The organism is Lactobacillus sp. A27 (assembly GCF_016742815.1).
In the GTDB taxonomy this organism is placed as follows: Bacteria; Bacillota; Bacilli; order Lactobacillales; family Lactobacillaceae; genus Lactobacillus; species Lactobacillus gallinarum.
The window spans coordinates 1-45,397 of sequence record NZ_JAEHNT010000052.1 but is presented as its reverse complement, the minus strand read 5'-3'; the positions used below and the strand labels follow the sequence as shown (position 1 = coordinate 45,397).

The window sequence follows — 45,397 nt, the reverse complement described above, 5'->3', positions numbered from 1 at the left end:
TAGAAAAAGAACGATGATTTTCGCGAAGAATTTCATCGTTCTTTTTTCATGGCCTAGGATTTAGTTTTTTCCCAGACACTTTTATCTTCGTAACAACTTTTCAGCAAAATATAATTCGTAAATAATCCCGGCTACTGCAAAACAAGATGCAAAAAAGCCTTCGGTCAACACATTGATTATCGGATCAGTATTCGGATCGAATAACCAATCATTGTTGTTAAACAACATGTGGTGAAAAATTACAAAAAAACTATCAAAATTGGTTACTGCAAAAGGAAATACTACGATTGGCAATAACAATAAAATAAGTGCTGCAGATTTATCCAAGCTAAGCAGCGCTTTTTTTCTACGCTTTTTAAAAACAAAATACAGCATTAAACAAACAATAAATACGAGTACAGCAAAAACGAATAATTGCTTACATTCCGCAAAATGTTCTGCTGCATTAGCGGATGTGGGAAAATTATCCATTTTAAGCCGCTTTTTAAAGGGCCAGATCAAATAAATCATCAACTGGTTATAATTATGCATTACTTGAAATAAAGACATGTGAACAGTCTCATATGTCTTTTGTACCAGCATAAAAATAAACAAAAGCGGCCAGCTAGCGACAATAGCTCCCACTACACTACTCGAAATGGCAAACAAAAAATGATATATCAGTCCAAAAAAATTATCTTTTGTAATCATAGTTCGAATTCGTCTAAGTTATCAACCACATACGTTGGTTGGCGTTTGCCAACAATATCTTCTTTTTGAGTTACACCCGTCAAAGTTAATAATTGATCTACATCACTATTAAAACCTGCTTTGATATCAGTATCGTAGTTATCACCTACTAGTAAGGCATCATCTTTAGAATATCCTACTTTAGCTAAAGCCTTTTTTACGATGATAGATTCTGGTTTACCAATGTATAACGGATCTACCCCACTAGCCGCTGCAACAAAAACGCACTGAGATCCATTGCCTGGGATTAATTCATCCCCTGTAGGCAAATTCATATCAGCATTAGTACCAATAAAAGTAGCCCCGCGTCTAATTGCTCTTGAGGCTACACGAACTTTATGATAAGTCAAATCCTTGTCCATCCCGACAATAACGTAATCAGGATTTTCCTCATTAAGTTCAAATTCAGGATGCTGCAATAGCTCTCTCCATAAGCCGATTTCGCCAATGATGTATAAACCGATCTTTTTATTTGAATGATCTTTATTCTGACTCAAAATATAACTGGCTGTCGCCATACTTGGCGTATAAATATGATCAGTATCGGTTTCTACCCCGTGTCTCTTTAATTTATCGACCACCATTTGAGGTGTTCTAGTCGTATTATTGGTTAAAAATAAATAATCTTTTTTTTGCTCAATTAAACGATGAACAAATCTTACTCCTGATTCAACAGTATCCTTGCCACGATAAACTGTCCCATCTAAGTCAATTAAAAATACCCGGTAATCTTTCACTAGTTTTCCTTTCTTTTCTTAATAATAAAAGAATGATGACGTCCAAATTCTTTTTTGACTGCAATTGACTGCTTCTTTTTAAATTTGGTTTGATGAACTCGACGCTTCTTGAATGGATTATTTTCAGTTTTACGATATCCCTTGCCGTGACGTCGACGTGAGTGGAAGCGATCATTCTTACGATTACGTTCACGTTCATAATGCGGTTTGCGCGGTCTTTGATGTGAATAATGATGAGTAGGATTAGTTAATTCCAAAATAAAATACGGCCCACCCGGATTACAATATTCAGTTAAATAATCTACGATCGCCATCTCTTTTTTATCAATCGAAGTGCGAGCTTCATCTTTATAAAAGCCTTTTAAGCGCAGGTGGTCACTTGAAACATCCCCTACTAAATAATCATATTGATCCAAAAATGGATCATATTTTTTACGGAGCATTTCTAGATCGAGCGCATCCCGTTCATTAGTGACAATGGTATATAACTGATCATTAATTTTTATACTTTTACCATCCTGTACTACGTTAGCAAGCGGATGACGCAAAGGCTGCTCTTCTTCAAATTTATTTACTTTTTCCTCTGCGCTTTTTTCTGAATTAGTTTTATTTTTTTCTGTCATTTACTTCACTTCTCGATGATAGTGGGTATATTTTAGCTAAATAATTGCCAACAACTTCACGCAAAAATTGAGGGAATAGGAATTCATTTTCACCAACAATAGCTAAAGTCGGGAAGAATGGCACTAATACATAGTGATCAAGGCAAGCGATTTGATACTCTTCTTCTGGATCAATCTCATGACCATTGGCATAAACGATTCGCTTACGAGTATCTACTTTAATTCCCTTGTAATACATTTGCCCAAAGATCTTGCCTCTAAAGCTCATCCCTTGCAAATGAAAATGATCCAAATAATGGCGATTCTTTTCAATTTCCATTACTAAACGCCAAAGATCGCTGCCTTTTAAGGTAGAACGCACAACATGCATAGGATGTGGCAATGCCTTTTGCAAATCATACTGAGTTAAAACTCCACTCTTAAATGGGGTCAAAAATAATCCTGAACTCAAAATTGCTAAATCTGTCTTGGCAAAATCAGCAATCGCATCAAGCGAAACTTGAACTGCCGCAATTTTGTCATCATTAAATTTTTCAGGCAGCTTAGCTACTTTATGTTCAGACAAAAGTTTTTGACCTTTATCATAGTAGCCTTGAATAACTGCCTCATCTTCTGGCATTTCTGGCATTGAAGCTGTAGGAATCGTATCAGGTACGATTTTAGTTACATGGTGGTTTTCGAGTTCAACCTGAATATCGCCAACGTAATTACCCCATTTTCCAGTTTGAGTAATCCAAGTATGTTCAACTTTTTCACCATGAGCTAATAGATCATGACTGTGACCACCAACGATCAGATCGATTTGCGGATAATTCTTGGCAAGCCAGCGGTCCATCTTAAGTCCTACATGAGTAATCAGAATCAAAACATCATATTGATCCTTAATTTGAGCTAATTGTTGATCCATTGCATGACCTAGCATTTTGACATGCCAGTGATTAGGACCATAAGTCATGGGATATGCTGCAGTAAGGCCGATTAAAGCAATTCGCGTGTTTTTCTTGGTTTTAATAATTTTATGACCCACTGCCCATTTAGGCATGGATTCGTCTTCTTCACGCAAATTAGCCAAAATTACTGGGAAATCAGCATGATCAAACAATCTTTCTAACACCCAGTGCGGATTAGATATTCCTTCATTGTTGCCAATCGTGATCGCATCATAGTGAAAGCCATTCATTAATTTAATATTAGCTTGGCCTTCAGTTGCATCGGTTAAGGGATGCGAACGATCCATAAAGTCACCGGCATCAAAAGTATAAACTTCATCAACTGAAGTATCTGCCTGAGCCTTTTTTAAATAGCGCCCAATTTTAGGAAAGTGTTCAAAATGTGAGTGTAGATCATTAGTATGTAAAATTCGCAAAGTTTCCATTTTTGTACCACTTTCTATCCAATTCGATTGGCCTTCAATATCATGTGATAAGCATCCAAAATTTTGCCTTTAGGTTTATCCCATTCTACCCACTTAGGATTTTTCCAATCATCTTCATTAGTCAATGTCTGCAAATCATAAGTATCATTGATATATTTTTCATACTCAATTAATGCAGTAGTACGCGGAATATTCAACTGTAATATCCGTACTTTTTTAATTTCACCATGGTCCACCGCTAATTCAGCAATTCCATTTTGATCAATATTAGAAATTTCATAATAACGACTACCATCATTTCTGGTAATCTCTTCAATTAAATCCAATTGTTCCATCAATTTCACCCTTTTGGAATAACAGAATCATACTATAAATAGAAAAAAATGTGTAACCATGCTATTGTTAATATGCGATAGAGGTGTACACATATGAAATTTAAAAGCCAACTATTTTGGGCTCTTTTTTTTAGCTTAATCTTTTTAACAACAAGTGGTTTTACTGTTGTTGGTCACCGCGGCGATCCCATCAAGTATCCTGAAGAAACTATTCAGTCTGATGATTCTGCCTTCAATTCCGGTGCTGATTACGTCGAACTCGATCTCCAACTTTCCAAAGATGGAGTTTTAGTCATCTCTCATGATGACGACCTTGAGCGAGTCACTCATACACATGCAATTGTATCACAAAATAACTTTGAGACACTTAAACAGCTAAAGTATGATAATGGCGAACACGTAATGTCGCTTAATGAATTATTTGAGCATTATAAAAATAAACCTAGCGCCAAATTTGTTTTAGAAACCAAGATTGATCATAGTATCAACCCATCTTACGAATTAGAAGATAAAATTGCTGCAGTAGTTAAGAAGTATCATATGCAAAAACGTATCATGATTCATTCATTTTCTGCAGCAAGTCTGTTTCATTTTAGAAAAATAATGCCTGATGCTTATTTAATCTTCATTGTAGGTAGCTTAAAACGCATTAACTTCAGTATTTTACCTCAAGTAAATGCCGTAAACGCCGCTTCTGACATTGTTCAAGAGCATCCCTTCTTAATTCACTGGCTCCACAAATTGCATAAACAATTATTTGTCTGGGCAGAAATGGATGAATCACCTGCTCTTTGGCATTGGTTAATTAATCGTAATGTCGATGGAGTCGTTACCAACTTCCCCGCTACTGGGTTTAAATATAAATTAGCCAAAAGTGGTACTAAAAAATATGCTATCAATCGAACAGGAATCTATTTTGGTAAAACTAAGACCCCTACTATGATGAATCCCTATGTCCGAATTAAGGAAAAGAAATACGTTCGACCTAACCAAAAAGTTAATGTAACTTACGGCGTGCGAGTCGACAACAAATTATACTATCAGATAGCAGAAAAAACTTTTATTTCAGCGGAATTCGTCAACTTAGATTTACGCCGTAATGATATTGCACCTTATGAAAATAAAAAAATAATTGCTAAGCCTAACACTAAAGTAGCAATTTATAGTTATCCTGACAATCAAGCAAAAACAAAGAAATTCTTGCCTGCTAACACATTATTTAAAATTCAAAACTTTAATGGCGGTCCTAAGAACATGTGGCTTTACACCAAGAAAGGTTGGATTAAGGCTGATCAAATACTTTTCTACGGCTTTTTCAATAAAAAAGCTTTTCAGCAATATAACAACTTGCCACGAGTAAGCAAATACACGAACTTAGTTTTATTGACTTTCAATCCTAATAAATTAATCTTCACATCAACTTATTGGCAAAAGCGAAAACAAATTAATCAAATTATTCACTAAATTAAAAAAAAGCAGTTTTTATCAACTACTTCTTTTTTTGATACTTTTTATTGATTTAAAGTACTTTGTTTTTTAACTAATTCATATGGCAATTCAATATGAGTTTCGTCAACTTCTTCATTATTCATCAACTTAGTTAACATTCTCATAGCTACCGCACCCATATCATAAAGTGGCTGCTTGATTGTAGTCAAGGCTGGACGAACAACAGAAGCAAGTTGAGTTGCACTTGCAGTAACAATTTCCAAATCCTCTGGTATCTTCTTGCCTGCATCCATGGCTGAGTTCAAAATACCAACAGATGAAATATCACGGGTAACAATTACACCATCGATACCATCTTTAACGAGTTGTGGGTATAAATTGTAACCATCTGAATAATCCTTAACCCCGGTGTAAACATGTGGTTCACCCAGATTATTCTCTTTGATAAAGTCTTTGTATGCTGGAATTCTATTTTCACCATTTACCACTGCATCTTCATCACCAACCACGAGTGCCAAGTTCTTCTTGCCATCGTGCATTAATAAATTCAATGCTTCGGTATCAGCTTTCTTATAATCAATAGTTACGGATGCAAACTCATCGCGATTATCCTTAGTCCCAGCTAATACTACTGGAGTATTAGTTCTCTTAAATGCTTCTGCAGCTTCGTTTGGCAAACGGTTTGACATGTAGATCACGCCATCTACTTGCTTATTAAGCAAACTTTGAATTACTTGATCTTCCTTCATCAAACGATTTTCAATACTGGTAATGATAATGTTATACTTGTATAAAAGTGCAATATCATCAATACCCTTAGATAATTCTGCAAAATATAAATTAGTCAAATCTGGGACGATTAACCCTACTGTAGTGGTACGCTTAGATGCTAAACCTTGCGCTACAGCATTTGGTTGATAGTGTAATCTTTTAATTACTTCAAGAACACGATCACGTGTCTCTTTTCTCACATTATTATTGCCGTTAACAACACGAGAAACTGTCGCCATAGACACCTTAGCTTCTCGAGCAACATCATAAATTGTAACTTCTTGTTTATGCATTGCTTATTCTCAGTCCTTCCGAAAAATCCTTCACCTTAATTTATCATTATTTTGCTCTAAGTGCAAACGTTTACAGCTTTTCTTTCATTTTTTCATACAAAAACATGATATACTGACACTAAACTAACAAAAAAAGAGGCTATTTATGAACTTAGATAAATTACAACAATGGCTGCAAGATTCAAACAATGATATTGCATACATTTCTAACCCAATTACTATTTCTTATTTCACGGGATATTCTATGGATCCTCATGAACGTATCTTTGCTTTGCTCGTATTTAAAGATGCAGATCCTTTTATTTTCTGCCCTGCTTTAAATGTAGAAGAAGCAAAAGATTCTGAATGGAACGGTGATGTTTTTGGTTACCTTGATTCAGAAGATCCATGGGAAGTAATCGCCAACAACGTAAGAAAGAGAACTAAAGATACTCACACCTGGGCTATCGAAAAAGACGATCTTTCCGTTGCTCATTACCAATACCTGCGCGGCGAATTTCCAAATGCAAGTTTTACTAATGATGTTTCTTCATTCATTGAAAGACTTCGTCTTTACAAGACACCAGAAGAAATTAAAAAATTACAAGGCGCTGGTGCCGAAGCTGATTTTGCCTTTCAAATTGGTTTTGATGCAATCAGAACCGGTGTGACTGAAAGAAGTATCGCTGGTCAAATTGATTACCAATTAAAGATTCAAAAAGGCGTAATGCACGAAAGTTTTGAAACGATCGTCCAAGCTGGTAAGAACGCAGCTAACCCACACCTTGGTCCAACTATGAACACTGTTCAACCTAACGAATTAGTTTTATTCGACTTAGGTACTATGCATGATGGTTACGCATCTGACTCAAGTAGAACAGTCGCTTATGGTACGCCATCAGACAAGCAACGTGAAATTTACGAAGTTGACCGCGAAGCACAACAAGCCGCAATTGAAGCTGCTAAGCCTGGTATTACTGCTGAAGAACTTGATAGCGTTGCTCGTGATATCATTACTAAAGCCGGCTATGGCGAATACTTCATTCACCGTTTAGGCCACGGTATCGGTAAAAATGTCCACGAATATCCATCAATCGTTCAAGGCAATGATTTAGTTCTTGAAGAGGGGATGTGCTTCTCCATTGAACCAGGTATCTACATCCCTGGCTTTGCTGGAGTAAGAATTGAAGACTGTGGTGTCGTAACCAAGGATGGTTTTAAGACATTTACACATACCAATAAAGACTTGAAGATTATCCCTGTTAGAGATTAATCTAAAATTTAGACGCAAAAAAAGCTGACATGACGTCAGCTTTTTATTTTGCGATGAATAATTGATTATTCTTCTGAATTATCTGGAGTTGAGGCAGTATTGTCATTTTCAGCATTGTTCAAATCATCAACTGATTTTTCTGCGTTATCGCCATCAGCAACATCATTGTCCTTGTTTGAATCATCAATAACGATGTCATCGAAGTCCTTTAATTCTGAATCATCTTCAACGTTCTTTGGGAATGAAGCTAATTGATTCTTAACGATTTCAGTACCATTGTCGTACTTCTTCTTCAAATCCTGAAGTTTATCGTTGTCTTTAATCTTGTTCTTAACATCATCAACTTGTTCATCACTAACAAGTAATGAACCTGCAATAAAGCCTGCTGCACAACCAGCTACAGCACCTAATACGAAACTTGCAAATTTTTTCATAGTGAAATCCTCCTTTATTAATTTTCACCTCTACGGCGTCTGCGTCTTGCAAAAGCAGTAGCCGCAATTGAAGAAACAAGACCAGCGTGACTAAAATGATTGCTACTAAAGCGTTTAGCGATCTTCTTTGATGAATCATTCAATTCTGATACGCTCTCACCCAAATCAGCAGCAGCTTTTACTACTGGATCCAACGTCTTCATTTTACCATTAACATCGATCATTAGGTCGTTAGTTTGATCTAATAAATTATGAGTTTGATCCATCAGACCATCCATATCTTCAGAAAGCTTCTTCATTGATTCATTAGTTGTCTGAATAGTAGCACTTGTTTCTTTCAAAACTTTTGCTGTACGAATAAGCATAGGGATCGTAAATAATACTAAAATTAAGAATGCAATTGCGGCAATTAAACCTGCTAAAGCACCATAAGAAATTGTCATCTTCTAACTTCTACCTCCATATACCATCTAAAAAAAGTCTAGCATGAATATACTTTATTCTCAATTAATGTCTTGTTATTCTTTTATTATAACCTATTAAATTCAAGAAAGGATATTATAAAACTATTTATGAAAATACCCACATTACCTACTCATTTCAGTATGCATAAAATTCAGTTCAATTGGGACAAAATTGGGCAAAATTTTCTATCAATTATTTGGCAACTAGCCATTACTACCCTAATCTTTTACCTTTTATCCCACTTTGGTCACAAGATAATTAACAACTACTTGGCTAGACACAATACAATTAGAAATAAAAGGACTAAAACAATTACTGCTTTAATCAACAGTATCTTTCAATATACCTTGATATTCTTTTATCTTTTCGGTATTTTATCCATTATCGGCGTGCCAGTGGGAACTTTATTAGCCAGTGCCGGAATTTTCTCTCTTGCCTTAGGTATGGGGGCCCAAGGTTTTGTGAGTGATTTAGTTAACGGCTTCTTCATTTTAAGTGAAGACCAATTTGATGTCGGCGATACAGTTTCCATTAATGGTCAAGTCGGTACTGTAGATCAATTAGGTCTTAGAACCACTCGATTAAAAGCATCAGATGGTTCAATAATTTACATTCCTAACCGCAATATTACGATTGTACAAAATCTGGCCCATAATGCTATTGGACTAACTATTAATCTTGAATTAGATGCAGACAATGACTTTAGTCATATCACCAAAATTATTAAAGAGGTTAATAAATCAATTAAACCTGAAAAAGGCACCGTTTCTTCTGGCCCTTCAATTATTGGGGTTACTGGGCAAAATGGACGCACAGTTACCTATGGCGTTTATTTTAAGGTAAAACCTGAAAAGCAATCGATAGTTAAAAATTTATATTTAGGTAAATACATTCAAGCTTTGCAAAAAAATGATATTAAATTTGCAACAACTGCTAGTACAATCAAAACTAGCGCATAGAAAAAAGTGTTTAGAACGAAAAATTCTAAACACTTTTTTAATTGAATTGTTTTAGCCAATCAGGCAATTCTTGCAACAATTTTCTCACTGCATTACCACGATGAGAGATTTCATTTTTCTCATCTGTTGTCATTTGTGCAAAAGTCTTACCCTTTTCAGGAATAAAGAACAGTGGATCATAACCAAATCCATCTTCACCGCGTGGTGCAGCAAGGATCCGGCCTGAACAAGTACCTGAAACAACTAGATCTTTATCAAACTCACCTGGCATTGAAACAACGATCGTCGTCCAAAACTTGGCCGTTCTCTTTTCATCAGGTACACCGCCTAAATTAGCCAACAACTTGGCATTATTCTTGGCATCATTATGAGCTTCACCAGCATAACGAGCACTTCTTACGCCAGGTTCACCATTTAATGCATCAACCATTAAGCCTGAATCATCCGCAATTGTTGGTAATCCTGAAAATTCTGCTAACTCATGAGCTTTAATCTTGGCATTTGCTTCAAATGTTCTTCCACTTTCAATTGGATGAGGCGGATTATCTAAATCTGCATTAGTTTTAATTTCAACATCCACTCCAGCTCTTTTAAAAGCTTCCTTTAATTCCTTAGCTTTTCCTTGATTGCCAGTCGCAAATAAAATTTCCTTAGTCATTATAAATTCCTCGTATCTACTTGATGACTAGTCAAATCTGCTTGTCCTAAAAATCTTCTCCCCATTTCTGAGAATTTATCAGGATCTCCAGTGGTGTAGTATTCATGTTTTCCAGCTTGATCAGATGAACTAAATAAACCATCACGCCGCATAACATTAAAAGTATATTGTGCTACTTGATCAGCAGGATCTACGATTTGAATCTTATCACCTAATGCTTCCGCAAATTCATTTTGAATTAGTGGATAATGCGTACAGCCCAAAACAAAAGTATCAAAATCTTGACCTTTAAGTGGGGCAATACTGCGTTTTACCGCTGCTAAGTTTGTATCATAATCCTTTTGACTTTCAATGAGTGGAGCAAGCTCTGGCGCTGCAACTTCCATCACCTTGATATCAGGATCTCTGAATTTAATTTCTTTTTGATATGCATGTGAGTTAATCGTTACCGGAGTTGCTACTACTGCGACTTTTTTATTTTTAGTCGTTCTAGCCGCAGCTAAACTACCTGATTGAATAACCCCGATAACTTGTTGTTCAACTTCATTTTGCAAAGTTGGCATTGCTACTGCAGTAGCTGTGTTGCAGGCAAAGATAATCAACTTTACTTTCTTTTGCAATAAAAACTTCACACTTCGGCGTGTAAGTTCAATAATTCGTTCACGACTTTTATCACCATAAGGCATATTGGCACTATCACCAATAAAAACAGTAGATTCGTGAGGCAACTTTTCAATTACTTTTTTAACAACTGTAAAGCCGCCAACACCCGAGTCTAACAATCCAATGGGACGATTATCCATAATAAAAACCTCTTATTAAGAAAAAATTATTTTCTACTCCTACTAGTTTACGGTAAAATAAAAAAGAATAAAAGGGATGAATAAGTTTATGACAGAAAACGCAAACGAACACGTATATTTTATTAATCAACTTTACCGTGACTTTCTTTTACCAACTATTTTAGGTGATGACGATGCCCCTATTCTTTATTGGGCTGGCAAAAGAATTTCACGTCACTACGACTTAAGCGATTTTGATGATTTGGTTGATTTCTTCCATATGGCTAAATTTGGTACTCTTGTAAAAACCAAAGAAAGAAGAGCCTCCATCACTTTTGAATTAAGCGGTCAAAATATCGAAGATCGTTTAGATAGTGATAGTAAAGAATTTTCTCTTGAAAGTGGCATGATCGCTGAAGCCGTTCAAAAAGAGACTGGCAAAACCACTGAAAGTGAAATTACTATCTTACCTAAAGAAAAGAAAGTTCAAATCATTGCTCGTTTCGGCTAAAAATTTAGCAAAAAAGATAACTTTTTTATAGACTATAATTTATTATTACTATATGCTTTACCTTAGATTAAAATATTTTTAGATTTAGATATAGGAGTAATAAAATGCTTAAGGAATTCAAACAATTTATTGCACGCGGAAACGTTATTGATTTAGCAGTCGGTGTGATTATCGGTGCAGCTTTTACAGCAATCGTAAAATCACTTGTTAAAAACTTAATCAATCCGCTCATCGGTCTTTTTATCGGTAGAATTGACTTGTCTAACTTAACTCTTAAAGTAGGAGAAGCTAATTTTAGATACGGAAGTTTTCTAAATTCCATCATCAATTTCCTTATTATTTCCTTCATTGTCTTCTTAATCGTAAAAGCCGTTAATAAATTTACGAAAAAGGAAGAAGAAGAAACTCCAGCTGCTCCAACTGAAGTAGACTACTTAAAAGAAATCCGTGATCTTCTTAAAGAAAAAGAAGCATAAAAATAAAGCTTGTGGCTTCGCCACAAGCTTATTTTTTTATTTTAATTAACCAGCGTATTGATCCAAAATTTGGTTCAACTTTTCCTTTGGAGTGTAACCAGTTAAACGATCAACAATTTGACCATTCTTCTTAATAATCAAAGTTGGGATAGCCATAATACCAAGATTCTTAGCAGTTTCTTGATTGTGGTCAACATCCATCTTTGTAAACTTAACATCTTGACGTTCTTCTGCCAATTGGTCAATTACTGGTGATTGCATCTTACATGGACCACACCAAGTTGCCCAAAAGTCTGTTAAAACAACGCCATCTTTAGTTTCTTCTTCAAAATTTTGATCAGTAATTGCATCAACCATATGCTTTACCTCTTTCAATTAATATCGTTTTATCTTTAAATCTATATTAATAATATATCAGTTTTACTTACTTTTTACAAGAGGATTGCTTACTTTAATTTAACAATTGTGGCACCATTACCGCCTTCGTTAGCAGGCGCGTAATTAAAGCCTTTAACGTGGTTACTGCTACGCAAATATTGCCAAACGCCTTTACGGATTGCACCAGTACCGATCCCATGAATAATAGTTACAATATCTAAACCTGCCAGTAATGCGGAATCAATATAACGATCTAAATTAGTCATGGCTTCATCGTAGCGTTGACCACGCAAGTCTAACTCGCTATGTGCATTACTACGTCTAATTGCACTTGTTGCTCTAACCAATTTTTTCTTAGGTTGTGTATTATTCTTATCGATTCTCTCAATATCGCGGTCACTAACTTTGACTTTAATGATCCCCATTTGAACCTCATATTCATGTTCAGACAATTTCTTGGTAATAGTACCTGTTTGTCCATATGAAAGGACCTTTACTTGATCCCCTACACTTACATGATGACGCCGTTTTTCACGCTGTAAGACTTTATTATGGGCTAAATTGTGGGCCTGACGCTCTAGGCTATTAAGTTCACCCTTAGCTTCAATAATTTTATTTTCTTTAACGCCAGCATTTTTCTGCTTTTCCAGCTCGGCAATAATTTTATCAGCCTTTTTACGTCTCTTAGCTACAACTTCATTAGCTCTTTCTTGCGCAAAATCGAGTTGCTTTTGAACACGTTGGTTGTACCAATCAAGCGCTTGTTGCAATTTTTGTTCAAGTTTTTGACTGCGATCTAAACTCGTTTCGAATCGGTTGCGAGCTGTAGTAGCCGCCTTAGTTTGCGCATTTAATTTAGCAATCATCTTATTAATATCAGAATCCTCATCTGACATTAAGTTTTGCGCATTTTTAACTACATCTTCACGCATCCCCAGCCTACGAGCAATCGCAAAAGCATTACTGTGACCTGGAATACCAATTTGTAAATGGTATGTTGGTGATAAAGTCTTTAAGTCAAATTCCATCGATGCATTAGTAGTGCGTGGTCTGTTATATCCGTAAAGCTTCAATTCAGGATAGTGCGTAGTGACCATGATCTTAGCATCTTTCTTGCGCAAAAAGTCCAAAATGCTAATAGCTAAACTGGCACCTTCTTCTGGGTCGGTTCCTGCACCAATTTCATCAATTAAAACCAAGGTTTCTTTATCTACATTTTTCATAATGGCAATAATGTCATTAATGTGTGATGAAAAAGTACTTAATGATTGTTCGATTGATTGTTCATCACCAATGTCAGCGTAAACTTCTTTGAATACGCCAACTTTACTGCCTTCTTCAGCTGGAATAAATAAACCAGACTGAGCCATCAATTGCAGCAAGCCAGCGGTTTTAAGAGTAATAGTCTTACCACCGGTGTTTGGCCCAGTAATCAGCATTGTATCAAAATCGCCGCCTAAACGAATATCATTAGGAACAACTTTTTCTGGATCAATTAATGGATGGCGTGCATTTCGTAATTCCAGCGAATGATCCTGAGTCAACTTAGGCTCGCTAGCTTTCATTTGCTTAGCCAATTTTGCCTTTGCTTGCAAAAAGTCTAAACGAGTTAATGCATTAGCAATATTATTGATGCTATCAATTTCTTCTCTAGCTAAGCCAGACAAGTTTTTCAAAATATTGCGGATTTCTTGTTTTTCTTGAGCAATTAAGTTTTGCTGGCGGTTGTTCAAGTTCAAAACTGCTTCAGGCTCAATAAATAAAGTCTGACCACTTGCACTTTGATCATGAACTACCCCACCAAACTTGCCACGATATTCCTGCTTAACTGGAATAACATAGCGATCATCACGAATAGTAACGATTTGTTCAGACAAGTACTTGCTGCTATTTCCTTTGGTATAAGCATCCATCCGGTTCTTAATGTCTTCTTCGTTACTACGCATATCGTGACGCAAATGTGCTAATGCGCTTGAAGCTGTATCAAGTACTTCACCATCATAATCAACAGATTTTTTTAATTCTTTAAATAAAAGGTCTGGAACATCTAACTGATCCAAAACTGAATCGATAGCTGATAAGTTAAGCTTTTCATCATCAACATCTTCCAGAAATTCGTTAATCTCATTGGCTAAGCTTAAAACAAGAAGTAAATTACCCAATTCCTGAGCATTCAGATTTGCTTTTACACTCAATCTTTTAGTGCTAGGATGAACATCTTGAAAATCATTTAACGGAAGTTGTCCTTTAACTCGCAATAAGTCAGCCAATGCTAAAGTTTGTTTTAATTCATTTTGTACTCGGTCAAAATTACCACTCGGTCTTAACTTCAATGCCGCATCTTTAGCTGGAGCGGTAATTGCTAATTTACTTAATCTTTTAGTAATTTCACCGAACTCTAAGATCTTTAAAATTTTATCATTCATAGCTATTTATATTTCTTTTTATAAACTAACAAAAAGGACCAGCCGCAGCTAGTCCTTTTTTATTATTTACCACTTAGGCGATCATCATCCAAGAAAGTATTCAAAACTCCTTGTACCATGTCCCATTCATCATCAGATTCAATCTCATGCAAATCACTGCTAGTGACATCACCTGCGTCATCTGCATCATAACTGAAAGCCTGTACTTCAATATCTTCATCGTCCCCAACAGCGGCTGGATAAAGAAGTACGTATGACTTATCATAATCATCTGAATGAAAAGTAAATAATACTTCATACAATTCTTCATTACCTTGATCATCGATCAAAGTAATTTGACGATCTTGATCGTCACCATTAACTTGTGCTGCCATATTAATCCTTTCGGTGTAAATCCAAATAATTTTGCAAGATGAGCACCGCTGCCATCTGATCAATCACTTGTTTACGTTTTTTACGATCATGAATACCTGCATCTTCTACGAGTACTCGGCGTGATTCGATAGTTGTTAATCTTTCATCAGAATAATGCACGGGCAAGCCAAACTTTTCTTCGAGTCTTTTACCGTAAGCCTTACTGCGGGCAACTGAAGCTCCCGAAGTGCCATCCATATTCTTAGGCAGACCTAATACAAAGCCATCTACTTCATATTGTCTAACTAACTTTTTTAATGGACGCATCCCAAAATTATATCTAGTTTCATCAATTTTAATAGTTTCTAACTTCTGTGCAGTAATTCCTAATTCATCACTGACCGCAACACCCACAGTTTTAGAGCCTATATCTAAACCTAATAATCGCATTATTTATTCTTACCAAGATAGCTCTTAACGAGTTCCTCAATAATTTCATCACGTTCGTGCTTAAGAATTAAGTTACGGGCATCATTATGCCGTGGAATATAAGCAGGATCGCCAGAAAGTAAATAACCTACAATCTGGTTGACAGGATTATAGCCCTTTTCTTCAAGCGCATTGTAAACATCTTGCAGAGTGTCATAAACATTCTTTCCTTTATTTTGGTTAAAGTCAAAATGCATAGTCTTATCTAGCGAACTCATATTTATTCCTCCTGTCAACAATTTTACTTGAAAAAAAGCTTAAACACAATTAATTAATTCTTAGTTCTTTGAAATTTCTTCGATTACAGCCTTGATAGCGTCGTTAAGACCTTCTGGCTTCTTACCACCGGCTTGAGCCATGTTAGGACGACCACCGCCGCCACCACCAAAGATTGGAGCAGCCTTCTTAATTAAGTCGCCAGCCTTAAGACCCTTGTCTAAGGCCTTTTGATTCAAGCTAATAATCATATTAGCCTTGCCATCATTTTCAGCAGCTAAAACTAAGACGTCTGACTTGTTGCCACTCTTCCAGTTGTCAGCAAGTTCACGAAGGTCGTTCATGCCGTTAACATCTGCAATAGTAGCAATTACAGTCAAGTCACCAGCTTGTTTTACATCATCAAAGATTTGACCAGCCTTAGCTTGGTTGATTTGCTTAGTCAAAGCTTCAACTTGCTTTTGACTATCATGTAAGTCACTTTCAAGTGAGTCAATCTTATCAATAATGTTGTCTGGCTTAGTTACCTTAACTTCTGTTTGAATATCATCAAGTAAACCTGAACGATTTGCTAAGTATTCGTATGCCTTCTTTGAAGTTACAGCTTCAATTCTACGCATACCAGCACCAACAGCTGATTCAGAAGTAATCTTGAAGATACCGATTTGGTTAGTGTTATCACAGTGAGTACCACCACAGAATTCTGATGAGAAGTCACCCATTTGAACAACACGAACCTTGTCACCGTACTTACCATCAAAGAGGGCTAAAGCACCCATCTTTTCACCTTCTTCAGGTGTAGTGATAGTGGTCTTAACATCGATAGCTTCCCAAATCTTTTGGTTAACTAATTCTTCAACTGACTTAATTTCACGTGGAGTCATTGGTTCCATAGCAGTGAAGTCAAATCTCAAGTAGTCAGGATCAACTAATGAACCTGCTTGGTGAGTATGTTCACCTAAAACTTGACGAAGTGCAGCGTGAAGCAAGTGGGTTGCTGAGTGTGAGTGACGTAAACCTTCACGACGTTCCTTGTCGATCTTCAAAATATATTCCTTGCCCTTTTCCATTGGCAAAATAAGGTCAACAAAGTGCAAGTTTTGGTCGTTTGGAGCGTGTTGGACATCAGTTACCTTAGCAACAAGTTCACCATCTTGATCATAAATGTTACCGTGGTCGGCAACTTGACCACCACGTTCTGCATAAAATGGAGTCTTGTCAAAGACTAAGGTTGCGTGTTCGCCATCAGCCTTGTCAACTAACTTATCGTCAACAACGATGTCAAGAAGCTTGGCATGTGGTTCTTCATAAGTATCACGTTCAAAGACTGACTTGTCCTTAATGTTCATCAAAGTTACATCTTGACGACCCATTGATTGAAGATCACCACGAGCCTTACGTGCACGTTCCTTTTGAGCTTGCATTTCAGCATCAAAGCCCTTCTTATCAACCTTAAGGCCAGCATCTTGAGCTGATTCAAAGGTCAATTCGTATGGGAAGCCATAAGTATCAAACATCTTGAAGGCATCCTTACCTGAGATGGTCTTGCCATCTGACTTCTTAGCCTTATCAATTAAGTCATCAAGCAAAGTCAAACCAGTATCAAGAGTAGCTTGGAATCTTTCTTCTTCGTTTTGAATTACATTTTCGATAAAGCCGCGTTGATCCATAACTTCTGGGTAGTGGCTTTGCATAATCTTACCAACAACTGGTACAAGCTTGTAAAGAAAGGCCCCCTTGATGCCCAAACGTTGACCGTTAAGGTCGGCACGACGAATCAAACGACGAAGAACGTAACCACGACCTGAGTTTGATGGAAGAGCACCATCAGCAATAGCAAAACTTACGGCACGAACGTGGTCGGCAATAATCTTGAATGCAGTAGTGTCTTCTTTGTTTTCACCGTACTTCTTACCGTCAGTCATTTCTTCAGTAGCGTGAATAATTGGCAAGAATAAGTCAGTTTCAAAGTTAGTTGGTGCATCTTGCAAAATTGAAAGTACACGTTCAAGCCCCATACCAGTATCGATGTTCTTGTGTGGTTGGTCTACGTACTTACCATTTGGCAAGTGGTTGTATTGTGAAAATACGATGTTCCAAATTTCAAGGTAACGTGCATTTTCACCACCTGGGAAGTTTTCTGGATCGTCTTCAGCAACGTCGTTGTTTTCTTGACCACGGTCGTAGAAGATTTCAGTATCAGGACCACATGGACCTTCACCAATATCCCAGAAGTTATCTTCAAGCTTTACAATGTGGTCTGCTGGCATACCTGCCTTTACCCAAACCTTGAATGAATCTTCATCTTTTGGATAAACAGTACAGTAAAGCTTTTCCTTTGGTAAGCCAAGCCACTTAGGACTAGTTAAGAATTCCCAAGCCCAAGGAATGGCTTCATCTCTAAAGTAATCACCTACTGAGAAGTTACCAAGCATTTCAAAGAAAGTTTGGTGACGAGCGGTCTTACCAACATTTTCAATATCGTTAGTTCTGATTGACTTTTGAGAAGAAGTAATTCTGTGGTTCTTTGGTACAACTGAACCATCAAAATATTTCTTCATAGTAGCAACACCAGAGTTAATCCAAAGAAGAGTTGGGTCATCTTGTGGAATAAGTGATGCACTTGGCATAATCATATGGCCATGATCCTTGAAGAAGTCAAGGAACATTTGGCGAAACTCTGAACTAGTTAGTTTCTTCATTTTTATCTCCCATAAACAAAATAAAAAACACCATTGCCTATTCAAGGACGCTCCGCGCGCGGTACCACCTTGATTGCAACAGTGTTTGTTACCTCTTGATATTCTTAATTAATACAACTTAAAGGAGCATCTGTTAAAGCGAATTAAGCCCTCTCACCAATTGGCTCTCTCTTTGAAATTCAACTTTAATAGACATATCTTAAGCTGAAAATAATTGTACTACAAAATCCTCGTCTGTCAACGTCCTTGTTCACGCTTGCGTTTTCTTAGACGCTTAGCTTTTCTAATCTCATGACGTTGTTCAAGCTTACGCTTTTGACGATTATCTTCTTGAATTGCTCGCTTAATCTTCTTCTTGTAGCCAGGCTTACGCTTTCTCTTTTCTTTTTTAACGTAACCAACTAACTTAGTATCAAGCTTGCGATTCTTACCTTGACGGTTCTCACGACTGCGGTAATGCTTACGTGGTACTAATTCACCATTCTTAAGTTCAACAAAGTCAAAATGAACGCCCATCTTTTCCAAACCTTCGATTCGATTCATTTCTTCTTCACGAATTAAAGTAATCGCATGACCTAATAAACCATTACGGCCGGTACGACCAATCCGGTGAATTACAAATTCGATATCACGTGGAATTTCATAGTTAATAACTAAACTTACCCCATCGATATCAAGTCCGCGGGCTGCTAAGTCAGAAGCAACAACATATTGAAATTGTCCTTGCTCAACTTGACGCAAAGTCCGTTTTCTTTCTCGCTCAGTTACCCCACCATGAATCTTAGCTACCTTTAAGCCTTGATCTTGCAAGTATCTAGTTAATTCATCAACAGTTTGTTTTGTATTTGCAAAAACCAAAGCCAAGTATGGTTGACCCATAGTCAATAACTTGTACAAAATGCTCTTACGATTCTTTGAGCCAATATCAAGCAAATCATTCTTAATTGTAGGTGCAATGACACTTGGATTATCGATCACGATTTGATCTGGGTGAGCCATGTACTTACGCAAGAAGTTAGATAGCTTAACTGGAATAGTAGCTGAAAAGGCTGCAATTTGTACATCCTTAGGCATCTTACTTGCTACTTGATCAATATCAGCCAAAAAGCCCATATCAAGGGTCATATCAGCCTCGTCGATAACAAAAGTTTTAACTTGATCAACAACGAATACCTTTTTTTGTACAAAGTCAAGGAGTCGTCCAGGAGTGGCAATTACCAACTGTGGCGTATTATTTTGATACTTTTCTAACTGACGTTCACGGTCAGTACCACCAGCAAGGTGAGCGATAGAAAAGTGCATCCCTGCCGCATCTCTTAATTGACGTGCCACTTGATAAAGCTGATCAGCTAATTCACGACTAGGCAAAGTCACAATTGCTTGTACATAGTGAGCATCTTCATCAATTTCATTAAAGATAGGCACCAAATAAGCATGTGTCTTACCTGACCCAGTTGCAGCTTGTACTACAACACTTAAATCAGAAAGCATTACGGGAATAACTTTTTCCTGCACCTTAGTTGGCTTTTCAAAATGGATCTTCTTTAACCCCTCTTGAATAGCTGGTTTAATTCTGGAATCTGCGAAAATATTATTCATGATCTTCTTTATACTTCTTAGTTACTTCAACAACTTCGGCAAAGACTTGCTTTACTTCGTCCATGTCCTTAGCATTAGCACCACTTGCTAATGCGTGGCCACCACCATCATGTTTAGCAGCTAATTCATTGATTACTGGACCCTTTGAACGGTAGTGCACACGGAAAGTGCCATCTGGCTTTTCAACAAATACGTTCCAAGCCAAAACATCCTTGATTCGACCTGGAGTTGAAACTGCAACATTAGCTTGATCATCAGTCAAACCTAACTTCTTCAAATCATCTTGCATCAAGATAGTGTAAGCAGCACCAACTGGATCGATTTCCATCTTGTCCATTGCTAATGCTTGAAGCTTAGCTTCATCAAAGGTTACATCGGCAATGTTTCTAGCGATTTCAGTAATATCAATACCAGTTGAAGCAAGTTGAGCTGCTACTTTAAAGGTATGTTCTGAAGTTTCTGGATACATAAAACGACCAGTATCGCCAACAATACCTGCGTAAAGCGGGTAAGCGACTTCTGGAGTAATCTTAAAGCCTTCTTCATTTAAGAAGTCAACGATGATTTGACAAGCTGCTGGAGCATCAGGATCAACATAACTCATATCAGCGTATGGATCTACATCTGGGTGGTGGTCGATCTTAATTAAAAAGTCACCCTTGTCGTAAAGCTTGTTTGAAATTCTTGGGGTATTAGCAGTATCAGTAGTAATTACCAATGCACCTTCGTAATCAGTTGCTTTAACTTGGTCCATATGATTAATCCAAGCTAAATCGCCTTCGTCATTTTCACCAGCACATAAAACGCGCTTGTCAGGGAATTTTTCCATAATTGCACGTGCAAGACCAGCTTGTGAACCAATTGCATCTGGGTCAGGACTAGTGTGACGGTGCAAAATAATAGTTGGATATTGTAAGATTTTTTCGTAAATGTCATCAAAACTACTCATTATTTTTCCTCATCTTCTAAAAATTATCTGTATCTAGTTTACCAGAAAAAGGACTTCTTTTAGTAATCGAATAAATTGATTGCTTGATATTCATCCTGCTTAAAATCAGTCACAGTTACCCCGATTAACCGAATACCTTTTTCCAAAAAGTTACTGGTTTTATCAAACAAATCACGGGCGCTGTCATAGAAATCATACTGGCTATTTGACGGTTTCGTCAATTTTCTGCGCTTAGTCACAGTATCAAAATCATTATCTCTAACTTTTATTACTACAGTTTGGGCAAAAAAGTTACGCTTTTTTAGTTCTTCTTCTAAATGTTTACAATAATGCCGAATGTGCGTCAACGCTTCATCACGTGTATAAATAGCCGGTTCATAAGTGCGTTCCATACCAATCGATTTACGATTTGCATCTGAATCCGCAATGACCGGGCGCAAATCAATCCCATGTGCATGCTGCGCTAAGAAGTAGCCCATCTTTTTGAACTTTTTAATTAAAACAAAATCATCAACCTGCTGCAAATCCGCACCTGTATAAATCCCCATCTCATGTAATTGTTCTTGCGTTTTAGGACCTACGCCTGGGAAATTTTCAATTTTTTGCATCCCTAAAAATTGCTTAGCTTCATCAGGCAAAATAACGGTTCTGCCAAAGGGCTTGGCATATTCTGAGCCCATTTTAGCCAAAAACTTATTATAAGAAACGCCAAAAGATGAATTCAGTCCAAGCTCTGTTCGAATTCGGCGTTGCAAGCTAATTGCTAATTGGACCGCGGATTTTTGTCCTAACTTATTATGAGTGACATCAAGATAAGCTTCATCTAAAGCAATTGATTCTACCTTATCTGTAATATCATGCATAAAAGAATGGATCTCAGCTGACACGCTCCGATATTTCTTAAAGTTAGGTCTAATAAAAACTAATTCCGACTTTGGAATCAACTTAACCGCCTTAATCGCAGGCATTGCCGAATGAACGCCGTACTTTCGAGCTATATAATTACAAGTTGCTACAACTCCATGCCCACCATTATTACGAGGATCTTGCCCGATAACTAGTGCCTTATTTTTTAATTCTGGATTTCTTTGAGTTTCAACTGAAGCGTAAAAAGCATCCATATCCAGATGTATAATCCGACGATGGATGTCGTTTTGCGGCAATAAATTTTGCTTATTCATAAATCCAATGTTCCGTTGGAGCCTCGAAGATATCGTTTGCTTCCTTTGGGCCCATTCTATATGGCAAATATTGAGCAATTTTGGCATTGCCTGCTTCATTTTCTTTTTGCCAATCAGCTTCAACAGAATCGATAAATTCCCAGTAACGTTTTAATTCGCTCCAATGGGTAAAGTTAGTTGAATCATTGACAAAAACATCATGTAAAAGCCGCTCATAGCCGTCTGGAACTTTTACCATTTCAGATTTTGAAAATTCATAGGTTAAATCTTCGCGTCTAATTCCTGGTTGATCGATCTTTTTACCATTAATAGTGATATAAATCTTGCTAGTAGGATCAATTTCAATCGTAATATTGTTGGAATGAGCTTGACCATAAGGATTATTGATATGCTTTAATACGATATCGATTCTATTCTTCTTTTCCTTAAATTCTTTACCGGTTCTAAAGTAAATCGGTACCCCAGCAATTGGGCCTTCCTTAAATTTAACTTTACCAGCTACAAAGGTCTCAGTAGTAGAATTTTCATCTACATTTGGTTCTTGTTTATAAGCAAAAGTAGTATCACTACCTAAATATTGACCGCGAACAAAATCTTTTTTCACTTCCTCTGGACTAGGAATGATCATGCCTTCAAGCAAATCCTGCTTAGCCTTGTGGACACTAGCAGAAGTTAAATCTTTAGGTTCTGGCATAGCAAGCAAAGTAATGATCTGGAAGATATGATTTTGAACCATATCACGCAAAGCGCCAGAAGTATCATAGTAACCACCACGTGCTTCCACTCCCAATCGTTCTGCCAAAGTGACTTGAATATTTTTAATGTAATCAGCTGACCAAATATTTTTGATTAAAGGATTGGTAAAACGCATTGGCATAATATTTTGAACCATTTCTTTGCCCAAATAGTGGTCAATTCTAAAGATATCATCTTCATTAAATGAAGCGGTAATTTCTTTATTTAATTTTTCGGCAGATGCCAAATCATGACCAAACGGCTTCTCTACTACGATTCGATTAAAGCCACTACCTGTTAAGCATTGGTCATTGATATGTGTAGCAATCGTACCGAAGAATCTTGGGGCCATTGCCATGTAAAAGAGACGGTTTCCATGTGCGCAATAACGATCGTCTAATTCTTGAGCTAATTTTTTCAGTGTCTCATAGTGTTCAACATTTGTAACATCATGTGATTGATAGTAAAAATGGCTAGCAAAATGCTTTAAACTATTTTCATCAACCTCATCGTGAGTTTCATGAACAGCATCACTAACTTGTTCACGTAAATATTCGTGTGACCAAGGTCTACGAGCTGTTCCAATTACGGCAAAATTATCATGAATTAAGCCTTGTTGATACAAATTAAACAAAGCTGGGTAAAGCTTACGGTGAGCTAAATCACCACTACCACCAAAAATAATCATAACTACAGGAATATTTTTCATAATACTATCCTTTTCTTTAATTTGCTTTTTTAAATCATTTCTATTTTACAACAAGCTTTTTCATGGCAAAACAAAAAGCGTCTGAATTGACGCTTTTGCTATTATTAATTATTTGTCTTCTTTAGTTTCATCTGAAGAAGCATCAGTGCTCTTATTATCTTCTTTAGCAGGTGCATCTTCAGTCTTATCTGCTGCAGGAGCATCATTTTCTTCAACTGGTGCTGCAGCAAGAATAACGCGGCGAACGGCCATTCTTTCGAAAGTTAAGTAAATACCGTCTGCATCTACTACGATAGTCTTGTCACTGTTGATCTTATCAACTTTAGCGTGCAAACCATCAACTAAAACAACGCCGTCACCCTTCTTCAACTTATCCATCATTTGCAATCTTTGTTGTTGTTGCTTCTTTTGCGGACGAATCATACCAAAGTAAGTAAAACCGATCAAAACGATAAATAAGACGATCATCATCATGTTGCTGCCACCAGCAGCGCCAGCATTTGCTAAAAATAAAGTATTCAAATCTTTCACCTCATAAAATTATTGTCTAGATATTATGTCTATTATACAGAAAATAATATTATTTATCACCTGGAACAGGAAAACCTAATTGCAAATATGCCTTGTCTGTCACCATTCGCCCACGTGGTGTAAGCAAAATAAATCCATGCTGCAACAAATAAGGCTCATAGAGTGATTCAATTGTTTCCATATCTTCACCTACATTAGCAGCCAAGGTTCTAATACCAACCGGTCCACCATTGTAGCCTTCAATCATTGTCCGTAACAAACGACGGTCAGTCTGATCTAATCCCTCGTCATCCACTTGAAGCTGCTTCAGTGCACCTTCAGTTGTGGCAAGAGAAATTGTCTTTTCACCTTTAACTTCCGCAAAATCACGAACACGTTTCAAAAGACGGTTAGCTACACGCGGCGTTCCTCGAGACCTTCGGGCTAATTCATGAGCCGCCTCAGGTGCAATTGAAGTATGGAAAACATCACTTGATCGTTGGACAATCTTTTCTAGTTCATCAATTGTGTAATACTGCATGTGTTCAACGATACCAAATCGATCTCGGAGTGGTGCAGATAATTGACCAGCCAAGGTTGTTGCCCCAATCAAAGTAAATGGTGGCAACGGCACGTGAACAGCATGTGTAGTCTGCCCTTCACCAATTACGATATCAATATAGTAGTCTTCCATTGCTGAATACAAAACTTCTTCAACAGGCTTAGCAAGACGATGAATTTCATCAATAAAAAGCACATCCCCTGGATCAAGATCTGAAAGTAGTGCTACTAAATCCCCCGCTTTTTCAATCGCAGGACCACTTGTACTCTTTAAATGCACGCCAAGTTCATTTGCAATTACAAAAGCTAAAGTTGTCTTACCTAAACCTGGTGGTCCATAAAGCAAGACATGATCTAAAGCCTCATCACGCTGTTTTGCGGCTTTAATATAAATGGACATTTCTTTTTTAACACGCTTTTGACCTAAATATTGATCCAAAGTTTGGGGTCTTAAAGACAATTCCATTTGCTCTTCTTCAGAATTTTCTACTTCACCTGAAGTTACTGCATCTTCATTTTCTGCCACCAGTTTCACTTCCTCACTTATATCAATATTTACTATTATAGCAAGATCTACTTCTTAAGCAGTAATGCTAAACCTTTTTTAATGTATTGATCGGCTGTATCTGCATTAACTTCTTCAAGCTTAGGAGTAATGCGGTCGACTTCTTTTTGAGTATAACCTAAAGCAATTAATGCTAACAAAGCATCATTCAATGCTGGCGAGATATTTCCTTGTTCTTCATCTTGACGATCAAGTCGAGCAACATAATCGCCTAGCTTGCCCTTCAAATCAAGCACAATCTGAGACGCCGTCTTTTTGCCGACACCAGGAAAACGAGTTAAATATTTTACTTCTCCCTGTTCAATTGCTTCGGCTAAAGAGTTGGCATCTTCAGCTGCCATGATTGCTAAGGCACTCTTAGGACCAATCCCACTAACGCTTAAGAGTTTAAGAAAGAGCCCCTTATCATCTTCACTTTGAAAACCATAAAGAGTAATTCCTGTATCTCTTACAATTTGTTCAATAAAGATCTTAGCTTTATCTCCCTTTTGGTAAGCAAAAGGAGTTGGGCTATATACTTTATAACCTACGCCATTTACATCGACTACGATATAACTTGGTGTAATAACTGTAACTATTCCTTCAAAATATTCGTACATTTATTATTCATCCTTCTTGAACATTTTTCTTAACTCGTTCTGACTTATCCGCACTAAAATTAACTGACCATCTGCATCATGATAAGGATCGGACGTTTTACGCAGATCCGCAATAATTTGTGCACCTTCTGCAGCGGATAAATTGATTTTACCTTTAACATTGCGTTTAGCTTCTAACGCTGCTACTCGCTTAAATAAATTTTGTGATTTACCCTTATCAAGATTCAAATAATTATCCAAAATTTCACGGATGGATTCTTCGACATGCTCATGAATCCATGTAGGATACGAACGCACAATAAAACTATTTTGACCAAATTCATCTAAATAAATGCCTAGTTGCTTAATTTGATCAATTTTATCTTTAATTTGCAAAAAATCCAAATTACCAAATTCCAACACAATCGGTGTCAGCAAACCTTGCTGCACTATTTTTTTAGAAGTAATAGTTTGATAGATTTGTTCAAATTGAAGACGGCGTCTGGCGGCCACTTGATCAATCAAATATAAGTCACCATCATTTTCAGCCAGTATATACGTATCCATTTTTCCAACATAAGCAAGGCGCGGCAAATTATTGGCTAAAGTTTCATCCCCCGTCGAAATAACTTCTTGATCTACCTTTTTATTGCTAAACGGCATCAATTTTTGTTGCAAGGCAACATTCTCATCCCAGGTTTTAGTAATGATATATTGATCATCCTCACGTGGGATATTGATATCCACATAGTTATGCGCAGTTTCTTTTTTAGGCTCCTCAACTTTTTTGGCTTCTTGTTTTACTAAAAACTCTGGCTTCTCAGCTTCTTCATGAACTTCCGGCGTCTTACGCGTTGTATTGACAACGTCTTGATTGAGGTTGAACTCTAATTGATCAACTAAAGTTTCACGTTTATTTTCTAAATTGGCAAAACCGCTACTTTGTTCAGCTTTATCTAGTAAAGCATCGCTAATGGCACCAGTGATCAGACGACTAAGTTCTTTTTCTTTAGATAAACGTACCTCTTGCTTAGTGGGATGGACGTTCACATCTACTAATAATGGATCAACATGAATAGCGATCACAACAATAGGATAATGACGCGCCGTTAATTTTGAACCGTAGCCATCCATAATGGCATTATTCAATTGAAAATTCTTGATATAACGGCCATTCAATAAGATCGAGATAAAGTTGCGCGTAGAACGAGTTAATTCCGGCTTGGACATTAATCCTGTAATCTTAAAATCACTGTCTTTTGCTTCAAAACTTTCCATTTTTTCAGCAATATGACGGCCATATACATTAGCGATCGTCTGTTTTAAATTGCCATTGCCAGTTGTTCTGAGTAAAACTTTACCCGTATTTGACAAGGTAAACGAAACTTGCGGATAACCTAAAGATAAACGGTTAATAATATCCACAATTTTCATAATTTCAGTCCGTGGACTACGTAAATACTTTAATCGCGCAGGCGTGTTAAAGAATAGGTCTCGAACTGTAATTTTAGTTCCTTTTTGTGACGCTGCATCTTCTTGGCCTTTTTTACTGCCGCCACTAAATTCTGCCTTAATCCCAATCGCATTTTCTGTGGCTGTCACAATTTCGACATGACTAACAGCGGAAATTGAAGCTAAAGCTTCACCACGAAATCCTAAAGTAGAAACCTTGAACAAATCATGCTCATTGTTAATCTTGCTTGTGGCATGCCTAGTAAATGCTAAATCTACTTGATCACGTGCAATTCCAGTTCCATTATCTTGGACTACAATTTGCTTTAATCCGGCATCAATAAAATCGACTCTAATTCTCGTTGCACCAGCATCAAGTGAATTTTCCACAAGTTCTTTAACTACACTAGCCGGACGCTCTATTACTTCACCCGCTGCAATCTGATTAGTTAAATTTTCAGATAGCTCGTGAATTTTAGCCATTACTTATCATCCTTCAAGTCCTTTTGCCAATCAGCTACCATTTGCATGATTTGCAATGGTGTCTTATCAGCTAAATAAAGATTAGAAATATCATCAAGCACATCTTGTTCCGCATCGGTCATCGGACTATTTTCACTGTCATTATCTTCAATTTCATCAGAATCCGTTGCTGGTTGGGCAAATAAATCAAGTTGCTGACTAACTGGTGCCAGTTCACTCCCCTGTGCTTCTAAGCGCTTCAATAATTTAGTTGCTTCACGTAAAACGGCACGTGGCAAGCCAGCAAGCTGTGCAACGTGGATACCATAACTTTGATCAGCAGGACCTGGCAAGATTTTATGTAAGAAAATCAACTTACCATTTTCTTCGGTCGCCCCAACGTGAATATTTTTTAAATGATCGAGTGTTTCATCAAGGCTGGTTAATTCATGATAGTGCGTAGCAAAAAGTGCCTTGGCACCAACTTTATCATGCAAGTATTTAACAATAGCACCCGCTAAGGCCATACCATCATAAGTAGCCGTACCACGTCCAATTTCGTCAAATAAAACTAGACTGCGCTTCGTAGCATATTGCAAAGCATCGTTTGCCTCGCTCATTTCCACCATGAAAGTACTTTGACCAGAAATCAAATCATCAGCTGCACCAATACGAGTAAAAATTTGATCAAAGATAGGTAAAGCTGCACTATCAGCAGGGACAAATGAACCAACTTGCGCCATAATGGCAATTAACGCCATCTGCCGCATATAAGTACTCTTACCTGACATGTTTGGTCCAGTAATCAAAAAGATATTTGTAGCAGAATCCATCTTCACATCATTAGGAATATATGAACCTGCAGTCATTACTTTTTCCACAACCGGGTGACGACCATTAACGACGTCAATATCTTGACTATCAGTGTGGAAAGATGGGCGACAATAATTGTTTTGTTCAGCAACTGTAGCGAAGCCACAATAAACATCTAAGGCAGCTAATTGATTACCCAATTTTTGCAAAGCAGGAATGTACTTCTTGACTTCATCACGCAATTGAACAAATAAATCATATTCAAGATCAGTTGAACGAGTCTGCGCCTCTAAAATTAAATTTTCATGCTCTTTCAACTCTGGAGTAATGTAGCGTTCTGCATTAGTTAAAGTTTGCTTACGAGTATAGCGATCAAGAGGCACCTTACTCTTGTTACCATTAGATACTTGAATATAGTAGCCAAAGACCTTATTGAAACCGACTTTCAAGTTGTCAATGCCTGTCTTTTGACGTTCATCAGTTTCCATCTGAACAAGCCACTTTTTACCATTGTTCATGGCATCCCGATAGCGATCGAGTTGTTTATCCACACCATCTCTAATTAATCCACCGTCTGTGGTTAAAAGTGGTGGATCTTTTACTAGAGTAGTAGAAATTAATTCAGCAACACCCTTTAAAGGATCAATTTTTTTGGCGAAATCTGTCAAAACATCACTGTCAGATTGATTAAGTGCATCAAGAATAACCGACACTGCTTGCAAAGAACGCGACAATTGCAATAATTCACGGGCATTAACATTGCCAAAGGCAATTCGTCCTGTTAAACGTTCTAGGTCATATACACCTTTTAAGGCATCAATCACATTTTCTCGGGTAAAATAGCCATCAAGTAATGCTTGAACCATTTCTTCACGATGATTAATGATATCCACATTTAACAATGGACGGGCCAACCATTGCTTGAGTAGACGACCTCCCATGGCGGTATGGGTCTTGTCTAATATCCAGAAGAGTGACCCCATCTTTTTACCGGTCTTAGCTGATGCCACTAATTCCAAATTGTTTTGTACAGTATGTGACATCTGCAAATACTGATTTACTTCATAGCTCTTAGCAATTTGTAAGTGAGCTAAGCTTCGCTTTTGCGTTGAAAGCAAGTAACCGACTAATTGACGTGTTGCCTCTTTTTCGGCTGTATTGGTCAAATTCTGTTCAACATACGAAATTTCCGCATGCTCGCCTTCAATTGGTGTAGGTGCTGAAACCGTAATATTTGCCTTGTGCATAAAGTCCTTGTTTTGTTCAGTTAATGGGCCGTTATACACAACTTCTCTTGTTCTCAAAGACAAAAGTTCATTAGAAACTGCGGCAAAGCTCTTCAAATGAGTAGAATAAATTTCACCGGTGGATAAATCACTGTAAGCTAAACCGAAGCCACTTTTAGTAGTAACTACAGAAGTTAAATAATTAGAATCCTTGGCATCATTAGGTCCTTCATTCATCATGGTACCCGGAGTTACTAGTTGAATGATGCCTCGCTTCACCATGCCTTTAGCTTTTTTAGGATCTTCAAGTTGTTCACAAAGAGCTACTTTATACCCTTTTTCAACCAAAGTATTCACATAAGTATCCACAGCCATGTGCGGAACGCCAGCCATTGGAATAGGGTTCTTGGTCTTATTTGAGCGATGTGTCAAAGTTAATTCTAGAATCTGTGCCCCTTTAACCGCATCATCTTCAAACAATTCATAAAAATCTCCGACGCGATAAAAAAGAAAGGCGTCAGGATATTGCTTCTTTATTTCATAATATTGCTCCATCATAGGAGTTGTTTTCTCAGCCATTTACGTCCCTTTCCTATTTTCATCTAGAGTGAGTTACTGTTAAGTATTATACGCTATAAAGGAAGAGAAAAGAAAAACTTCGAAGCTGAACTTTTTTCAACTTCGAAGTTTTTAATATTTATTTGTTTTTTGAAATAGAGTGAGAGTGTTGTGCTAAAAAGCTACAATTACATACCCATTCCTGGTGCGCCTGCAGGGTTACCTGCTGGTTGTACTGGCTTTGGTTCAGGAATTTCTGCAACAACAGCTTCAGTAGTAAGAAGAAGAGCAGCAATTGAAGCAGCATTTTGTAAAGCAGTACGAGTTACCTTGGTTGGGTCGATAATACCAGCGTCAACCATGTTTTCCCACTTATCAGTAGCAGCATTGTAACCAATTTCGTTTTCTTGGTGTTCAAGCTTGTCTAAGATTACTGAACCATCTTTACCAGCGTTTTCAGCAATTTGACGAACTGGTGCGCTCAAAGCTCTAAGAACAATGTTGATACCTGTTTGTTCATCAGTGGTTTCACCCTTAACTTCACGAACAGCCTTTTCAACATTTACTAAAGCTGTACCACCACCAGCAACGTAACCTTCGTCAACGGCAGCACGAGTTGAGTTCAAAGCGTCTTCAATTCTGTAACGACGTTCCTTAAGTTCAGTTTCAGTAGCAGCACCAACGTGGATAACAGCTACACCACCAGTAAGTTTTGCAAGACGTTCTTGTAACTTCTTCTTGTCGAAGTCTGAAGTTGAGTCTTCGATTTGCTTTCTGATAGTGTCAACACGTTCGTCAATAGCATCCTTTGAACCAGCACCGTCAACAATAGTAGTTGAGTCCTTGGTTACAGTGATACGACGAGCTTGACCTAATTGATCAATCTTGGTGTCCTTAAGTTCAAGACCAAGATCTTCAGTGATAACAGTACCACCAGTTAATGCAGCGATATCTTGTAATTGTGCCTTACGACGGTCACCAAAGCCAGGAGCCTTAACAGCAACAACGTTGAAAGTACCACGAATCTTGTTCAAAACAAGAGTTGGAAGAGCTTCACCAGTTACGTCGTCAGCAATGATCAATAATGACTTACCTTGTTGAACGATTTCTTGAAGTAATGGCAAGATGTCTTGGATGTTTGAAATCTTCTTGTCAGTGATCAAGATGTAAGGATTATCAAGGTCTGCTTCCATCTTGTCGTTGTCAGTTACCATGTATTGTGATAAGTAACCACGATCAAATTGCATACCTTCAACTACTGAAAGTTCAGTATTAATACCACGTGAGTCTTCAATAGTGATAACACCATCGTGACCAACCTTTTCCATAGCGTCAGCAATCAAAGCACCGACTTCTTTAGAAGCTGATGAAACAGCAGCAACGTTAGCGATTTGGTCCTTTGATTCAACCTTGTGGCTGATCTTGTGAAGTTCATCAACAGCAGCCTTAGTAGCTTTTTCGATACCGCGACGAATGCCAACTGGGTTAGCACCAGCAGTAACGTTCTTCATACCTTCACGTACGATAGCTTGAGTTAAAACAGTAGCAGTAGTAGTACCGTCACCAGCGATGTCGTTAGTCTTTTGAGCTGCTTCAGCAACTAACTTAGCACCCATGTTTTCGTAGTGGTCTTTTAATTCGATTGACTTAGCAATAGTAACACCATCGTTAGTGATGTCTGGGTTACCATAGCTTTGTTCCAAAACAACGTTTCTACCCTTAGGACCAATAGTAGTCTTAACAGTATCAGCTAACTTATCAACACCCTTTAAAAGTGAACGTCTTGCGTTTTCTGAGAATTTAATATCTTTTGCCATAGGTTATCTATGCTCCTTAATCTCGTATTTTAATTTCTAATAATTGCGTCAATTATTTTGCAATTGCTAAAATGTCTTTTTCGTGAAGAACTAAGTACTTTTCACCTTCGTATTCAACGTTGGTGCCTGAATATCTATCGTAGAGAACTACGTCGCCTTTCTTAACTGACATAGGAATTTTTTCACCGTTTGATGCGTAAGCACCTTCACCTACGGCTACAACTTCACCTTCAGTTGGCTTCTTCTTAGCGTTAGATGCTAAAACAATACCACCAACAGTCTTTTCTTCTTCATCTTTAACTTTTACGATCACGCGATCACCGATTGGTTGTAACACGTTTAGTCCCCCTTATAATTAGTTTTCTTTTTTAAAATTTTGATATCTTTATCAGTGATTAGCACTCTTATTTCTTAAGTGCTAACTTACAAATATGATAATAACCTGTTTTATTAAAAAAAGCAAGAAAAAATTAGCACTTTTTATAAAAGAGTGCTAATTTTATTTTTAATTAAAAACTACAGTTAGTAAACCTTCAATAATGCCAGAGGTTAATCCCATCGCATAATATTGCTTATATGCATCCCAAAAGCTATTACATTCCCCTTTATCTTTACCATCAACGAAATAATATTTACCATTTTTCTTATTTCTAATGGTTTTAAGCAAAGCATAAAAGATTGCCAAAAATGCCATCAAAACAAAAAGAATAATCGGAAAGAAATAGCCAATAATATTTTGAAAATTATATGCCATCCCTGCTGCAATTACGATTAGCAAGTAAATTACGGCAACCAGTGGATTGCAAATTAAACGTGGTGGCTTCACTTTCATGGATAATAAGATTGAAAAAAGCAGTGGCAAAATCAGAATAATTAATAAGGTCAGTGCATACACATTGTTAATATCTTTTACTTGGTTAGCAAAAGCATGATCTATCTTGCCCCAAAACATGCATAATAGACCAACTACCCAATAAACAGCAGTCATGATCCAAGTGATTTTTAGTGTTTCATTTTTCTTCTTTTTCATTCTCATCATCTCCCCTTTAATTAGCCAAAATTATAGCATGTTGTTAAGGTGTAACACTACTAATAATCAAAATTTAATCAACTCACATCTTTACTCTATTTCAGCATAAAAATCCAATTAGTTGGAATCTTTTGGTCAAATCAGCAAAAGAATTAAGTTAATTAGATTCTTGTTTTAAATAGACATACTAAAAAGCCCGCATATGCGAGCTTTTTGTCTTGTTCGTCTTCCTTTACAAACTAACTTTCGATATAATTACTTTCGCAGAAAGTTTTATGAGCAGTGGTTGTTTTACCTACTGGAGGTGAGGCCTATGGTCAATAAACTAGAGAAAGGGTTCAACCATGTCGGTTTACGATTGCATTTCTTTGATGCTTTTGTTTGGGATGTTTGTGTTGGCGTTGCTGACCTACATCGATCATCACGACAAAAAATAAAAACGCCGCTCAATTTGATAACTTTGGAAGAGTTATTGAGCAACGTTTCTGACGTCTAAATAATATCGACCACCGCTCTTAAAGCGGGCTGCAAAGGAGATCATTGTGTCTCCTTTTTCTTTACTTAAATTATAGCATATTTTACTAGTTACTATTATCAATTCCACCTAATCTAGCATATTTATAAATGACCGCAGAATTTTTATGTACAAAATCCTCAAAAGAAGCAATTTGCTCATTGCTAAACCACTCATTATAAAGCCACTTATAACTAGGAAGTGTAATTCTAGCTTCTCTAAACCCATTTTCTATTGGCTGTTCGAAATTAATTAAAACAGTATTATCTGGTTTAATTTCCGAATGAGTAACTATTGTTTCATCAGGCAATTCAATGTATGGATATAGCATTTCCTCACCTTTTCCTGTAAGTAAAACCATTATTTTTCTCCTTTCATTTTACCTATCCAACTATTAATTACGCAAAAAAGACACCAAGAAATGATCTTTCTTAGTGTCTTCTTTATTTTATCTATCGTTCTAACTTTTTTGTTTTCTAGAGAAGAGTAAATTAATGATTAATTATGAGCTGTCACAGCGATCAACTTATCACCGTGCTTGTCGCTAGCGTCAGTAATGCGTTGAACATTTGCGTAGTTAGCAGTGTTAGTGATGACTACCATAACAGTAGTGTCGTAGCCTGCCTTCTTCACAGCATCAAGGTCAACTGTACCAAGCTTATCGCCCTTTTCAACTCTTTGACCTTGTTTTACAAAGCTTTCGAAGTGTTCACCCTTAAGGTTTACAGTATCAAGACCGATGTGGATTAAAACTTCAGCACCATCATCTGACTTAATACCATATGCGTGCTTAGTTTCATAAGCAATAGTTACAGTACCAGTAACTGGTGAGTAAATTGTGCCATCACTAGGGATAACAGCGGCACCGTCACCCATCAACTTAGCTGAGAATACTTGATCATTAACCTTAGTTAAGCTTTCTGGAGTACCGTCAACTGGTGAAGCAATAACTTCATCCTTTAATGATAATTGTTCTTTTGAAACTTTTTCTGCTTTTTGATTTTCTTCAGCTTGAGTAGTTGCGTCATTTACTGGTACGTCTTGACTTGCAACTTCTTCCTTCAAGTGACCCTTACCGTAAACATAAGTAAGAATGAATGCAACTGCAAAACTGATTGCTACAGAAACAATCCACATTGGAATAGTCTTTGGATAAATTGAAAGGAATCCAAGGAAACCAGCTGAACCAAGGGCAGCTGCAGTTACGTGCATTGCACCAGCAAATGCGGCAGCAACACCTGAACCGATCAAAGCACAGAAGAATGGGAACTTGTACTTCAAGTTAACACCGAAAAGTGCTGGTTCAGTAATACCAAGAAGTGCTGAAACACCTGATGAACTTGCTAAACCCTTCATCTTTTCGTTCTTAGTTAAGAAGTAAACTGCGAAAGTTGCGGCACCTTGAGCAACGTTAGCCATACATGCGGTAACAAAGATAAAGTCACCAGAACTTGCTGGATTCTTAGCAAAGGCTGCCAAAAGTTGAGTTTCAACAGCTGGGAAACTTTGGTGAAGGCCAGTAGTAACAATTGCTGAATAAGTCAAACCAAAGACACCCATACCAAAGGCACCAGTAGTGTTGTAAAGCCATACGATTGCATTAGTAATAGCGTCTGAGATACCCTTGAAGACTGGTCCAATAATTACAAAAGTAAGGAAACCAGTAATCATAATTGAAAGAAGTGGTGTAAAGGTAAAGTCAACTGCAGACGGAAGCCATTTGTGGAATCTCTTTTCCAAAATTGATAATACCCAAACTGATACTAAGACAGGAATAACTTGGTATTGGTAGTTAGTTTGTGCAACATGTAAACCAAAGATATCCCAAAACTTAGTAGCACCACCCAAGTTAGGTGTGGTCATAATCATACCGATTGCAGCACCCAAGAATTGGTTAGCTCCAAACCTTTTAGCCGCCGACATACCTACCAGAATTGGCATAAAGATAAATGGAGCAGCTGACATGACTTGGATCATGTTAGAAAGGCCGGCAATATTAGGTGCCATTTGAACAACTGACTTAGAACCAAATAGTCCTGGTGAAGTCAAGAAGTTGTTCAAAGCCATCAACAAACCACCAGCAACTAAGGCTGGAATGATTGGAACAAAGATGTCAGACAAAAGTTTAATGAAATCCATTACTGGATTCTTCTTTTTACCTTCTGCAGCAACCTTCTTCAAATCATCGGTTGATAATTCTTTCAAGCCAGTGATCTTAATGAATTCATCATAAACATCATTAACATCTCCTGGCCCAATAATTACTTGATATTGACCATTGGTCTTAAAAGTACCTTTAACATCTGAATCATTATCCAATGCCTTTTGGTCAACCTTTGAATCATCTTTTAAAACTAAACGCAAACGAGTAGCACAGTGTGCACCAGCAATAATATTATCGCGGCCCACATCTTTAATTACTCGTTCAGCCACCTTTTTGTGGTCCATATTTGTTTCCTCCTATGTAAACGCTTTATTTTTAATTCACTAACTATGATAACGCATTCATGAAATATGTCAATCGTTTGACAGAAATTTCTTTATTTATTTTACAGACTTATGACTTAATAAGCCAATTTTGCTGATATAAAATATGATAAACGTTTGACACATTTTTTATTATCTACTAAAATACAAATGAAAGATAACGCTTACACGGAGGCAAAATTATGGAATGGACAAGAGAAAAACGTTATTTACCTTATAGTAAATGGGATGCAGAGACCTTACTTGACTTACAAGCAGAGGCCGCAAATTCCGCTTATCAAATGCATTACCATTTACACCCTATTTCAGGTTTAGTTAATGATCCAAATGGATTTTCTTATTTTAATGGTGAATATCACCTGTTTTATCAATCATATCCGTTTGGTTCTGTTCACGGTTTAAAATCATGGGTCCACTTCAAGTCTCAAGACTTAGTTCACTGGATCAATCTCGGCTTAGCTGTTAAGCCTGACAGCATGGCAGATTCACACGGTGCCTACTCAGGTTCTGCTCGTGAAATCGACGGCAAATTATTCTTAATGTACACAGGTAATCACCGTGATGAAAACTGGGTTCGCACTCCTTACCAAATTGGTGCTTGGATGGATAAAGATGGTGTCGTCAAAGACAAAACTGTTTTATTCAAGAATCCTGATCACATCACTGAACATTTCCGCGATCCTCAAATTCTTAAGGAAAATGACACTTACTATGCGATTTTAGGTGCACAAGACAAAGCTGAAAAACACGGTCATATTGATGTTTGGAAATCTAAGGATCTTAAGAATTGGGAAGAATTAGGCTTCTTAAACTTATCAGATCACGATTTAGGCTACATGATTGAATGTCCTAACATTGTTCGCGTCGGCGGTAAAGTCGTAGTCATTTTCTGCCCTCAAGGTTTAGATAAAAAGATTGCAGACTATGATGATATTTACCCTAACATGTATGTGATTGCCGATGACATTGATTTTGAAAATCACCGTTTAATCAACCCAGGTCCTTTACACAACCTCGACGAAGGCTTCGATGTTTATGCTACACAAGCATTTAACGCCCCTGATGGTACTGCATACGAAGTTAGCTGGGTTGGTTTGCCTGATACCACTTACCCAACCGATGATGAAAATTGGGCTAACTGCTTAAGCCAAGTTAAGAAGTTGAGTATTCATGATGGCAAACTAATTCAAGAACCAGTTGAAACTATCAAGTCATTACGCAGAAATGAAGAAAAAGTTAGTGGTAAGACAATAAAAGAAAATACTACCGGCCAATATGAATTAAAGTTAAATATTTCAGCTAACCAAACTGGCACTTTGCGCCTTGCTGCTAACGATGATTTAAGCGAAAGCTTGCAAATCAAGTTTGATACCAACGATGGAAAATTAACTTTGGATCGTGCTCAGGCTGGGAAGAAAGTAGCAGTTGATTATGGCACCACTAGATCTACTAGCTTTACTCCACACGAAGACTTAAAACTTGATATTTTTGTCGATCACTCATTAGTAGAAATTTTCGTTAACGGTGGCGAACATGTTCTAACTGGCAGATTTTTCACTGATCCAGTTAACCAACGAATTAAATTTGATCAAGATACAAATTATCAAGGAACTTTCTACAATATGGAAATGATCCTTTAATAAGGTGATATTATGGCAGTAAAATTGACAGATGTTGCACAAAAAGCTGGTGTTTCAGTAACAACTGTCTCTCGAGTAATTAATAATCATGGCTATTTAAGCGATAAAACCAAACATAAAGTTTTCACAGCTATGAAAGAATTAAATTATCAACCTAATTCCCTTGCTCGATCACTTCAAGGCAAAAAAATGAAATTAATTGGATTGATTTTCCCAGAAATAACCAATCCATTTTTTGCGGAACTAATACAAGATATCGAAAGCATTTTATTTGAAAAGGGATATAAGATAATCCTTTGTAATGCTCAAAGAGATAAAGAAAAAGAACGTGCCTACCTAAAAATGCTCTTAGCCAACCAGGTTGATGGTATTATTGCCGGAGCTCATAATTTAGGAATCGAAGAATATCAAGAATTAGGATTGCCGATTGTTTCTTTTGATCGTAAATTATCCGAAAATGTACCTATTGTCAGTTGTGATAATTATCAAGGAATCAAATTAGCAGTACATGATTTAATTCAAAGTGGTTGTCATAAAATTTTCTTTTTAGGAAATAAACAATTAAAAGGTAACCCCACAGACCAAAGATTAAAGGCCTATTTAAACGAAGCAGAAAATTTAAATTTTACTCCCCACATTCGTTCAGTAGCATTTTCTGATTCTACATTATTGAAAAATATAACTATTCACGAAATGCTGCAAAATGATCATCCTGATGGTGTTGTTTGCACAGATGATTTAACCGCAATCTTAGTTTTACAAGAAGCACGAAAGTTAGGATTAAAAGTACCTGAAGATTTAAAAGTAATTGGCTTTGATGGTACTAAACAAATTCAAACTTACCATTCTGAATTATCAACAATTGCTCAACCCATCAATGATATAGCCATTTTGTTAGTTAAACTTTTGCTTCAAAGAATTAGTGATCCTAATAAAGAACTTAACAAAAAGCATTACATCTTACCTGTTAAATTAATTAAAAGTTTAACAACCGCATGAAAATAAGGCTTGGAGATTTCCAAGCCTTATTTTTTAGACATATTCTATTTTGATATCACTCATGCTCGAACGACCTTGAATAATTAAAGTTGGTCCACCACCGTTAGACGTACCATCAATTTCAAAATCACCTGACATGAAAGTAGATGCCATGTTGCTTTCTACCTGCCATGATAATGGTAAATAGATCGTCAAATCTGTCATTGTTATATTGACATTCATTGTCACTGTTTCATTTGCTGCCTGAGCATCATCTAAGTATAAGTTAACATCACTCATTTTAGCATTCACATCAATTGTCTCTAGTGCTTTAGAATGAATATAACGAGAAGTGTCTGACATAGTTTGATCAACTACTACATGAGAACCTTGTTCTTTGCTTACTGTATCAGTAAAGATATGATCTGTAAGATTTTCTCTTTTGTCCCTAAAGTTTTTAATTTTCTTATTTGCATAAACCACCGTATGAAATCGATTGCGAAAAATAATCCCCAATCCAATTGAAATTAGGACTGCTGCAAGTAAAATAGTCCACGGTACTAACCGAGTAATATGTAGTGGTTCAGCGAAAATCATTAAAATGAACGCAACGGAAAAGACACTCTCAGTGATCCGCCGATTAATTAATCCATCTAATAAACTGATTGCAAAAATCACTGTCCCAATCGCAGCCCAGAACCCTAGTCTGTAAGTCCAAATCCCCATTTGGTTTAAAACTACAAACAATGCACAGGCAATAAAGAAGAGGCCCCAAAAAGCTCGTCCCAATTTACCTCTCATTGAAAATTCCTTCTTTCTTCTAAACGATTACGCAAATCACGATAATAATGCCGCGATACATAGACCGTTTTATATGATTCTTCAAATTTAATCTGACAGTTAGAAATCGAACGTGTAATGGCATATATTTTATCCAAATTCAAAATAGTAGATTTAGCTACTCGCATAAAATTGCCGCCCAATATATCTTCTAACTCATACAATTTGTATTTAACTTGATAAGCATTTTTCGTCGTATGAGCCATGACGATCTTACTGTCAGTTTCAAAGAAAAGGATGTCGCTTAAATTCAAATAATAAGAAACATCATCTTTGATAGCTTCGATCTGCTCAAGATTAGGCGTTTGTTTCTGCAAGGCATGATACAATTGTTCAATTTCTGGCGTTAATTCCGAAGCATTAATAACTATTTCTGTCTCCTTTTGATTAGGATCAATATTTAATTTTACCTTCAAGCTTCATCCCTCCCTTCGACTTAACTATATTAAACTAAGAATCTTGCGTGAAAACTAGCTATTTAGACTAAGTGGTCAATTTTCATGACTAAGAGGTAAAAAAAGACTACCTTTCATTTAGAAAAGTAGTCTTTTAAGATTATAATTCATCGTTCTTTTGCTTTTCAGAATCTAAAAAGTAAATCAATGTTTGCAATTCTGTTGCCAAATCTACATTTTGCACTCTTACACTTGCAGGAGCAGATAATCTAATCGGTGTAAAGTTCATAATTCCCTTAACTCCCGCATCTACCATTTCATCAGTAGTCTTTTGGGCAGCGGTTGAAGGAACAGTTAAAATAGCAATTGAAATTTGTTGATCACTTAATTGCTGCTTTAAATCTTTCATATCGTAAACAGGAACGCCGCTTAGAATACGACCTGTAATTTTTTTATTAATATCAAAAGCACAAGAAATTCTAATATTGTTGCTTCGCTTAAAATTGTAATTAAGTAACGCTCTTCCCAAGTTACCAACACCAACTAAAGCAACGTTTGTCAATGTATCTTGATTTAAAATCTTTTTGAAAAAGCTCAGCAAATTCTTTACATCATAACCATATCCGCGCTTACCTAAAGCACCAAAATATGAGAAATCTCTTCTAATCGAAGCACTGTCAACTTGAACTGCCTCAGATAGTTCAGTGGAAGAAACCTTATCCTTGCCTTCTTCATTTAAAATGATCAAATAACGATAATATAAAGGTAGTCTTTTTGCTGTTGCTTTTGGAATTTTTATTCTATCCATAATAGAAGCCCCCAACTGTATTTCATGTTTGTGAATGCACAATCAAGCATATCTATCATACCTGTTAACATGGTGTTTGTCCAAATATATTTTTCACAAAGATTATTTTTCACATGTATTTAGTATTCGATCACTTTCTACCATATGGTAGAATAATGGTTAGGTGAAAAATTATGATTATTGCACAAGGACACGATTTAGAACAACAATTTGGTGCCAACACTTTATTTAAAAATGTTACTTTTTCAATCGATTCTAATGCCCGAATCGGTTTAGTTGGTCCCAACGGGGTCGGTAAAACTACCCTATTAAAAATTATGACAGGCGAGCAAGAACCAACTCACGGTGAATTCACTGTTAACAAGGGCATTGATGTAGGTTACATTGCTCAGGAAAATGCATTAAACGAAGACAAGACCATTTGGGATGAAATGGAATCTGTTTTTGCACCCTTAATAAAGGAAGCAAAAAGTTTAACTCACATGCAAGAACAAATTGCGGAACATCCCCAAGACCAGGAACTGCTTAAGCAATATGACCAAAAGCAATTTGCTTTTGAACAAAAAGGCGGTTATACCTACCAATCAGATATTAAGAGTATCCTGAATGGTTTCAAGTTTCCAGAAAATACTTGGCAAAAGAAGATTGGCAGCCTTTCTGGCGGTGAAAAGACTAGATTAGCTTTCGTAAAGTTGCTTCTGCGTAAGCCCGCATTGCTTTTGCTAGACGAACCTACCAACTACCTTGACTTGGATACGCTTGATTGGTTGGAAGGCTTTTTGAAGAACTATAGCGGTGCAATTTTGGTTGTATCCCACGACCAGTACTTCTTAGATCATTTGGCAACTCAAATCTTCGAATTGCAATTTGGTAAATTAACTCCATTTAAGGGTAATTATTCTGCTTACGTAATGCAGCGTGAACAACGTGATAAAGATCAAGAGGCAGCATATGAAAAGCAACAGGCCGAGATCAAAAAAGACGAAGAATTTATTCAAAAGAATTTAGTAAGAGCTACTACTACCAAACGTGCTCAGAGTCGTCGTAAAAAGCTTGAAAAAATCGAACGAATCAAGCCACCAAAGCATAAGAACAAGGTTCGAATTCACTTTAATAGCGAGCGCCCTTCTGGTAAGGAAGTTTTAATTCTTAACGATTTAACTATTGGCTATCCAGACAAAACAATGGTTAGTGATATTTCCTTCCAAATTAATAAAGGTGATCGTGTAGCTATTATTGGACCAAATGGTATCGGTAAATCTACATTACTTAAAACCATTATGAAACAATTGCAGCCTAAAGGTGGTTCCATTAAATACGGCGCATCTTTAGACATCGGGTATTATGATCAGGAATTGCAAAGACTTGATCCTTCTAAGACCGTTTTGGACACTGTTTGGGATCGTCATAAGACAATGCCAGAACGTGATGTTCGTTCAATCTTGGCCAGTTTTCTTTTTACTGCTAAAGATATTGATAAAACTGTCGGACAACTATCCGGTGGTCAAAAAGCCAGATTAACTTTAACAGTTCTTTCTCTTGAACACGATAACTTCTTGTTGATGGACGAACCTACCAACCACTTGGATATTGAAGCAAAAGAAGTGCTTGAAAAAGCACTAAAAGACTTCGATGGCACTTTGCTCTTCGTTTCTCACGACCGTTACTTCATTAATCAATTAGCTAATAAAATTGTTTCTGTTAGAAATAGTCACGCCAAGATATATAATGGTAATTATTCTTACTATCTTGATGAAAAAGCAAAGCAAGAAATAGCTGCCTCACCTTCAACAGAAGTTCAACCTACTAAACAAGTCAGCCAGCAAAAGCTTTCTTACCAAGAACAAAAACAGCGTGATTCACAAAAGAGAAAATTGCAGCGCGCAATTGACAAAGCTGAACAAAAGATTGAAGAATTAGAAGAACAAGAACAAAGTATTCAAAATGAAATGGCAAATCCTGATATTGCTTCCAATTTTGATAAGCTTGGACCACTTCAAGAGCAATTATCTGATGTTCAAAAACAGCTAGATGATGCAAATAACGCTTGGGAAAAGGCAATCGAAGAAATGGATAATTTTGAATAACATATCTAAAGACTTCCACAATATGTGGTAGTCTTTTTTGTGTTTATGGCTATATTAAGTAACGGATTTTATTATTCAATATCCTTATACGCGTGGTGTTAGTTGAATCGTTCTAGGCAATAAGCTAAGTTATAGGTTAATATCGCAATCTCTAATCGACTTTGAAAGCCTATCAGACTGCGAGCTTGATTGTTCTCCGCATTGTAATAGGTCAACAGCGAAAAGTCGCTTTCAATCGTTCTACGAATCGCCATTAATTGATGATCGTTGTGCTCCTTTGCTCCTGCCATGTTCTTACGATACGGCGTCCAAAGCTCATAGCTCATTTGTTTCAGCTGCTGATGCAGCTCTTTGCCTAAATAGCCATCATCGCTGACAATGGCATGAACTTTGAAGCCATAGTAATAGACTTTCTTGGTCGCCTTGTAGCCGATATTGGCATAGCCACGAAAAATTCTGACGCGATAGTTGCGAATCGGCTGACAGACAGGCACCGGAAATCTATCGATGATTAGGAATTGACCGCTTAGATCGACTTTTCGGTTCATTTTTTGCCGTATCAGACAGATCAATTACAGCAGTTGACGTGAACGACGATTGAAACGCGAATGGGATAGACAGTCGAAGACTTCGCAAAATCTTCTCTGGGATTCGATGCCCGATTTAGCTTGCCAAATAAGCAAAGCTAAAAGCAGACTGTCGGAAATCTTGGCTTGCTTTAGATTTCGACGATTCGAGAATTTAGCCGGAGCATACAAACGATACCAATGGCAACAGATGATAACTAAATCTTTGAAACTAACCTGTAAATGGTGACTAAAACGATTAAGATTAAGGAAGTTCAATCAGATCAGACTCTTTTCTTTTTAAATTTATAATTCAAGTCTAGTCCGATTGGACTTTTTTATTAACTAAAACGATTTAACTAGCACCACGCGTATATGTAGTCCAACCCGTGTAGTCTGGAAAAGCCGAAATTTTATACTCTTTTTGGTAAAAAATATTCATGAAAAGCTACACATATCAAGCTCTCTAGCCATTTAAAAAATGTAGTCTCTCAAAGTGCTATTCTAATATAAAATAAAAGTCTGAAAATGGTGGAAAACTTACACTGCCTTTAATCATTTTACCAATCAAAAACCAGGCACTACCGCTATTGATAGTACCCGGTCTTTCTCATATAGCCCCATTATTTTTTCTGAAGCAAAAATAGCTACACATAGACAGTGCAGCTATTTCACAAATTATTTTGGTATCCCTATTCGCAATCATCTGCAGGGATGCTTTTTCAATATTCAAATTTTACCTAAACCGTCTAGTCCTCTTTCTTTTTCTTCTCACTAAATCCAAACAAGCTTGCTAGCGACAAAGTCAATAATCCTAAGATACCTAGTTTATTGCCCTTTTCACCCGTCTGTGGTAAAGTTTCAGCTTTCTTTTCGCCTTTATTGTTAACAACCGTCGTACTAGTGCTATTAACTACAGCTTTAGGATTACTCTGCTTTGAAGCATCCTTTGTAGCTAATTGAACCTTAGTTCCATTACGCTTAGTAGTAGCTGTAGCCTTAGGCTTCACAGTTGAAGATCTCTTAACAGTCTTATTAACTTCAGTAGTCTTGTTGGTCTGCTTGCTATCCCGCTTCTTTTGAGGTGAATTACCAGAGTGTGGGCGTACAACGTCAGGATTATCATCCGGAGTCGCAGGCTGTTGCGGCTCTTCAGGTGCCTTAGGCGTTACTGGATTGTCAGTTGGAGTAGTTGGCTCTTGTGGTTCAATATTCTTGCTGTAAGTTACCGTTCTTACTACATCATTGTCGCCATGAGCTACTTCTACTGCAGGTACCACGGCTTGATCTGGAGTGTAGCCTGGGATTTCTGGGGATGCAACTTCGGCGAACTTTTGTGATTTCGTCCAAGTTGCCTTTTCTTCTCCGGTTACCAAATCTTTGGTCCCTGTCTTCGTGAATACCAACGGCGTTGCTTGATAGTCATCATGAGCCTTGCTACCGTCTTCATAGACATAATGAATGGTTTCGTTTACCGTTACCTTTTCATTAATTGCCTTAATCTTATGAGTAAAGTGAGCAACGAAGACCTGATCCTTCTTTTCATCCGTATCGTACTTGCCGTATTGAACAGCTGATAAATCAGCGCCTGCTAATTGGTCAGTAGATTCAGGATCAGCGCCCTTTGTCACATTGACAAAGTTGTACTTGCTAAAGTCATAGCTGTTTGGAATGGTGAACCCTACCTGGCCATCAGTCTTGCCACTAGCATCAAGAATAGGTGCGGCATCGATGAATTTCTTCGCGGTATCGTCATAGAAGCGCAACTTTGCTTGTTGCTTATCAGCCGAATAGGTGACAGTAACTGTAGTGTCCTTATCACCATATTTAACAGCAGCTTGTGCAACCTGACTCTTATCAGGCGTATAGCCTGCTACTTCTGGCGTACCAACCGAGGCAAAGTTCTGATCAGCTACATCGTTC

Annotated in this window: 43 protein-coding genes and 1 pseudogene; 9 read left to right on the top strand and 35 right to left on the bottom strand. The window is 37.1% G+C overall.

Annotated elements, in window-relative coordinates; all coding sequences use genetic code 11:
- Positions 1 to 81: 81 nt before the first annotated feature.
- From JEM49_RS07500 to JEM49_RS07480, 5 genes are read right to left on the bottom strand one after another with little or no spacing between them, the layout of a single operon-like run.
- The gene (locus tag JEM49_RS07500; protein WP_025005165.1) at positions 82 to 690 is read right to left on the bottom strand and encodes a TIGR01906 family membrane protein; all 609 of its coding nucleotides are present in this window, start codon (positions 688 to 690) and stop codon (positions 82 to 84) included.
- The gene (locus JEM49_RS07495) at positions 687 to 1,466 is read right to left on the bottom strand and encodes a TIGR01457 family HAD-type hydrolase (protein ID WP_025005166.1); all 780 of its coding nucleotides are present in this window, start codon (positions 1,464 to 1,466) and stop codon (positions 687 to 689) included. The genes JEM49_RS07500 and JEM49_RS07495 overlap by 4 nt, the downstream gene beginning before the upstream one ends.
- Positions 1,466 to 2,089 (bottom strand): YutD family protein, encoded by a 624-nt coding sequence (locus JEM49_RS07490; RefSeq protein WP_201874464.1) that lies wholly within the window; start codon positions 2,087 to 2,089, stop codon positions 1,466 to 1,468. Before JEM49_RS07490 ends, JEM49_RS07495 begins: the two co-directional genes overlap by 1 nt.
- Positions 2,073 to 3,464: a bifunctional metallophosphatase/5'-nucleotidase gene (locus JEM49_RS07485; protein WP_191335473.1), complete on the bottom strand. Its 1,392-nt coding sequence runs from the start codon at positions 3,462 to 3,464 to the stop codon at positions 2,073 to 2,075. The genes JEM49_RS07490 and JEM49_RS07485 overlap by 17 nt, the downstream gene beginning before the upstream one ends.
- A 14-nt stretch (positions 3,465 to 3,478) precedes the next feature.
- Entirely contained in the window at positions 3,479 to 3,799 is a 321-nt protein-coding gene (locus JEM49_RS07480) for a hypothetical protein (RefSeq protein WP_025005169.1), read from the bottom strand.
- Between the two features lie 93 nt (positions 3,800 to 3,892).
- Between JEM49_RS07480 and JEM49_RS07475 the strand changes: the two genes are divergently transcribed.
- The gene (locus tag JEM49_RS07475; protein ID WP_098044067.1) at positions 3,893 to 5,263 is read left to right on the top strand and encodes a glycerophosphodiester phosphodiesterase; all 1,371 of its coding nucleotides are present in this window, start codon (positions 3,893 to 3,895) and stop codon (positions 5,261 to 5,263) included.
- 47 nt (positions 5,264 to 5,310) lie between these two features.
- Here JEM49_RS07475 and JEM49_RS07470 read toward each other — a convergent pair whose 3' ends face one another.
- Entirely contained in the window at positions 5,311 to 6,312 is a 1,002-nt protein-coding gene (locus JEM49_RS07470) for a substrate-binding domain-containing protein (RefSeq protein ID WP_087176020.1), read from the bottom strand.
- A gap of 145 nt (positions 6,313 to 6,457) precedes the next feature.
- On the opposite strand from JEM49_RS07470, the gene JEM49_RS07465 reads away from it, so the two are divergent.
- Positions 6,458 to 7,564 (top strand): M24 family metallopeptidase, encoded by a 1,107-nt coding sequence (locus JEM49_RS07465; protein WP_087176019.1) that lies wholly within the window; start codon positions 6,458 to 6,460, stop codon positions 7,562 to 7,564.
- 65 nt (positions 7,565 to 7,629) lie between these two features.
- On the opposite strand, the gene JEM49_RS07460 is transcribed toward JEM49_RS07465, so the two are convergent.
- Positions 7,630 to 7,998, bottom strand: a complete 369-nt coding sequence (locus JEM49_RS07460; protein ID WP_025005173.1) for a hypothetical protein — start codon at positions 7,996 to 7,998, stop codon at positions 7,630 to 7,632.
- Positions 7,999 to 8,015: 17 nt separating this feature from the next.
- The gene (locus JEM49_RS07455) at positions 8,016 to 8,441 is read right to left on the bottom strand and encodes a DUF948 domain-containing protein (protein ID WP_003627742.1); all 426 of its coding nucleotides are present in this window, start codon (positions 8,439 to 8,441) and stop codon (positions 8,016 to 8,018) included.
- 129 nt (positions 8,442 to 8,570) lie between these two features.
- Between JEM49_RS07455 and JEM49_RS07450 the strand changes: the two genes are divergently transcribed.
- Complete coding sequence (locus JEM49_RS07450) at positions 8,571 to 9,422, top strand: mechanosensitive ion channel family protein (protein ID WP_025005174.1); 852 nt, start codon at positions 8,571 to 8,573, stop codon at positions 9,420 to 9,422.
- 37 nt (positions 9,423 to 9,459) lie between these two features.
- On the opposite strand, the gene JEM49_RS07445 is transcribed toward JEM49_RS07450, so the two are convergent.
- Positions 9,460 to 10,080 (bottom strand): XTP/dITP diphosphatase, encoded by a 621-nt coding sequence (locus JEM49_RS07445; RefSeq protein ID WP_025005175.1) that lies wholly within the window; start codon positions 10,078 to 10,080, stop codon positions 9,460 to 9,462.
- On the bottom strand, positions 10,080 to 10,883 hold the full coding sequence (gene murI, locus JEM49_RS07440; RefSeq protein WP_087176016.1) for a glutamate racemase: 804 nt from the start codon (positions 10,881 to 10,883) through the stop codon (positions 10,080 to 10,082). Before murI ends, JEM49_RS07445 begins: the two co-directional genes overlap by 1 nt.
- Before the next feature lie 76 nt (positions 10,884 to 10,959).
- Here murI and JEM49_RS07435 point away from each other — a divergent pair, with 76 nt between their 5' ends.
- Both JEM49_RS07435 and mscL read left to right on the top strand, forming a co-directional pair.
- Complete coding sequence (locus tag JEM49_RS07435) at positions 10,960 to 11,373, top strand: YslB family protein (RefSeq protein ID WP_087176015.1); 414 nt, start codon at positions 10,960 to 10,962, stop codon at positions 11,371 to 11,373.
- Between the two features lie 104 nt (positions 11,374 to 11,477).
- Entirely contained in the window at positions 11,478 to 11,849 is a 372-nt protein-coding gene (gene mscL, locus JEM49_RS07430) for a large-conductance mechanosensitive channel protein MscL (RefSeq protein WP_025005178.1), read from the top strand.
- Between the two features lie 45 nt (positions 11,850 to 11,894).
- Here the strand turns inward: mscL and trxA are convergent, their stop codons facing one another.
- From trxA to JEM49_RS07340, 18 genes are all read right to left on the bottom strand, one after another.
- Entirely contained in the window at positions 11,895 to 12,206 is a 312-nt protein-coding gene (gene trxA / locus JEM49_RS07425) for a thioredoxin (RefSeq protein WP_014563092.1), read from the bottom strand.
- 89 nt (positions 12,207 to 12,295) lie between these two features.
- A complete protein-coding gene (locus JEM49_RS07420; protein WP_087176014.1) occupies positions 12,296 to 14,653 on the bottom strand; it encodes an endonuclease MutS2 in 2,358 nt (785 codons plus the stop codon).
- Positions 14,654 to 14,715: 62 nt separating this feature from the next.
- Entirely contained in the window at positions 14,716 to 15,027 is a 312-nt protein-coding gene (locus JEM49_RS07415) for a DUF1292 domain-containing protein (RefSeq protein WP_025005180.1), read from the bottom strand.
- Position 15,028: 1 nt separating this feature from the next.
- Entirely contained in the window at positions 15,029 to 15,457 is a 429-nt protein-coding gene (gene ruvX / locus JEM49_RS07410; RefSeq protein ID WP_025005181.1) for a Holliday junction resolvase RuvX, read from the bottom strand.
- Positions 15,457 to 15,714 (bottom strand): IreB family regulatory phosphoprotein, encoded by a 258-nt coding sequence (locus tag JEM49_RS07405; protein WP_003627753.1) that lies wholly within the window; start codon positions 15,712 to 15,714, stop codon positions 15,457 to 15,459. The genes ruvX and JEM49_RS07405 overlap by 1 nt, the downstream gene beginning before the upstream one ends.
- 60 nt (positions 15,715 to 15,774) lie before the next feature.
- Positions 15,775 to 18,414, bottom strand: coding sequence for an alanine--tRNA ligase (gene alaS, locus JEM49_RS07400; protein ID WP_201874459.1), 2,640 nt, complete (start codon positions 18,412 to 18,414; stop codon positions 15,775 to 15,777).
- Positions 18,415 to 18,651: 237 nt separating this feature from the next.
- The gene (locus JEM49_RS07395; RefSeq protein WP_201874457.1) at positions 18,652 to 20,013 is read right to left on the bottom strand and encodes a DEAD/DEAH box helicase; all 1,362 of its coding nucleotides are present in this window, start codon (positions 20,011 to 20,013) and stop codon (positions 18,652 to 18,654) included.
- Positions 20,006 to 20,962, bottom strand: coding sequence for a DHH family phosphoesterase (locus JEM49_RS07390; protein WP_087176010.1), 957 nt, complete (start codon positions 20,960 to 20,962; stop codon positions 20,006 to 20,008). The genes JEM49_RS07395 and JEM49_RS07390 overlap by 8 nt, the downstream gene beginning before the upstream one ends.
- A gap of 59 nt (positions 20,963 to 21,021) precedes the next feature.
- Positions 21,022 to 22,143: a DNA polymerase IV gene (gene dinB / locus JEM49_RS07385; protein WP_201874454.1), complete on the bottom strand. Its 1,122-nt coding sequence runs from the start codon at positions 22,141 to 22,143 to the stop codon at positions 21,022 to 21,024.
- Positions 22,136 to 23,587 (bottom strand): glucose-6-phosphate dehydrogenase, encoded by a 1,452-nt coding sequence (zwf, locus tag JEM49_RS07380; RefSeq protein ID WP_098036895.1) that lies wholly within the window; start codon positions 23,585 to 23,587, stop codon positions 22,136 to 22,138. Before zwf ends, dinB begins: the two co-directional genes overlap by 8 nt.
- A gap of 108 nt (positions 23,588 to 23,695) precedes the next feature.
- Complete coding sequence (gene yajC, locus JEM49_RS07375; protein WP_201874445.1) at positions 23,696 to 24,109, bottom strand: preprotein translocase subunit YajC; 414 nt, start codon at positions 24,107 to 24,109, stop codon at positions 23,696 to 23,698.
- 58 nt (positions 24,110 to 24,167) lie between these two features.
- Positions 24,168 to 25,184, bottom strand: coding sequence for a Holliday junction branch migration DNA helicase RuvB (gene ruvB, locus JEM49_RS07370; RefSeq protein WP_087176006.1), 1,017 nt, complete (start codon positions 25,182 to 25,184; stop codon positions 24,168 to 24,170).
- A gap of 47 nt (positions 25,185 to 25,231) precedes the next feature.
- Complete coding sequence (gene ruvA / locus JEM49_RS07365) at positions 25,232 to 25,822, bottom strand: Holliday junction branch migration protein RuvA (RefSeq protein ID WP_098036893.1); 591 nt, start codon at positions 25,820 to 25,822, stop codon at positions 25,232 to 25,234.
- A gap of 3 nt (positions 25,823 to 25,825) precedes the next feature.
- A complete protein-coding gene (gene mutL, locus JEM49_RS07360; protein ID WP_201874437.1) occupies positions 25,826 to 27,736 on the bottom strand; it encodes a DNA mismatch repair endonuclease MutL in 1,911 nt (636 codons plus the stop codon).
- A complete protein-coding gene (mutS, locus tag JEM49_RS07355) occupies positions 27,736 to 30,312 on the bottom strand; it encodes a DNA mismatch repair protein MutS (RefSeq protein ID WP_446720536.1) in 2,577 nt (858 codons plus the stop codon). The genes mutL and mutS overlap by 1 nt, the downstream gene beginning before the upstream one ends.
- Before the next feature lie 188 nt (positions 30,313 to 30,500).
- A complete protein-coding gene (groL, locus tag JEM49_RS07350) occupies positions 30,501 to 32,129 on the bottom strand; it encodes a chaperonin GroEL (RefSeq protein ID WP_098037168.1) in 1,629 nt (542 codons plus the stop codon).
- A 52-nt stretch (positions 32,130 to 32,181) separates the two neighbouring features.
- Complete coding sequence (gene groES / locus JEM49_RS07345; protein WP_003627770.1) at positions 32,182 to 32,466, bottom strand: co-chaperone GroES; 285 nt, start codon at positions 32,464 to 32,466, stop codon at positions 32,182 to 32,184.
- 168 nt (positions 32,467 to 32,634) lie between these two features.
- Positions 32,635 to 33,168: a hypothetical protein gene (locus JEM49_RS07340; RefSeq protein WP_201874421.1), complete on the bottom strand. Its 534-nt coding sequence runs from the start codon at positions 33,166 to 33,168 to the stop codon at positions 32,635 to 32,637.
- Between the two features lie 304 nt (positions 33,169 to 33,472).
- Between JEM49_RS07340 and JEM49_RS10805 the strand changes: the two genes are divergently transcribed.
- Positions 33,473 to 33,655 (top strand): hypothetical protein, encoded by a 183-nt coding sequence (locus JEM49_RS10805; protein WP_423788713.1) that lies wholly within the window; start codon positions 33,473 to 33,475, stop codon positions 33,653 to 33,655.
- 85 nt (positions 33,656 to 33,740) lie between these two features.
- Here JEM49_RS10805 and JEM49_RS07330 read toward each other — a convergent pair whose 3' ends face one another.
- Both JEM49_RS07330 and JEM49_RS07325 read right to left on the bottom strand, forming a co-directional pair.
- Positions 33,741 to 34,034 carry a hypothetical protein gene (locus JEM49_RS07330; protein WP_201874419.1) on the bottom strand — a complete coding sequence of 98 codons (294 nt, stop codon included), beginning with the start codon at positions 34,032 to 34,034 and terminating at the stop codon, positions 33,741 to 33,743.
- 137 nt (positions 34,035 to 34,171) lie between these two features.
- Entirely contained in the window at positions 34,172 to 36,121 is a 1,950-nt protein-coding gene (locus tag JEM49_RS07325; RefSeq protein WP_201874416.1) for a sucrose-specific PTS transporter subunit IIBC, read from the bottom strand.
- Between the two features lie 221 nt (positions 36,122 to 36,342).
- On the opposite strand from JEM49_RS07325, the gene JEM49_RS07320 reads away from it, so the two are divergent.
- Both JEM49_RS07320 and JEM49_RS07315 read left to right on the top strand, forming a co-directional pair.
- Complete coding sequence (locus JEM49_RS07320) at positions 36,343 to 37,800, top strand: sucrose-6-phosphate hydrolase (RefSeq protein WP_201874415.1); 1,458 nt, start codon at positions 36,343 to 36,345, stop codon at positions 37,798 to 37,800.
- A 12-nt stretch (positions 37,801 to 37,812) separates the two neighbouring features.
- A complete protein-coding gene (locus JEM49_RS07315; RefSeq protein ID WP_201874413.1) occupies positions 37,813 to 38,799 on the top strand; it encodes a LacI family DNA-binding transcriptional regulator in 987 nt (328 codons plus the stop codon).
- Positions 38,800 to 38,832: 33 nt separating this feature from the next.
- On the opposite strand, the gene JEM49_RS07310 is transcribed toward JEM49_RS07315, so the two are convergent.
- From JEM49_RS07310 to JEM49_RS07300, 3 genes are all read right to left on the bottom strand, one after another.
- Positions 38,833 to 39,579 (bottom strand): LiaF transmembrane domain-containing protein, encoded by a 747-nt coding sequence (locus JEM49_RS07310; RefSeq protein ID WP_201874411.1) that lies wholly within the window; start codon positions 39,577 to 39,579, stop codon positions 38,833 to 38,835.
- Positions 39,576 to 40,034, bottom strand: a complete 459-nt coding sequence (locus JEM49_RS07305) for a LytTR family DNA-binding domain-containing protein (RefSeq protein ID WP_025005198.1) — start codon at positions 40,032 to 40,034, stop codon at positions 39,576 to 39,578. Before JEM49_RS07305 ends, JEM49_RS07310 begins: the two co-directional genes overlap by 4 nt.
- A 139-nt stretch (positions 40,035 to 40,173) precedes the next feature.
- Positions 40,174 to 40,821 (bottom strand): redox-sensing transcriptional repressor Rex, encoded by a 648-nt coding sequence (locus JEM49_RS07300; RefSeq protein ID WP_025005199.1) that lies wholly within the window; start codon positions 40,819 to 40,821, stop codon positions 40,174 to 40,176.
- 173 nt (positions 40,822 to 40,994) lie between these two features.
- Here JEM49_RS07300 and JEM49_RS07295 point away from each other — a divergent pair, with 173 nt between their 5' ends.
- Positions 40,995 to 42,908, top strand: a complete 1,914-nt coding sequence (locus JEM49_RS07295; protein ID WP_201874409.1) for an ABC-F family ATP-binding cassette domain-containing protein — start codon at positions 40,995 to 40,997, stop codon at positions 42,906 to 42,908.
- Positions 42,909 to 43,006: 98 nt separating this feature from the next.
- Here the strand turns inward: JEM49_RS07295 and JEM49_RS07290 are convergent.
- Together JEM49_RS07290 and JEM49_RS07285 are read right to left on the bottom strand one after the other, a co-directional pair.
- Positions 43,007 to 43,753 (bottom strand): annotated as a pseudogene (locus JEM49_RS07290) (transposase).
- Between the two features lie 470 nt (positions 43,754 to 44,223).
- Positions 44,224 to 45,397 (bottom strand): mucin-binding protein (locus JEM49_RS07285; protein WP_201874407.1); only part of this gene is annotated, 1,174 nt, incomplete at its 5' end.

What these genes read in the sequence shown, in the direction of transcription:
- groL (WP_098037168.1), bottom strand. Translation starts at nt 32,129, where the DNA reads ATGGCAAAAGATATTAAATTCTCAGAAAACGCAAGACGTTCACTTTTA.
- JEM49_RS10805 (WP_423788713.1), top strand. Translation starts at nt 33,473, where the DNA reads ATGGTCAATAAACTAGAGAAAGGGTTCAACCATGTCGGTTTACGATTG.
- JEM49_RS07485 (WP_191335473.1), bottom strand. Translation starts at nt 3,464, where the DNA reads ATGGAAACTTTGCGAATTTTACATACTAATGATCTACACTCACATTTT.
- JEM49_RS07490 (WP_201874464.1), bottom strand. Translation starts at nt 2,089, where the DNA reads ATGACAGAAAAAAATAAAACTAATTCAGAAAAAAGCGCAGAGGAAAAA.
- JEM49_RS07415 (WP_025005180.1), bottom strand. Translation starts at nt 15,027, where the DNA reads ATGGCAGCACAAGTTAATGGTGACGATCAAGATCGTCAAATTACTTTG.
- JEM49_RS07395 (WP_201874457.1), bottom strand. Translation starts at nt 20,013, where the DNA reads ATGAATAATATTTTCGCAGATTCCAGAATTAAACCAGCTATTCAAGAG.
- JEM49_RS07435 (WP_087176015.1), top strand. Translation starts at nt 10,960, where the DNA reads ATGAATAAGTTTATGACAGAAAACGCAAACGAACACGTATATTTTATT.
- JEM49_RS07300 (WP_025005199.1), bottom strand. Translation starts at nt 40,821, where the DNA reads ATGGATAGAATAAAAATTCCAAAAGCAACAGCAAAAAGACTACCTTTA.
- JEM49_RS07330 (WP_201874419.1), bottom strand. Translation starts at nt 34,034, where the DNA reads ATGGTTTTACTTACAGGAAAAGGTGAGGAAATGCTATATCCATACATT.
- JEM49_RS07500 (WP_025005165.1), bottom strand. Translation starts at nt 690, where the DNA reads ATGATTACAAAAGATAATTTTTTTGGACTGATATATCATTTTTTGTTT.
- JEM49_RS07445 (WP_025005175.1), bottom strand. Translation starts at nt 10,080, where the DNA reads ATGACTAAGGAAATTTTATTTGCGACTGGCAATCAAGGAAAAGCTAAG.
- JEM49_RS07450 (WP_025005174.1), top strand. Translation starts at nt 8,571, where the DNA reads ATGAAAATACCCACATTACCTACTCATTTCAGTATGCATAAAATTCAG.
- zwf (WP_098036895.1), bottom strand. Translation starts at nt 23,587, where the DNA reads ATGAAAAATATTCCTGTAGTTATGATTATTTTTGGTGGTAGTGGTGAT.
- mutS (WP_446720536.1), bottom strand. Translation starts at nt 30,312, where the DNA reads ATGATGGAGCAATATTATGAAATAAAGAAGCAATATCCTGACGCCTTT.
- trxA (WP_014563092.1), bottom strand. Translation starts at nt 12,206, where the DNA reads ATGGTTGATGCAATTACTGATCAAAATTTTGAAGAAGAAACTAAAGAT.
- JEM49_RS07325 (WP_201874416.1), bottom strand. Translation starts at nt 36,121, where the DNA reads ATGGACCACAAAAAGGTGGCTGAACGAGTAATTAAAGATGTGGGCCGC.
- ruvX (WP_025005181.1), bottom strand. Translation starts at nt 15,457, where the DNA reads ATGCGATTATTAGGTTTAGATATAGGCTCTAAAACTGTGGGTGTTGCG.
- JEM49_RS07320 (WP_201874415.1), top strand. Translation starts at nt 36,343, where the DNA reads ATGGAATGGACAAGAGAAAAACGTTATTTACCTTATAGTAAATGGGAT.
- JEM49_RS07405 (WP_003627753.1), bottom strand. Translation starts at nt 15,714, where the DNA reads ATGAGTTCGCTAGATAAGACTATGCATTTTGACTTTAACCAAAATAAA.
- JEM49_RS07455 (WP_003627742.1), bottom strand. Translation starts at nt 8,441, where the DNA reads ATGACAATTTCTTATGGTGCTTTAGCAGGTTTAATTGCCGCAATTGCA.
- ruvA (WP_098036893.1), bottom strand. Translation starts at nt 25,822, where the DNA reads ATGTACGAATATTTTGAAGGAATAGTTACAGTTATTACACCAAGTTAT.
- JEM49_RS07475 (WP_098044067.1), top strand. Translation starts at nt 3,893, where the DNA reads ATGAAATTTAAAAGCCAACTATTTTGGGCTCTTTTTTTTAGCTTAATC.
- JEM49_RS07310 (WP_201874411.1), bottom strand. Translation starts at nt 39,579, where the DNA reads ATGAGAGGTAAATTGGGACGAGCTTTTTGGGGCCTCTTCTTTATTGCC.
- murI (WP_087176016.1), bottom strand. Translation starts at nt 10,883, where the DNA reads ATGGATAATCGTCCCATTGGATTGTTAGACTCGGGTGTTGGCGGCTTT.
- JEM49_RS07470 (WP_087176020.1), bottom strand. Translation starts at nt 6,312, where the DNA reads ATGCATAAACAAGAAGTTACAATTTATGATGTTGCTCGAGAAGCTAAG.
- JEM49_RS07420 (WP_087176014.1), bottom strand. Translation starts at nt 14,653, where the DNA reads ATGAATGATAAAATTTTAAAGATCTTAGAGTTCGGTGAAATTACTAAA.
- JEM49_RS07295 (WP_201874409.1), top strand. Translation starts at nt 40,995, where the DNA reads ATGATTATTGCACAAGGACACGATTTAGAACAACAATTTGGTGCCAAC.
- JEM49_RS07315 (WP_201874413.1), top strand. Translation starts at nt 37,813, where the DNA reads ATGGCAGTAAAATTGACAGATGTTGCACAAAAAGCTGGTGTTTCAGTA.
- mscL (WP_025005178.1), top strand. Translation starts at nt 11,478, where the DNA reads ATGCTTAAGGAATTCAAACAATTTATTGCACGCGGAAACGTTATTGAT.
- JEM49_RS07460 (WP_025005173.1), bottom strand. Translation starts at nt 7,998, where the DNA reads ATGAAAAAATTTGCAAGTTTCGTATTAGGTGCTGTAGCTGGTTGTGCA.
- JEM49_RS07480 (WP_025005169.1), bottom strand. Translation starts at nt 3,799, where the DNA reads ATGGAACAATTGGATTTAATTGAAGAGATTACCAGAAATGATGGTAGT.
- alaS (WP_201874459.1), bottom strand. Translation starts at nt 18,414, where the DNA reads ATGAAGAAACTAACTAGTTCAGAGTTTCGCCAAATGTTCCTTGACTTC.
- JEM49_RS07390 (WP_087176010.1), bottom strand. Translation starts at nt 20,962, where the DNA reads ATGAGTAGTTTTGATGACATTTACGAAAAAATCTTACAATATCCAACT.
- dinB (WP_201874454.1), bottom strand. Translation starts at nt 22,143, where the DNA reads ATGAATAAGCAAAATTTATTGCCGCAAAACGACATCCATCGTCGGATT.
- JEM49_RS07465 (WP_087176019.1), top strand. Translation starts at nt 6,458, where the DNA reads ATGAACTTAGATAAATTACAACAATGGCTGCAAGATTCAAACAATGAT.
- JEM49_RS07340 (WP_201874421.1), bottom strand. Translation starts at nt 33,168, where the DNA reads ATGATGAGAATGAAAAAGAAGAAAAATGAAACACTAAAAATCACTTGG.
- mutL (WP_201874437.1), bottom strand. Translation starts at nt 27,736, where the DNA reads ATGGCTAAAATTCACGAGCTATCTGAAAATTTAACTAATCAGATTGCA.